Raw genomic sequence first — 53,047 nt, 5'->3', positions numbered from 1 at the left:
GGCTTCGGGGATCAGCGCGAGAGCCACGACCAGCCCTGCGAGCAGATCGCCCCGGATATTGCCGAACCACTGGGTCCGATAAGCGTCGAGTGAAATCATGTCATCCGTTCCTGACCGATCAGGGCCCGGAATGGGGCCGCATGTCGAGTTTCGATCTTGGGGTGTAGGTTCGGGTTGTCCGGCGGATCAGCGGCCGGAAGAGCCAGCCGGGAGTTGCACCCGGCTCCATGCGTTTCGGGTGGCTGTTATGCGCAAACATCGCGCATTTGCAACCCGGAACAGCAAAACCGGAGCGGAGGCCAGCGATCCTGCCGGCACTTCGGCCCTGTCTCCGCCGTGCTGCTACGGCGAAGGTGCTTGCGCGGGCGGTCGTCGCGGGAAATGTCGATCGGCAACGGAGCAGGTAGAAATGTTCGGTTTGGGTCGGGACGTGATTTCTGCCCGCCCGTCCGCAGCCCATGCTGCAGCGCGGAATGCATGGCTGGTTTGCCGGTATCACGGCTACTGCCCGTCAGGTGCCCGGCCTATATCCGCCTTGTCCGAAACATGCCCGCCGGATGGGCAAGATGAAAAAGGTGCCCTCGACGGAATAGCCGTTGACCGGCCAGGTCTTGCGGCCGTCCTCGTCAATGACCCAATGCGGGTGCGCGGCCGCCATGAAGATCGGATGCTCGATGGTGAAGACCAGGTCGCCGCCCGGCGTCAGCGCGCGATGGATCATCCGCACCAGCCGGTCGAAATCCGCGACATAGTGGAAGGTCAGTGCGCTGTAGACCAGATCGAACGCCGCCTGGGGCAGGTCGAGCGCCTCCAGATTGGCGATGCGGTAGTCGATGGCGGGGTCCGAGGTATCCGCCCGCGCACGCGCGATCATGTTCCGCGACAGGTCGTATCCCGCGACGGACGCCGCGCCCTGCTCGCGAAACCAGCGCGAGGCCCAGCCGAAACCGCAGCCCAGGTCGGCCACGCGCTTCTCCGCCACATCCGGCAGCAGGGCGCGGATGGCAGGCCATTCGGGCGCGCCGTCCAGCCCATGCACCTGCCGGGGCAACCGGCTGTAGCCGGCGAAGAAGTCGGGATTGTCGTAGATGTTCTGTGCCATCGTCAGCGGGATACCGGAGCGCGAAGGCAGCGTCCATGCCATCCGCCCTCAACCATTCCCCGGCTTCACCGATCCTGCCTCTTATAGTATAGTCCCCCATATCATATGAAGCCGAGGGTCGCTGCCGCCATGTCCCACACCATCCGCGACAAGCAGAAGCTGATCGCCCGCGTTCGTCGCCTCAGGGGCCAGATCGAGGGAATCGAGCGCGCGCTGGAAGCCGAAAAACCCTGCGGCGAGATCCTGCGCCAGCTGGCCTCGGCCCGGGGCGCGATGAGCGGCCTGACGGCGGAGGTGATGGAGGATCACCTGCGCGAGCATGTGCTGCACGCCGAGACCGATGCCGAACGCCGGCAGGGCGGCGAGGAACTGATCGGCGTCATCCGCACCTACATGAAATAGCCCTGGAGGGGACCCGATGTCCGCAATCGACATCTCCGCCCATACCCACGGGCACGACTTCCTCGGACGGCATCATCGGCACAACGAGCGCCGCGTCTGGCTGGTCATCGCCCTGACGACCGCGATGATGGTGGCCGAGATCGCCGCCGGCACGATCTACGGCTCGATGGCGCTGGTGGCCGATGGCTGGCACATGTCCACCCATGCCGGGGCGATGCTGATCACCGCGCTGGCCTATCTCTATGCCCGCCGCCATGTCGGCGATGCCCGCTTTAGCTTCGGGACCGGCAAGCTGGGCGATCTGGGCGGCTTCGCCAGCGCCGTCGTGCTGGCCCTGATCGCGCTGCTGATCGGCTGGGAGAGCCTGGTGCGGCTGGCCAACCCGGTCGAGATCCGCTTCGGCCAGGCCATCGCGGTGGCTGTGGTCGGGCTGGTGGTCAACCTCGCCTGTGCCTGGCTGCTGAGGGACGACCATTCCCATCACCATCACGGGCATCATCACCACGACCATGATCATCACCACGGTCATGCCCGGGACAACAACCTGCGCGCCGCCTATCTACATGTGCTGGCGGATGCGCTGACCTCGATCCTGGCCATCGTGGCGCTGCTGGCCGGGCGCAGCTATGGCTGGACCTGGGCCGATCCGGCCATGGGCGTCGTCGGGGCGCTGGTGATCGCGCGCTGGTCCTGGGGGCTGATCCGCGATTCCGCTGCCGTGCTGCTGGACCGGGTGCCGGAAGACGAGGACCTGCCTGGCGAAATCCGCGAGGCGATCGAGACCGGGACCGACCGGATCGCCGACCTGCATGTCTGGCAGATCGGGCCGGGCCATCATGCGGCCATCGTCTCGCTGGTGTCGAGCGACCCGCAGGCGCCCTCGCATTACAAGTCGCGCCTGTCGCGGATCCACGCGCTGTCGCATGTCACCGTCGAGGTCGAGGATTGCGGCGGCGTCCCAGCTGCGCGGGGCCGGTTCGGTTAGGAAACAGGATCGCCATCGCCAGAGATCAGGAGGCAACATGACCAAGCACAGGATCTTCACCACCAGCTTCGCCAGTGTCCATCCGCATTACGTGGCCAAGGCGGAGAAGAAGGGCCGGACCAGAGCCGAGGTCGACGAGATCATCTGCTGGCTGACCGGCTACGGCTCCGAAGAACTGGCGGCCCGGCTGGAAGACCGGACGGATTTCGAGAGTTTCTTCGCCGAGGCCCCGCACATGAACCCGGCGCGTTCCCTGATCAAAGGCAGGGTCTGCGGCGTCCTGGTCGAGGAGATCGAGGATCCGCTCATGCGGGAGATCCGCTATCTGGACAAGCTGATCGACGAACTGGCCAAGGGCAAGCCGATGGAGAAGATCCTGCGGAAAGGGTGAGCCAGCAGCCGGTGGGACGCGCTGCTGAGATGGTCCGGCAAGTTGTCGCCGGCCACTGCCCACTTTCGGCGCCTATCCGCATTATCTATCTGCTCTTTGCCTGTCGGCTTGACCCATCGCACGGTCTTGGGAATGCTGTTTTTCGTAGCAACGGCGTAGTGAACCTTGGTCGCAGGCGGAGCGTATCACCTTCTGGCAGCCTGACGTGATCGATCCCTGAACCCTTCGGTCTGGAGGCTTCCATGACGCTGATCTTGCTTGCCATCATGCTCACCGCGGTCGCCTGCGTGATTGGTTGGTATCTTGCCGTTTATGCCCTGCCGGTGATGGTCTTTGTCGAGACGTTCAGCTTCGTCCACGCGACCGAAGCCGGATTCCTGCTCTCGGCCTTGGTCGCAGCCACCGTAGCGTTGCTGTCGGTGGGGCTGGTGCTCGCGGTGCTGCTCAAGGCGAGGAATCCGATCCTCTGCCTGCTGGCACGGGCCGTCTTCGTGATCCCGGCGATGATCGCCGGATATGCCGTCGTGCATGGCGTCACCCATGAGGCCATCGACTCAGCCATCGTCCTGAAGCTGCTCTGCGGCACCGCCGGCCTGGTCACCGGCATCGCCGCGCTGATGAACCTGAACGGGTTTGGGGAACTGGCGCCGCAGGCCTGATCCGAGGTGGCCTGATGCCGACGTCCACGAGGCGTTCACCGATCCGGCGTTGAAGATCAGCGCTTCCTCGCAGCCCCGTTCAGCCGGCGCCAACCATGCGGCATTGATCCGATGTGATCCGCGCGCCGGGCGCGGATCGCGCCTGCGCGGAAGCCGGGCAGGGGCCTCGACCGGGCCTTGCCCGGCTCACCCCGGCCCGAAGGCTTTCCCGTTTCCTGGATTTGTCCGCCACGCATCCGCCTGTCTGGCCGTCAAAGGGCAGGCGCCGCCCGAGGGCGTCGTCGGGGCGCAGGGCCGTGTCCTCGCCTGCGGCTGCGGGCCGCCCCACCCCTGCGCCCCGACCCATGACCGCCAGCCATGCGGCCGCGGGTCGGGCTGCGCCCTCGCCGCTCTGCCTCCGGGGAAACATGCGTTTCCCGAAGTCAGACCGGCGAGGCGCGGCCCATCGGCGGATCAGAGAAAAGGCCCTCCGCCCCGAACCCGAAAGGACAAAGACATGACCGGCAAGACCAGCACCCCCCGCAACCTCGTCATCAATGCCGATTGCATCGAGGCGATGCAGGTTTTCGGCACCGGCTCGGTGGATTTCATCCTGACCGATCCGCCCTATGTGACCCGCTTCCGCGACCGGCAGGGCCGCACCGTCGCCAATGACGACAACGCCCGCTGGCTGCGTCCGGCCTTCGCCCAGATGCACCGGGTTTTGAAGCAGGGCGGTTTCTGCGTCAGCTTCTACGGCTGGAACAAGGTGGATCTGTTCGTGGAGGCCTGGAAGGCGGCGGGTTTCCGCATCGTCGGGCATCTGGTATTCCGCAAGCGTTACGCCTCATCCGCGCGGTTCCTGCGCTACGAGCACGAACAGGCCTATCTGCTGGCGAAGGGCGACCCGGCATTACCCGCCCGTCCGGTGCCCGATGTGCTGGACTTCCCCTATACCGGCAACAAGCTGCATCCGACCCAAAAGCCGGTGGCGGCGCTGCGCAAACTGATCGGGGCGTTCACCCAGCCCGGCGATCTGGTTCTGGACCCGTTCAGCGGCAGCGGCTCCACGTTGGCGGCGGCGCATCTTCTGGGCCGCGACTGGCTCGGGGTGGAACTGGACGCGGCGCATTACCAGACCATCGGCAAGCGGATGGCCGCCCTGCAGGAGCGGGACCGGAAGGCGGCCGCATAGGCCATTTCTGCGGCCCAAGGGCGCCCGTCATCAGGGCGGGCGCCATACCCCCATAGCTTCAAGGAAGAAAGGATTTCGACATGCGCTGGATTGTCACGAAGGACCATCACGGCGGTTGCCTCGGATTGGGCGAGGACGCCGACGGCGTTCCCGCACGCGGCAAGCCGGACGACGGCGACGCGCTGCCGGTGGAGTTCCGGCTTTACACCGCGCGCGGCAGGCTTTTGTTCGAGGGCCGTTGCGGCGATGTCGAGGCCGACTGGTGGCACGGCATGGAACCGCTGCTTTACGCCTGGGCCACGTTCCGCTGCCGCCGGCTGACCTGGCGCCCGGCCGGGACGGATGAACCGTGGCGGTCGCTGCGCCCATAGGCAGGCACTAGCCCAGAACACCACGGCCGCCGATCCATCGGATCGGCGGCCGTTGCGCGTGCGAGGCGCACGGGAAAGGCACCAAAAAAATCGCGCTCGCCGGGCATGGCCCGGCTCGCAAGACCAGGCGAAGACGCGGCTGACGCGCCCGTGGCCGATGCGAACGGCGCGGCATGATCCGGACGGGCGGAGACCACCATATATCGGAGCCCGGCCGGATCATGCCGGAAGCGGGGAAGAGCGATGCGGTCCATGTCTTGATCGGGCGCGGCGGGACCGCTAGGATCGCCGCATGAAACATACCTTCTTTCCAGCCGTATAGAGCCTCGCTTCACGCCCTGCGTGGATCGAGGCCGTCATCGTCCTGAGCTGCAAGCCATGGCTTGCATTCGTAGATGACAGTCCGGGCCCTGCCCGGGCGAACGGGTATGAATCATGAATATCTCCAGAAACGAGCGCAAGGCGCTTGAGATGCTGTCCTTCGGTGGCCGGGTGATGGTCGAGAAGGACGACGGCAAACGGCTGGTCTCGGCGGATTTCATCAGCCGCGGCGGCTGGTTTCTCGACGGGTTCGGCGTGGCCGAGTTTGAGAACCTGCGCAGAAAGAAGCTGATCGCATCGCAGAACGGCGGTCCCTACACCATCACCAGGGCAGGGGTTGCGGTGCTGTCCATGGCAAGGAATGCGTCGAAGGCGAAATGAGCAGGGACTGCCGTCTGTGACGACGGCGGCAGTGCCATGACATTCATCTTGCAGGGCAGTATCCGGGCGAGCCCCCTGCGGGGGACGGCTCTACTCGCGCCCCGCGGGGCGCTCACCGAACCCGCAAGCAGTTTCGGCCGATGCCGGTGACGATCCTCTCGCAGTTCGCGGCCAACGTATTGCGACAACGGCTGATCCTGCGCGGGTTGTGCCGGATCGGGCGGCGCGATTGCCGGCGCAGCCTCGGGGCGATCCGCCACGCCCACGGGAAAACCCGGCAGCCGGAACCGCTGGCCCTCGGCCCCCGCGCAAGGGGAACGGCATCGCCGATGAACCAACCCTCGCCCTCGTCGGTCCCGGTCCGCCGCACCCGGCACGGAAATCCACCATCGCCGCCGTCCCCGCAGCCATAACGGTCCCTGCCTTCCGCATCCTGCCATTCCATACAGTGGATGCCCGCCGCGATGCGGCCAGCTTCCTGCCGGCCCCGCAATAGTGCCGGATGGTCCAACCCAGGGTCGACGAAGCAGCCATGCCATTCCTCGCCCCCGGCCCGACAGCCTGATCCTTCCCGTCCCGAACGACCCGGCCTTCCGGCGGCGAACGCAAGGCTGACCGGCAAGGGAAAGCGAAGCGGCACCGCCGCGGGTGGTGCGGGTTTGTTTCCGGGGGCTTTCCCGACAGGACGGCACCGGCGAGAACGCCGCCATTCTGCGATCTGTCCCCGTCATGCCCCCCGGACGAACCAATCCCTCCGCCTGTTCGATCCCCTAACTCCGTGCGGTTTCCACCAGCAACCCCCAAGGCTCCGGACCGTGTTGCCGCGCCGGGCGCGGCTGCCCGCCCCACTCCGAAGCCTTGCGGGCAAGCTGCCGCCCACGGGCGTCAGTTGCAGGTGCCTCCCGACGGACTTTTCCGGGTCTCGTCGGAGGGAATGGTCCCTCCTTCGAGCAACGGAGACCTACAATGCAGAACATCGTCATCCTCGCCGGCACCATCCGCCAGGCCCCCGAAACCCGCACCACCCGCACCGGCACCGACGTCACCCGCTTCAGGCTGGTCACCGCGCGCCCGCGCTATTCGGAAGGCCGGGTCGTCCGCGACGAGAACGGCTATCGGGTCGAGGACGCGGAATGGCACCGCGTCGTCGCCTTCAACGGGTTGGGCCGGACCATCCAGCAATATTGCGAATCCGGCACGAAGGTGCTGGTGCGCGGCCGCATCCACTACACCAAATGGCAGGATGCGGATGGCCAGGACCGCTACGGCTGCGAGATCGTCGCCGAGACGGTGGATTTCCTGAGTCGGGCGCCGCAGACCGAAAGCGACGAAGACGAGGGCCGGTTCATCGACGAAGATGACATCCCGACCTGAGCGGGAGACCCAGAGGCCCGGCGGTTCCAGCCGCCGGGTTTTCCCATGTTCGCGCCGGATCGCCCCAAGGCCGCGCCGGCAAGAGAAGGCTTCCCGTCCCGATCGACCGGCCGGTAAGCCTCCGGCGGGGGCTCCTTCCTTCCCCGGACCTCAATCCTCCTCCCGGGAAGAAGAAACAGGGGCTTGGGAAAAGGGGCTGGAGAGCGAGGTGGCGCCACAGCGCTACCGATGGGCTTTGCATGACCGTCGGCGCGCGGTCGGGAACGGCGCATTTTGCTTCAGAGGACGAGGGTGAAACCGGTGCCCATCGGCGAACGGCGTGGACATCCTTGGCGTTTCGGCAGTTGCGACTAACATGCGGCGGGAAACTCCGATCCCGGCGCAAGCTGACAGGAAATGGCAAGATCGGCGGCTGCGAAAAGGAGCCCATAGCTCGCTAACAGGCTGAAAGTAATGGATAAAATTCCACAATCGGCTTGCGTTAGGGCCTTGTTTTTGCTAGACTATTCTTAAGGTGCCAGGGTGGTCGCCACCCGCCGGCGCGATGCTCCCCGCACTGCGGGGACGGGGTGGTGGAAGGGGCCGGACGGATCGGTCCCCGAGGCCGGAGAGACGCCGATGCATACCGCGACATTCGAGATCAACATCCCCAGCAACCCGCTGGCCGGCCGCATCAACCTCGAGGACATCGAGATGGGCATGGACGCAGACATCGGGGTCAAGGCCCGCGCCAGCCGCGACAGCATGACCCTGACGGTCAGCGTTGCAGCGAGCGATGCCACCGACACCGCCAACTGGCTGCAGAAAATGGGCCTGATCTGACCCCACCAACGGAAGCGCACAGCCCCAGGCGGAAACGCCCAGCGGGTGCGCGGCAGCAGAAGCGCCTGGACCAGGGCCCAGATCGGAGAACAACCATGAACCACCCAAGCACCGTGACCGAACTGATGGCCGAAGCCGCCAACGCCCTGATCCGCCGCGACCCGCACCGGCTTGAGGAGCTGGAGCGGATCACCAGAGGATGGATGCAGACCCAAGACGAGGAATTGGCCCAGATCATCCTCTTGCGGGCGATGACCGAAGCCGCCGACCTCCTCCTCGACACCCCGAGCGAGATCGAGAGTTCCTGACCCCGCCGGCGCCGACAGCCCGGCCCCTTCATCAAGGGGCTTGCGGCAGCAGGAAACCACCCCACCGGGAGAAACGGACATGACCGCAGCCGAACGGACCGCCCGCCGCCTCGCTGATGCTGCAACCACCGCCACCGCCACCGCCACCGCCTTTGCCGAGGGCCGATTCCGCAAGTTGACGGTGAAGGAAACTTGGGGCCTCGGATGGGACGCCGAGGCCGACGAGCCGGAGATTTTCAGCGAGGGCGGGTTGCACGCGATCCTGAACGCTGATCGTACCGAGATCCAGATGATGGCCGACGACGAAGGCGAATGCTGGACCATCCAGATCGCGAGCGGAGAGTTTCGCCCCGCCTGACCCTCCACCAGGACCAGAGATCCCACCGAGACAAATGGACTTGCGGGTCATGCGGCCGGCTTGTGCGGCAGGCAGGTGCCCGCTGGAAACGCAGCGGTGTTGCTCCCGGCTACTTGTCTGGCTTTGGCGGCTCCGCAGATGGCGATTCCTTGCCTTCCGCAGGTCGCTTCAGCAGGTCCGACGCTTCCATTTCCATAACCGAGGCCAGGCGATCCACGACATCGATGCTCGCGCCGTAAACGCGGCGCTCCAGCGAGCTGATATAGGTGCGATCGATATCCGCCCGATGCGCGAGCTCTTCCTGCGACAAGCCTCTGGCTTGTCGCGCGGCCCGCAGATTGTGCGCGAATATCTCCCGAATCTTCATCACCGACAGATCGGTGACTTGATGAGTATTCCGCCACAGAGTATTCTCTACAAGAAGGGTTTGGATGCGTCTGTCTACGGATGCCCCGGTTTCCGGAATTGCAGGAGGCGGGCGCGTTGCTATCGATGCGACGCGGGATCCGCCACGCGGCTGACGATTTGTTGTAGAGCGCGGTCCGGCATGGAATAGTGCTTCAGCGGACGAGCATCGCGATCATGGCCCGGACGGGAGAGGGGATGTGACTGGGAAAGACTATCTCGAAAACGTGCCGGCCGGCCCGGAACTGACGGATTACGACTGCCGGCACCAGAAACTTTACATGCGGCTGCATGATTCGGCTGACGACGGAGCTGACTGGCGCGAAGCCGTCGAGATCCTTTTCGGCCTCGATCCCGAGCGCGAGCCGGAACGGGCGCGCAGGATCTACGACAGCCATCTCGCCCGTGCCCGCTGGATGAAAGAGCACGGCTACAAGCTTCTGCTGCGCGACGGCCGCTGATCGCGGGTAGAAATCCGCCGATTTGCCCCTGCGACACTCTCCCTTGCCCGGCAGGGGGTATTAGCGCAGACAAATGAACCCGACCCTAGGCTGAACACGCGACAAATGGCTTCAACCTTGAGGTATGGACATGAAACCCGACCTGTCGAAGTGGCGATCCTCGCCGAGCTACGATTTCGTCGACGACGTCGCATCGCCGGACCTTGCCTGGGAATGGCTGCGGCGCAACGAGGACTATCAGCAGGATTATCGCGCCGTCGCGCAGCAGGAGCGGACGGACGCGCCTGCCGTCCTTCGGTTCCGGAACCGCTGGGGGCTCACGTTTCCCGATCCGGCCTGGGCTGTCCTGCGTGGATACGCCGGTCTACTGGCTGCCGTCCGGCGAGACCGGCAGCCTCGTGCTGGATGCGCTACCCTCCGTTCTGCCTGCTGAGGGCAACCTGGTCGATCTTTTGAGAGCAGCTGATGCCCGGGTGAATTCCGATGGCACCTGGTTCCGCTGCGACATCGGTGATGGCCGAAGCCTGCACCTGCTGCGGCTGGCGGGCGTCGAGGAACACGGGCCGCTGGCAATCGTCATCCCGCTTGATGCCGATGGGCTCGACCGGATCGATGCCGCCACGCGCCTCCTCTGCTTTCTCATGCGGCGGAGCGTGCCGCCGGACCGGCGCTTGACCGAACGCCAGCGCCAACGGGCACGTCATATGCTGCAGGCCATCGACGGGCGCATGAGCGGGGTGAGCTATCGCGAGATCGCCGGCGCGATCTACGGCGCAGACCGCGTCGGCGACGAGCCGTGGAAGACCTCGGCCCTGCGGGATGCGGTCATGGGCTTCATCAGGGATGCCCGCGCCATGATCGGGGGCGGTTATCGCCGCCTGCTGCGACGGCGACGGCGGAAGTAGCTGTCGGGATGGTGGCCTTCCAATCCTTCGCGCAACGTCGCAAGGTCTGCCCCGGGCCAGATGCCCGCCTCAATTCCGCTTCCCGAGAACGATCATGACCAATACGCCGGATTTGCTACGACTGATCGCGACAGTCTTCATCGCGGTGACATGGGTGGTCATCGGGGATACGGCGGGCAAGCTGCTGACCGGCGGCGGCGTGGATCCCTTTATCGTGGCCTGGTCGCGATTCTTCCTGGCCGCGCTGATGCTGCTTCCGTTCAGCGGATTGACCCGGCAGGAACTGTCGGCCTTGCTGGACCGGCGCGTCCTGCTGAGGGCGGGATTCATCGTCTGCGGAATATGCTGCATCCTGACGGCCCTGAAGACGGAACCGATCGCCAATGTCTTCGGCGCATTCTTCGTCGGCCCGGTCGTGTCCTATGTCCTGGCGATCCTGTTCCTGGGCGAAAGGCCATCGTCACAGAGAAGCCTCTTGCTGGGGCTTGGCTTCGCCGGGGTGATGCTTGTGGTGAAACCCGGTTTCGGCAGCTCCGCCGGCATGGCTTTCGCCCTGGCGGCGGGAACATTCTACGGCGCCTATCTGGTCATGACCCGCACCCTGGCGGGAACGTTCCGGCCGCGCTTCCTGCTGATCTCGCAACTGTTGATCGGCGCTGTCGTCTTGACGCCCTTCGGCCTGCAAGCCGATTTTCCCGCGCCGGACATGCTCCTGCTTGCGCTTCTTCTGGTCAGCGCCGTCGGTTCGGCTGTGGGCAACTATCTCCTGGTCATGGCCAGCAGAAAGGCCGAAGCCAGCCTGATCGCGCCCCTGGTCTACAGCCAGTTGATTTCGGCCACGGCGCTGGGGATCGTCGTCTTCGGCGATTGGCCCGATCTCGTATCCCTGGCGGGTCTGGTGCTGATCGCCGTTTCGGGGCTGGGTTCGTTGCTGGTTCATCAGCGTGCGGGCAGGGCGCGCCTATCTACCTCGCCTTGCCCACGTACGCCGTGAGGCCACCGGACGTTTGGGGCGCCGGCATGGAGCCTTGGTAATCCTGCGCCGTCGCGGAAGTAGGCGACGGTCCCGCTGTCTTCCGCAGGTGCCTTTGCGCGATCAATCCGAAGCAGTCCTTGTCCGAACGAGCCCTCCGGCGGCAATGCCCTGCTCGTAGGGGCGGCTGGGCTTGCCGCTGCCCGTCACTCCCCAAGCAGCCGCATGCCGGCGTGGTGTGCGGCGCCACGGTCGAAGGTCACCGTCTCGACGCAGCCTGACAGCCGCCCACCATGCGCGATCAGCGCATCGGCGAAATCCGCCTTGGTGGAACGGTAGGTGGCCAGCGCCAGATAACCGGCTTCGCTGCGCTCCACGATCAGTTCGCGCGACCGCAACAGCACTTCGACGGCATCGGCGATGGCCTCGCGCGTCATCCGGTAGGCGCGGGTCAGCACCCAGACGGTTTCCACCAGCACCACCTGCGAGACGAAGCCGGGCGTCTCGGGCGTGAAGCCCTCGACGATCTCGGTGGCGATGGCCGATTGCGCGGCGTCGTCCTGCGCCAGATAGCGCACCAGCACATTGGTATCGATGCCGATCATTCGCCGGTCGCCTCAATCAGGATCGCCGCCTGCATGTCCTCGAGGCTCAACGGCTTGTCGGGCCGGGGCACGATGCCCTTCAGCGAGCGGATCGAATGCGAAGCGGGCACGACCGCGTAATGGCCATCGTCCATGCGCACGAAATCCACCCGATCGCCGGGCGTCAGGCCCATGTCGAGGCGGACCTTCTGCGGGATGGTGATCTGGCCCTTCGAGGTAATGGTCGCCGTGGGCATGGGAGCCGTCCTTTCCTTTAGTAAGGATGAAAGTAAGACGCGCGTGGTCCCGCGTCAAGTTTCGGGACCGGAAACGGGTCAGGGGGTGAGATTTCAGCCCCCTCAACTTCGCACTCCCTGCGGCCGAATCTTCTCCGTCACCCTGTCCTCCATACGCCGCTGCCCGCCAGCGGCCCCGCCAACCGCACGGAGGCCCGACGATGAAGCCCGATCTTACCGACCTGCCGCCGCGCTTCCTGCGCACCCCGGAAGCCGCATATTTCCTTGGCCTCTCCGACCGGACGCTGGAAAAGCACCGCAGCTTCGGCACCGGCCCGGTGTTTCACAAGCTCGGCGGCCGCGTGGTCTATGCCGTCGACGACCTGCAGGCCTGGGCCGAGCGCGGCGCCGTCACTTCGACCTCCGATCCGCGCGGCACGGTGTTGCCCGCCAAGCGCCATGCCGTCACGCCGCCGGCCCATGCCGGCCGCTACCGGCGCTGAGGGGGCAGGGATGAGAACGCCCCGCCGCCCCAGGCTCTCCGGAGAACGCCACCGCCTCAGCCCCTTCGTCGTGACGGGCGCGGGCAGCGAGGTCCGCCCGCGCGACCAGCGCGACCTGATGGAACGGCCGTTCTTCTCGCTGGCCAAGACCCGGCGGGTGATCCCGATCCTCTACGAGGCCGGGGGTGTCCGGGTCGAGGTCTACGGTTTTCCCGAGCATGGCATGGCGACGATCTGGGACGCCGACGTGCTGATCTGGGCGGCGAGCCAGATCGTCGATGCCGAGAACAGCGGGCTCAAGACCTCCCGCTTCCTGCGCTTCACCCCCTATCAGCTTCTCACCGCCATCGGCCGCCAGACCGGCGCGCGCGACTACCGGCTGCTGAAAGGCGCGCTGGCGCGGCTGCAATCGACGGTGATCCGGACCACGATCCGGCACGGGGAACACTGGCGGCGGCATCAGTTCTCCTGGATCGGCGAATGGGAGGAGATGACCACGGCCGCCGGCCGGGTCGAGGGCATGGAATTCGTGCTGCCCGAATGGTTCTATCGCGGCGTCCTCGATCGCTCGCTGGTCCTGACCATCGACCCGGCCTATTTCCGGCTCAAAGGCGGCATCGAGCGCTGGCTCTACCGCGTCGCCCGCAAGCATGCCGGCCGCCAGCCGCAGGGTTGGTGTTTCGACATCCCGCATCTGCATGCGAAGTCGGGCAGCCTCGTCCGCCTGTCGGATTTCGCGCTCCAGATCAGACGGCTTGCTCAACGGCAGCCGCTGCCGGGATACCGCATGCGGATCGAGCGCGAGGGCCATGTCGAGATGCTGCGAATCCTGCCCGGAAGTTACCCACAATCGCCTGTGGATAACTGTGTGAACGGTATCGGGACTTCGGACGCACGAAATGTGGACGATATCGGGACATCACACGCAGGACTATCGGGACTTCGCACGCACGGATCGCAGTTAAGCCTTTGGCCCGGCGAACGGAATCTGCGCCGTAACTTATCTAACCTTAAAGACTCTAACATAGAGGAGGCGCGCCGGGCGGTGGATAACCCCCGTCCGGGCGCCGATCCGGTCCCTCATTCGCGAAACCGGCGCGGACCGGGAGGGGGAGGCGAATGACCTCGCACACGCTTTCCCCGTCGCAGCCAGGAGCATGCTTTCGCTTTTCGCAGCCATACCACGATCCACTGCGAGCACCTACGATCTCCTTCGCCCCGATGCGCTCTTCCGCCGATCACACGACGCGGTGGCCGTCATGACGGACCGGATCGCTTCATTCGGTGGAAAAGGCCCCGACCCTGCCGGGAACCCGTTCCTCACCCTCGTGGACCTGATCTGGCAGGAGAAGCGGGTCGAGCACTGGCTGCGCTTCGGACGCTTCTGCCACGAGCACCGGATCGACCGTCAGCGCCGGACCGTCGGCTTCGCGCCCGGCAGCACCTTCGCCGTCGTGCGCTGGGCGGGCAACGATTACGGCACCGTGGTCTCGCGCCTCGACATCCTGCGCGCCGTCGGGCGGGGCGAGGCCTTCCAGACCCTGCCCTTCGTCAAGCCGGGGGCGGAGATCCTGCTGCGGGTCAGCGGCTGGCCGAAGGTCGAGCGGGTGCTGCAGGCGGTGGACGCCGTCGAGGCGCTGGGCATGGACGCTCATGCGGTCTCGCCCGAGCACTGGCGGCATGTCCATAACCGCATCGCCGCGGGCGAGCCGTTCCGAACCTACACAAAAGCCCAGCATGCCGCATGGCTGAAGCGGCGGAGGATCGGTTCATGAGGATCCCCGCCCAGCATTTCGTCAGCCTCTCCGGCGGCACGGACAGCCAGGCCGTCCTCTGCCTTATGGTCGAGCGGATCGAGCGCCGGGGGCTCGCTGCCTTCGGGAACCGCGTGCCGCGCGTCCTCTTCGCCGATACCGGACATGAGAACCCGATCACGCTCGACCATGTCGCCTGGCTCGACGGCTGGCTCCGTCAGCGCCTCGGTCTGCGCATCGAGACGGTGTCCGCGAACGACGTGCCCGGCCTGACCGATGCTGCCGCCTTCGCCCGCAAGCGCGCCATGCTGCGCGCCGAATGGTCGAAGGAGAAGCGCCGCACGCGCCACAAGGCGGCCTGCAACCAGCGCCGGATCGCCTGGAAGGCCGGAACGATCACGAAGGCCGCCTGGCTGTCGCAATGCGATTGCCCGATCATGGTGTCATCGCCTGTCCCCGATCACCTGATCGACCGCGCGCTGGCGTTGCTGCATCCGACCGGCATCCCGTTTCTCGACGCGGCGATGCTGCATGGCCGCTTTCCCAGCACGAAGACCCGTTTCTGCACCGGCGACACCAAGCTCGCTCCGCTGATGCACCGCAAGCGCCCGCTGCTAAATGCCGGCATCTCGGTCGTCGACTGGATCGGCGAACGCGCCGACGAAAGCCCGGTGCGGGCGAAGAAACCGCCGATCCAGTCGATGCGCCATCCCCCCGGCGCCCGCAACGTGCTCTATCGCCCGATCTTCCGCTGGACGGCGGCCGAGGTCTTCTCGATCTCCGACCGCCACGGCCTCAGGCACAATCCGCTCTACCGGATGGGCATGAGCCGGGTCGGTTGCTCGGCCTGCATCATGGTCCGGAAGCGCGAACTGCGCCTCTGGGCCATGCGCTTTCCCGCCAAGGTGGCGCGGGTGCGTGCATGGGAGCGGCTGGTCGGCCTCGTCTCGCGCCGCACGGCGGCGCTCGGCACGCCCGCCTCGCTGCTGCCCGCGCCGACGGTTCCCGGCGATCCCGCCGATCACGGTCGGGCGACTATCGACAAGGCCATCGACTGGTCGCGCACCGGCCGGGGCGGGCGCAACTACGATCTGCTGATCGAACTGGAGCGGCGGGAGGCGGAGGATGGCGGGCTGCTCTGCGACAGCGAATACGGGCTGTGCGAATGATGCGCGTGCTCGACCTGTTCAGCGGTGCGGCGGGCGGCTGGTCGCTCGGGTTGCACCGCGCCGGCTTTGTCACCATCGCCGCCTGCGAGATCGTCGAATGGCGGCGCATCCTCTATTCGGAGAACTTCCCGCATGTCAGACTCTACGCGGATGTCCGCGACCTCACGGCAGCTCGACTTGTTTCCGACCTCGGCTGCCTGCCCGACATCGTCGTCGGCTCGCCACCCTGCCAGGACATCAGCAGCGCCAACACGAAGGGCAAGGGCATCGAGGGCGAACGCTCGGGGCTCTACCTCGAGGCCGTGCGCCTGGTCGGAGAGTGCCGGCCTCGCTGGTTCGCTTTTGAAAACAGCGCTAACTTGCGAACTCGGGGCGCCGACCGGCTGCTCGAGGAGCTGGAAGCGCTCGGCTACGCCTGCTGGCCGTGCGTGGTGGGTGCTGCGGATATCGGCGCCAACCATGTCCGCAAACGCTCCTGGCTCATCGGCTGCGATCCCGAACAGCTTGCCGACACCCGTATCGCAATCCCAGCAGGGTGGGATGCGGCTGGAAGGCGGCTCGGGGGCGCGGAAGGCGATGAAGAAATCCGGCCTGTTCGACCTGTTCCGGAACCGTCCGCTGCCGACACCGATGGCCTCGGACGGGATGAAGGACGGTGCCGGCGGCGGGGCGGGCTCGACATATCCGCTGCGGATGATCCTGGCGACGCCGCGCAAGACGGATGCGGATCGCGGCGGCCGGGGCGATCTTCTCAGCCAGCTTCAGGGCCACAACAGCCGCCATGCGGGGATGATGGGCACGCCGACGGCGAATGCGGCGCCACGGGGCAGCGTGTTGCGCAAGCACAAGGCCCGGATGACCTCGGATCAGGACCGTTTCGACCGCAGCTCGACGATCGGCGAGGCGCTGCATTTCGCCCGACAGGGCTCCGAGATCCTGCCTACCCCGACGAAGCGGGACAGCCGTATGGACGGCTGGAGTCCGGCCTACGACCGCCGGAAATCGCCGACCATGGACGCGGTGATGGACGGGGCGATGACGGACCGGGCGCCGGACAAATGGGCCGGGGCACGGGCGCTGGCGGCGATGCTCAGGAACCATGGCCTGACTGGAACGGCGGCCTTGCCCATCACCTACGGCTGGATGATGGGGTTTCCGCCTGGCTGGCTGGCACGCGCCTTGCGCTCGGCAGCCGCAAAGGGACGTCTGCGGCGAGCCTGATCGTCGAGGCCTTTGGCGATGCGGTGGTGCCGCAGATCCCAGAGGCCATAGGACGCGCCATCCTGCGCAGNCTTGCGCTCGGCAGCCGCAAAGGGACGTCTGCGGCGAGCCTGATCGTCGAGGCCTTTGGCGATGCGGTGGTGCCGCAGATCCCAGAGGCCATAGGACGCGCCATCCTGCGCAGCGAAGCCGCGCTGAACGCGGTCCTCGGCGGCGCGCCGCCGCGCAATGCGACTACCGGCGATGACGCATCCGCAGGCCCCGGTACAGGTGATGCCGCTGCCGGCGGGGACGCTACCGACCAGGTGGACGCCGGTGCCGACGGCAATACACCCACCGACGATCCTGCGGAGCACGGGGGTGTATCATGACCCGCAAAACCCGCACCACCTATCTCGCCGCCACCGGCCTCGCCGTTCTGGTGATCGGCGCCGTTTCGATCACCGACATCGGGCCCTGGCTGATCTGGAACGCCAGTGCCAGCCTCCCTATCGGCCTCTATCGCGTCGAACCGCCGGCCACGCTCGCCCTTGGCGATCTGGTCGCGGTCGCGCTGCCCGAACCGCTGGCGCAGTTCGTCACCGCGCGCGGCTATGTCGGCTCCGGCGTGCCGCTGCTGAAGCGCGTCGCCGCGCTTCCCGGCACGCGGGTTTGCCGCACCGGCACCACGATCACCGTCGACGGGCAGGTCCTCGGCGCGGCGCGCGAGCGCGACCGCCTTTGCCGGTCGCTGCCAACTTGGCGGGGCTGCCGGGTCGTCGGCGCGGGCGAGGTTTTTCTCATGAACCGGGACACCGAAGACAGCCTCGACGGCCGTTATTTCGGCCCGCTTCCGGTCAGCAGTGTCACCGCCCGCATCACCCCGCTCTGGACCGATGCGGCGGGCGATGGCCGCTTCCGCCGACCCGTGGCGAGCGCGGAAGACGGCCCCCTGAACCTCTCTCCAACCGCAACCGAAAGGACCAACTGATGCCACAGATCGGAGAATTCACCCGCACCCAATCGGGCTACGAGGGTCGCATCCGCACCGTCACACTCGATCTCAACCTGGTCTTCGTGCCGACCCACAACGCTGATATCGAGAACGCCCCGGATTACCGCATCCATCTCGACGGCGAGGATGGACCGGAGATCGGCGCCGGCTGGACCCATAGCGGCGAGAAGGCCGGAACTTATATCTCGGTCGCCCTCGACGATCCCGTCCTCGCGCAGCCGATCCGCGCCCGGCTGTTCCAGTCCGACGAGCAGGGCCGGAACTGGGGCCTGCACTGGTCGCGCCCGAGAAAGCGCGACGAGCGGGACTGAGCCATGCTACTATCCGCCCATCAACATGCCGGCGGGCAAGCTTGCGCCGCCCGTCGCTTCGCCGTCCTTCTTCTTTCCGGCATCGCTATCTCCGCGCTCCCGGCTGCCGGCCTGCTGGCGCAGACCGTGCAGCCAGTCGCGCAGGAAAGCCGTGACCCGTTCGCAACCCATGTCGCGGAAGCCTCGCGGCTCTTCAGCATTCCGGACGACTGGATCCGCGCCGTCCGGCATGTCGAAAGCCGAGGCAATCCGCAGGCGGTCTCGCCGAAAGGGGCAATGGGCCTGATGCAGATCATGCCGGAGACCTGGGCGGCGCTGCGCGCCCGCCACGGTCTCGGCGACGATCCGTTCGAGCCGCGCGACAACATCCTCGCCGGCGCTGCCTATCTGCGCGAGATGCACGACCGCTACGGTGACGTCACCGGTATGCTGGCCGCCTACAACGCCGGACCCGGACGCTACGACGAATACCTGGTCTCACGCCGGGCCCTGCCGGCCGAAACCCGCGTCTATGTCGCAACGCTTGCGCCGTTGCTGGGCGGCGACCCGCTTCCCGGCGCCGGTTCCGCCGCCGCACCGCCGCCCGACTGGCGTGCAGCTCCGCTCTTCGCGGGCAGCATGATCGACAGCCCGGATGCAGAACGACCGCAGGCCGAGGGCCTGTTCATTCGTCGATCCGATGCGGGATCAGTGCAATGAATAACCATTCCATTCGCCTTGCTGTGCGCACAGTCAGAGGGTCCGCCGGATGAAGATTGCCTATGCAGACCCGCCCTATATCGGCTGCGCGCATCTCTACCGCGACCGTCCCGATTATGCCGGCGAAGTCGATCACGCGGCGCTGATCGCACGGTTGGAGCGGGACTATGACGGCTGGATCCTGCATGCTGCCGCTACGCCGCGGTCCTTCACCGTTCTCGCGCCCCTCATCGAGCCGACGGGTGCGCGCTGGATGGCCTGGGTGAAGGGTTTCGCCGCCTTCAAGCGCAACGTGCCGGTGGCTTATGCCTGGGAACCGGTAATCGTCAAAGCCGCCCGGAAACCCGTGGTCAGCAAGCGGCTGGTGCTGCGCGATTGGATCCAGGAAAGCATCACCCTGCGCCGCGGGCTGACCGGCGCCAAGCCGGAAGCCGTCTGCCATTGGGCCTTCGAGATGGTTGCGGCGCGGCCCGAGGATGCGCTCGACGACCTGTTTCCCGGCACCGGCGCCGTCACCGCGGCGTGGCACTCATGGCAGCGAAAGTTCACCCTGCCGGACGATCCGCAGCCTGCTCTGCCGCCGTCGGACAGTGCCCGTCGGGGGCGATCCCGCACGGGAGGCGCCTCATGAGCCCCAATCGCAGAAATCGCACTGTAGCGTATCCCAGCGAAGGAACGGGCGGCGCGGCCCTTGGGGCCACGCCGCCCTTGGGGCTATGGCAAGGTAAAAGCCCCGGCCCGTCAAAGACCTACGCCATTGACATGGCGGGTCTTTTCCGGGGGCGGTCGGTCGGCGGCGGTGCCGCTTTTTCCGGGTTTCGCCGCGATTTCAGCACCGATTTCGGCACTGTTGCGCGGATCGCGGGGCAGGGAGGTCCGGCATGAGCCATGACGACCGCGAGTTCCGCATCCGCCCGGGCAGGCCGCGCTCGACCCCGGCGCCGCGCAGCGGCAGCTTCGTCAATCAGGTGCTGCGCGCGGCACGGAAGGCGGGGCCGGTTCGAAAGGCGACACCGACCGGGGGATCGTCGTCCTCGGGGCGACCCGTCCGCACCGGTCCTTCCACCTTCGGGCGCGGGCGGGCGGGCTTCAGCCGCTCGCGGCTGTTCTCGCCGCAGCGCCGGGTGGTGGTGAAGGCGCGTGTGGTCCGGCACAGGGGCCGGTCCTTCCGTTCGGCGCCGATGACGGCCCATCTCGCCTATCTCCAGCGCGAGGGCGTCCACCGCGACGACAGCGACGGGCTGATGTTCGACGCCCGCAGCGACGATGCCGACGATCCCGCCTTCGCGGAGCGCTGCCAGGACGACCGGCATCATTTCCGCTTCATTGTCTCCCCCGAGGATGCGTCCGACATGACCGACCTGCGCGCCTTCACCCGCGATCTGGTGAAGCAGATGGAGGCCGATCTCGGCACGAAGCTGGACTGGATCGCCGCCGATCACTGGAACACCGACAATCCGCATGTGCATCTGCTGGTCCGCGGCGCGGACGAGACCGGCAAGGATCTGGTCATCTCGCGCGACTATATCGGCTACGGCTTGCGCTCCCGCGCCGAGGATCTGGTCTCCCTCGAACTCGGCCCCAGGCAGGAGCACGAGATCCGCTTCGCCCTGGAACGCGAGGTGACGGCGGAACGTTGGACCCGGCTCGATGCCACGATCCGGCGCCAGGCCGACGAGATGGGATTCATCGACCTGCGCCCCGACGCCCCGATCCGGGGCGAACCCACCGGGCGCAGTCCCGAACCGCGGCGGTTGATGATCGGGCGGCTGCAACATCTGGAGAAGATGGGGCTCGCCACATCGGCCGGTCCCGGCGAATGGATGCTGGGGCTGGAGGTGGAGCGCACCCTGCGCGACCTGGGTCGGCGTGGCGACATCGTCAGCCGGATGCATCGGGCCTTCGCCGGGCGGGGCGAGGAACGGGGTGTTCTCGATTTTGTCACCGACAGCGGCCGGGACGGCCCGCCCGTCATCGGGAGGCTGGTCGATCTCGGGCTGCATGACGAGTTGACCGGCGAGGCCTATGCGGTGGTCGACGGTGTCGACGGCCGCGCCCATCATATCCGCCTGCGCGGGATCGAGGCCTTCGACCAGGCCCCGCCGCTCGGCGGCATCGTCGAGTTGCGCCGCTTCGGCGGGCCGGAGGATCCGAACCCGACGCTGTGGCTCGCCCATCGTTCCGATCTGGATCTGCAAAGCCAGATCGCCGCGCCGGGCGCCACCTGGCTCGATCACCGTCTGGTCGAGCGCCGGCCGATGCCGCTGGCCATGGGCGGTTTCGGCAAGGAGGTGCGCGAGGCGATGGATGCCCGCGCCGAGCATCTGGTCGGGGAAGGCCTCGCCCGGCGCGAGGGTGGGCGCATCCTGGTGCGGCGCCATCTGCTCGCCACCCTGCGCCGCCGCGAACTCGATGCGGTCGGTGCCGAGCTCGCCCGGAAAACCGGGCTGCGGCATGTGCAAGCCAGAGCTGGCGACAATGTCGCCGGCACCTGTGGCCGGCAGCTGTCCCTCTCGTCGGGCCGCTTCGCCGTCATCGACGACGGTCTGAGCTTCCAGCTGGTGCCCTGGTCGCGCGACCTCGAAGGCCAGATCGGCCGGCATGTCTCCGGCGTGGCGAAACCGGGCGACGGCATCGACTGGTCGCTGGGGCGCAGGCGCGACCTCGGGCTGTAACGCAAGAACCCTTGTTGAAAGGAGGTGTTTCCATGTCCGGCACGAAGATCCTCTGGGGCCAGATCAGCGTGGTCTTCCTGATCGTGCTGATCTTCGTCTGGTCCGGCACGCAATGGACGGCCTGGCGGCTCGGCTTCCAACCCCAGCTCGGGCCGCCCTGGTTCGAGGTCTGGGGCATTCCGGTCTATTACCCGCCGGCCCTGTTCTGGTGGTGGTATTTCTACGACGCCTATGCCCCGCGCATTTTTGTCGAGGGCGGTATCATCGCCGCCTCGGGCGGGTTCCTCGCCATCGGCATCGCCATCCTGATGTCGGTTTATCGGGCCCGCGAGGCTGCCGATGTCGACACCTATGGCTCGGCGCGCTGGGCTGGCCGCGCCGAGATCGAACGAGCAGGGCTGCTCGGTCTCGATGGGGTGGTGCTGGGCCGCTACGATCAGGGCTACCTGCGCCATGACGGGCCGGAGCATGTGCTCTGCTTCGCGCCGACCCGATCCGGCAAGGGCGTCGGGCTGGTGGTGCCGACGCTGCTGACCTGGCCCGGCTCGGCCATCGTCCATGACATCAAGGGCGAGAACTGGCAGCTGACCGCCGGGTTCAGGGCCAGGCATGGCCGGGTGCTGCTCTTCGATCCTACCAATGCGGCCTCGGCTGCCTACAATCCCTTGCTGGAGGTCCGCCGCGGCGAATGGGAGGTGCGCGACGTCCAGAACATCGCCGATATCCTGGTCGATCCCGAGGGCTCGCTGGAAAAGCGCAACCATTGGGAAAAGACCAGCCACGCGCTGCTGGTCGGCGTCATCCTGCATGTGCTCTATGCCGAGGAGGACAAGACCCTCGCGCGCGTCGCGGCCTTCCTCTCCGATCCGCGCCGCTCGATCGAGGCCACCCTGGCGGCGATGATGAAGACCCCGCATCTGGGCGAGGCCGGACCGCACCCGGTCATCGCCAGCGCCGCACGGGAACTGCTGAACAAATCCGAGAACGAACGCTCCGGCGTGCTGAGCACGGCGATGTCCTTCCTCGGCCTTTATCGCGACCCGGTCGTGGCGGCCGTGACATCGCATTGTGACTGGCGCATCGCCGATCTGATTGCGGGCGAGACACCCTCGACGCTCTATCTGGTGGTGCCGCCTTCCGACATCTCCCGCACCAAGCCGCTGATCCGGCTGGTGCTGAACCAGATCGGCCGCAGGCTGACCGAGGATCTGCATGCCAAGGACCGCGGGCACCGGGTGCTGATGCTGCTCGACGAGTTCCCGGCACTGGGTCGGCTGGACTTCTTCGAATCCGCGCTGGCCTTCATGGCCGGCTACGGCATCAAGTCCTTCCTGATCGCGCAATCGCTGAACCAGATCGAAAAGGCCTATGGCCCGAACAATTCGATCCTCGACAACTGCCATGTCCGGGTCAGCTTCGCCACCAACGACGAGCGCACCGCGAAACGGGTCTCCGACGCCCTCGGCACCGCCACCGAGATGAAGGCGATGAAGAACTATGCCGGGCACAGGCTGGCGCCCTGGCTCGGCCATATCATGGTCTCGCGCTCGGAGACCGCCCGGCCGCTGCTGACCCCCGGCGAGGTGATGCAGCTGCCGCCGGAGGACGAGATCGTCATGGTGGCCGGCACCCCGCCGATCCGGGCCCGGAAGGCGCGCTACTATGCCGATCCGCGGTTCCGCGAGCGGGTGCTGTCCCCGCCCGATCCGCGCGAGGTTGTGCCGTCAGCGAGGGCGGACGACTGGAGCGGGTTGAAGCCGCCGAAGCCGGACGGTGCGGTCGAAAAACCGGGCTGCAAGAAGGAAGAGGGCGGGCCGAAGCGCGAGGACAAGGCCAATTCCGGCCTGCGCCGCGAGCCGGACCTGCCCGAACATGTCGAGATCGTCCACGAGAGGAAGGAACCGTCGCCGGAGGACGAGTTCAGGCAGCTGCTCGGTGACGATCAGGAGGATGCTGCGCGCCAGCGTCAGGCGCTTCGCCGCAAGATGGCTGGCGTCGCTCGCCAGACCTCAATGGATCCCGGCGACGATATTCCCATGTAAGGAGTCAAAAAACATGCGTCAGCGTCTGAACGTCTATTTCCCGCCCGCCCTGCTGCGGCAGGTCTCCGATCTGGCCGACAGCAGGAAGGTCTCGCGCTCGGCCATCGTCGAGGCCGCCGTCGCCTCCTTCCTCTCGCCCGACGATGCCGACAGGCGCGAGGCGGCCTTCGCCCGCCGGCTCGACCGCATGTCGCGCCAGATCATGCGGCTCGAGCGCGACGTCGGCCTCTGCGCCGAAACCCTGGCGCTCTTCGTCCGCTTCTGGCTGACCGTCACGCCGCCGGTTCCCGCCGAGGGCTATGCCGCCGCCCAGGCCAAGGGCCGCGAGCGCTTCGAGGGCTTCGTCGAGACCCTCGGCCGCAGGCTGCAATCCGGCGAGAGCTTCCTCAGGGAAATACCGGAGGATGTTGCGGAGGCGGGGAAGGGTCCGGAAAAGCCCGACCCTGCCGGTGAGGGGCACCGCACCACTCCGTGACTGAAGGCAGTCCGCCCAACACGCATATTACGTATTGCCGTTTGGCATATAAAGACTATATTGATGCCAAATGCAGGAGGCGCAGATGCAGCTTCATCCCATTGCCGCAACCCCGGCCCGTGTCGGCAGCCCGGTCATCACCGACGAGGAGGCCGGGGCGCTGGCGCGCACCACCGTCAATCTGTTCCGTGCCTGGGGTCTGACCGACGCCGAGGCGAGAACCCTTCTGGGCGGCATGGCGGCCCGGACCTGGGCGCGCTGGAAGGATGGCGAGATCGGCCGGATCGACCGGGACCTCAAGATGCGCATGGCCCATCTCATGGGGATCCATAAGGGGCTGCGCTATCTCTTCAAGGATCCTGCCCGGGGGTATGCGTGGGTGCGCAAACCCAATGCGGCCTTCGGCGGCAGTTCCGCCCTCGACATCATGCTGCGCGGCGAATTGTCCGATCTGGCGCTGATGCGGGAATGGCTCGACGCCGAGCGCGGCGCATGGTGAGCGGCCTTGCCGTGAAGCGGCGGGTGAACTGGCACAAGACCTGGCGTATCATCCGCTCGATCTGGCCGCCCATCGACCTGTTCGAGGACATCGCCGATCCGCGCGACTGGGAGGCGCTGGTCTCGGTCGAGGCCAAGACCAATCCCCGCATCCGCAACGAGGTCGGCGATCTGGGCAAGGTGCCACCCACCCGCCGGGTCGGAGGGCCTGGCGCCAGCCTGGTCATGGCGCCCTTCGTCCATTGCTCGACCGCGCGCCCGGGCCGTTTCACCGACGGCAGCTACGGCATCTACTACGCCGGGGACCGGGAGGATGTCGCGCTGGCCGAGACCATCCACCATCATGCGAAGTTCATGGCGGCGACCGAAGAGGCACCCGGCTGGACCTCGGATTTCCGCGCCTTGGTCGGATCCATCGACCGGGAACTGCACGACGTGAATGCCGTGCCGGATGTCCTGCATCCGACGGATTACGCGCCATCGCAGGCGGAAGGGACGGGGCTTCGCGCGGCCGGCAGCGACGGTCTGCTCTGGAACAGCGTGCGCATGCCGGGTGGGCAATGCATCGGCGTCTTCTGGCCCGACGTGGTGAGCATCCCGGTGCAGGGCTCGCATTTCTGCTATCACTGGAACGGCGAGCGGGTGGATTTCGTCAAGCGCCACGATACCGGAGAGATTCTGGAAGTTAGTTGAACACCCGAGCGATTCGCTCGGTCTGAACTCGCGGCGACCGGTTTCCGGAAAAGGCGAAACCGCCGTTTCCCTGTCTTTCTACGCTACACTACGACGGCAGCTGAATAGCTGTTGCGCCGCTGCGTTTTGAGGCTCTTTTAGTCGACCCCATCCGGGGCCTTTCCTCTCGCCGCCCCGGTGGAACGGGGGACGGGATGGCAGGTTCGGACCACATTGAGGTAAGGGTGGAGCGCGGCGCCCGCATGCTCCGCACCGCGCTCGGGCCTGCCATCTCCGCCCTCTTGCGGGATCCGGATATCGTCGAGGTGATGCTGAATCCGGACGGCCGGATCTGGGTCGACCGCCTGCGCGACGGACTGGCGCAGACAGAGCAACAAATGTCGCCATCCGACGGCGAGCGCATCATCCGGCTGGTGGCGCATCACGTCGGTGCCGAAGTCCATGCCCGGTCCCCGCGCGTCTCCGCCGAACTGCCCGAGACCGGCGAACGGTTCGAGGGGCTGCTGCCGCCGGTGGTCGCGGCGCCCGCCTTCGCCATCCGCAAGCCTGCCGTCGCCGTGTTCAGCCTCGACGACTATGTCGGTGCAGGGATCATGACCCGGATGCAGGCCGAGGCGTTGCGGCTCGGGGTTGCCACCCGCGCCAATATCCTCGTCGCCGGCGGCACCTCGACCGGCAAGACCACGCTGACCAATGCGCTGCTGGCCGAAGTGGCGAAGACGCAGGATCGCGTCGTCATCATCGAGGACACGCGCGAGCTGCAATGCGCAGCGCCCAATCTGGTGGCCATGCGGACCAAGGACGGCGTCGCCAGCCTGTCCGATCTGGTGCGCTCCTCGCTTCGCCTTCGCCCCGACCGCATTCCGATCGGCGAGGTGCGCGGCGCCGAAGCTCTGGATCTGCTGAAGGCCTGGGGCACCGGCCATCCCGGCGGGATCGGCACCATCCATGCCGGATCGGGCATCGGCGCCCTGCGGCGGCTCGAACAGTTGATCCAGGAAGCCGTGGTCACCGTGCCGCGGGCCCTGATCGCCGAGACCATCGATCTCGTCGCCGTGTTCGCCGGTCGCGGGTCCGCGCGGCGGCTGGCTGAACTGGTTCGGGTCGAAGGCCTCGGCCCGGACGGCGACTACCGCATCGCCCCCGTCATTCCCGAGACCGACATTCCTCAAAACACCGGAGTAACGCCATGATCCACCGCGCCCTTCCCGGCTGCCGCCATGTCGCGTCGGCTGCGACCTTCGCCTATGCCAATCTTATGCTGGCGCCCGCCGCCCATGCCGCCGGTTCCTCGATGCCCTGGGAGGCGCCGCTACAATCGATCCTCGATTCCGTCGAGGGGCCGGTCGCCAAGATCGTGGCGGTGATCATCATCATCGTGACCGGGTTGACGCTGGCCTTCGGCGATACCGGCGGCGGCTTCCGGCGCCTGATCCAGATCGTCTTCGGCATCTCCATCGCCTTTGCGGCCTCCAGCTTCTTCCTTTCCTTCTTCAGCTTCGGCGGCGGGGCGCTGGTGTAATGCCTGCCGGGCTGGAGCAACTGGACGCTGTTCCGGGCTTTTCGGTTCCGGTGCATCGCGCCCTGACCGAGCCGATCCTGCTCGGCGGCGCGCCGCGTGCCATCGCCATCCTGAACGGCACGCTGGCCGGGGCTGTGGGCCTCGGGCTGCAGCTCTGGCTGGCCGGGATCCTGATCTGGGCAGTCGGGCATGTTGCAGCCGTCTGGGCGGCGAAGCGCGATCCGCTCTTCGTCGAGGTCGCACGCCGCCATCTCCGCATCCCCGGCCATCTCTCGGTGTGAGGCACGAGCCATGATGAATCTTGCAGAATACCGCCGCACCGGATCCCGCCTCGCTGACTACCTTCCCTGGGCGGCGCTGGTCGGCTCCGGCATCGTGCTGAACAAGGATGGCTCGTTCCAGCGCACGGCAAGGTTTCGCGGCCCCGACCTGGATTCCGCCGTCGCTGCCGAACTGGTCGCAGTCGCCGGGCGGCTCAACAACGCCTTCCGCCGCCTCGGCTCAGGCTGGGCGATCTTCGTCGAGGCGCAGAGATCCGAAGCCGCGACCTATCCGGACAGTCGCTTTCCCGACCCGGCCTCGGCGCTGGTCGATGCCGAGCGCAAGGCCGATTTCGAGCAGGCGGGCAGCCATTTCGTCTCCGGCTATTTCCTCACCCTGCTCTGGCTGCCGCCGGCCGAGGACGCGGCGCGGGCGGAAAGCTGGCTCTACGAGGGCCGGGAGACATCCGGGGTGAATCCCTGGGAACTGCTGCGCGGCTTCATCGACCGCAGCGACCGGGTGCTGGCCCTGTTGGACGGTTTCATGCCGGAATGCGCCTGGCTCGACGATGGCGAGACCCTGACCTACCTGCATTCGACCATTTCCACAAACCGGCAGCGTGTTCGCCTGCCCGAGGTGCCGATGCATCTCGATGCGCTGCTGGCCGATCAACCGCTGACCGGCGGGCTGGAGCCGCGCCTGGGCGAGGCGCATCTGCGGGTGCTGACCATCACCGGCTTTCCCACCGCAACCACGCCCGGCATTCTCGACGAGTTGAACCGCATCGCCTTCCCCTATCGCTGGTCGACCCGCGCCATTCTCATCGACAAGCCCGATGCGACCCGGCTGCTGACGAAGATCAGGCGGCAATGGTTCGCCAAACGCAAGAGCATCGCCGTGATCCTGAAGGAGGTGATGACCAGCGAGCCAACAGCTCTGGTCGACACCAATGCCGCCAACAAGGCCGCCGACGCCGACATGGCGCTGCAGGAACTCGGCGCCGACATCGCGGGTATGGCCTATGTCACCGCCACGATTACGGTCTGGGACGCGGACGCCCGCATCGCCGACGAGAAGCTGCGGTTGGTCGAGAAGATTGTTCAGGGCCGCGACTTCACCGCGATGATCGAGACGGTCAACGCCGTCGACGCCTGGCTCGGCAGCTTGCCGGGACATGCCTATGCCAATGTGCGCCAGCCGCCGGTCTCGACGCTGAATCTCGCCCATATGATCCCGCTCTCGGCGGTCTGGGCCGGAGAGGCGAGAGATATGCATTTCGATGCGCCGCCGCTGCTCTACGGCAGGACCGAGGGATCGACTCCGTTCCGGTTTTCGCTCCATGTCGGTGACGTCGGCCACACCCTCGTCGTCGGCCCCACCGGCGCGGGCAAGTCGGTGTTGCTCGCCCTGATGGCGCTGCAATTCCGCCGCTATCCCGGCGCGCAGGTCGTCGCCTTCGATTTCGGCGGTTCGATCCGTGCGGCCGCGCTGGCCATGGGCGGCGACTGGCACGATCTCGGCGGTGAACTGACCGACGCAACCGAGGCATCCGTGTCACTGCAGCCGCTGGCGCGTATCCATGAAACGGCCGAGCACGCCTGGGCGGCCGACTGGATCGTGCCGATCCTGCGGCGCGAAGCCATCGAGATCACACCCGAGGTGAAGGAACATCTCTGGACGGCACTGACCTCGCTGGCCTCCGCCCCGGTCGGAGAGCGCACCATCACCGGCCTCGCTGTGCTGCTGCAATCGAACGAGTTGAAGCAGGCGCTGCGGCCCTATTGCATCGGTGGTGCTTATGGCCGGCTGCTCGACGCCGAGGCCGAGCATCTCGGCTCGGCCTCGGTGCAGGCGTTCGAGATCGAGGGGCTGGTCGGTACCGGCGCGGCGCCCGCCGTGCTGTCCTATCTCTTCCACCGCATCGGCGACCGCCTCGACGGCCGCCCGACGCTGCTGATCATCGACGAGGGCTGGCTGGCGCTGGACGACGAGGGATTTTCCGGACAGCTTCGCGAATGGCTGAAGACGATGCGCAAGAAGAACGCCAGCGTCGTGTTCGCCACGCAATCGCTCAGCGACATCGACCATTCCGCCATCGCGCCGGCGATCATCGAAAGCTGCCCGACCCGGCTGCTCTTGCCCAACGAGCGCGCCGTCGAGCCGCAGATCACCGAGATCTATCGCCGCTTCGGGTTAAACGACCGCCAGATCGAGATCCTAGCCCGCGCCACGCCCAAGCGCGACTATTACTGCCAGTCCCGGCGCGGCAACCGGCTGTTCGAGCTCGGGCTCAGCGAGGTCGGCCTCGCCCTCTGTGCCGCGTCCGCCAAATCCGATCAGGCGCTGATCTCCAGCATCCTCGCCGAGCGAGGGCGCGACGGTTTCCTCCCCGCCTGGCTCAAGGCGCGCGGTGTGGACTGGGCGACCGATTTGATCCCGGATCTCGGCAATCTGGCTCCCAAGGAGGTTGGCGTGCCTCTTTTCGAACCGAGCGGTTCGAAAGCCGTACCCGCTGACGCCGACATCCACGCCACCACCGCCCCCGAACCGGACGATTCCGTTCCGGCTGAACCTGAACCCAGGCCCACTGACACCACAGAGGAGATTCTTCCATGACACGAACCAGCATGCCCCGCGTCGTCGGCACCTCGCTGCTGGCGCTCACCCTTGCCGCCCCGTTGGCGCTGTGCCCTGTCCTTGCGCCGCCGGCCCATGCCTTCTTCGGGGGTTTCGGGCGCATCGTCTACGACCCGACCAACCATGCCGAGAACCTGCTGACCGCTGCCCGGACGCTGGAGCAGATCAACAACCAGATCGCCTCGCTGCAGAACGAGGCCGAGATGCTGATCAACCAGGCCCGCAATCTCGAAAGCCTGCCGCACAGCTCGCTGCAGCAGCTGCAGCAGAACGTCAGCCGCACCCGGCAGCTGCTCGACGAGGCCCAGAACATCGCTTTCGAGGTGCAAGAGGTCGATCAGGCGTTCGAGCGGGAATACGGCACGCCGGACCTGCCGATGTCGGAGCAGCAACTGCTGAACGATGCCCGCACCCGCTGGAGCAACACCATGGGCGGGCTTCAGGACGCCATGCGCGTTCAGGCCGGCGTCACCGGTAACATTGAGGCGCAGCGGGCCGAAATGGCCACGCTGGTCGAGCAGAGCCAGGGCGCCACCGGGGCATTGCAGGCCAGCCAGGCCGGCAACCAGCTGCTGGCCCTGCAATCGCAGCAGCTCTCGGACCTGACCGTGCTCCTCGCCGCCACCGGCCGTGCCGAGGCGCTGAGCGAGGCCGAGCGCGCGACCGCCGCAGAACAGGGCCGCATCCAGCGCGAGCGCTTCCTGACGCCCGGCACCGGCTACCAGCCCGGCAATGCCCGGATGTTCAACGACTGACCGCCCGAGGAGGCGCAATCATGGGAGGCAAGGCGATGGCCCGGCTGATTGCCATCCTGTTCCTGGCGATCGTCATGACCGTCACGCTGATCCGCATGGACCGGAGCGGCGATCTGCCGCCCATGCCGGGGCGGCAGGTTCAGCCACAGGCCGAGGACCCTCTGCGCGAGAGCCAGCGCCGCTGCCAGCAGATGGGCGAGGCCGCGGCCGAGGACGCCGAATGCCTGCGAATCTGGGCAGAGACCCGCGACCGTTTCCTCGGGCGCTCGCCGCAACCGCTGTCCCCAGCTAAGTCTCGGGAAGGGGAGTAGATCGTGGGCGGGACCGGCGTCATCGACGAGTTCCTGGCGGTCTTCACCAGCTATATCGACTCGGGCTTCGGCTTGCTCGGCGGCGAGGTCGCCTTCATCGCCACTACGCTGATCGTGATCGACGTGACGCTGGCCGCCCTGTTCTGGGCCTGGGGGGCCGAGGACGACATCCTCGCGCGCCTGGTCAAGAAGACGATCTTCGTCGGCGTCTTCGCGTATCTGATCTCGAACTGGAACGCCCTTGCCCGCATCGTCTTCGACAGTTTTGCCGGACTGGGGTTGCTGGCCTCGGGCACCGGATTCACCGCCGCCGATCTCATGCGCCCCGGCCGCGTCGCCCAGACCGGGCTCGATGCCGGCAGGCCGCTCTTGGAATCCATTTCCGACCTGATGGGCTGGGTGGCGGTCTTCGAGAACCTGATCCAGATCCTCTGCCTGTTCTTCGCCTGGGCCTTGGTGATCCTCGCCTTCTTCATCCTGGCGATCCAGCTCTTCGTCACCCTGATCGAGTTCAAGCTGACCACGCTGGCCGGTTTCGTACTCATCCCCTTCGGCCTTTTCGGCAAGACCGCCTTCATGGCCGAGCGCGTGCTCGGAAATGTCGTCTCCTCGGGCATAAAAGTGTTGGTGTTGGCGGTGATCATCGGCATCGGCAGCACTTTGTTCGGCCGGTTCACCACCGGTTTCGGCGGCGTCTCCCCCACCGTAGACGATGCCATGGCCATTGTGCTGGCGGCGCTGTCGTTGCTGGGCCTGGGCATCTTCGGTCCCGGCATCGCCAATGGCCTCGTCTCCGGCGGTCCGCAGCTTGGCGCGGGCGCCGTCGCCGGCACTGGGCTGGCCGTGGGCGGCGCGGCGCTGGCCGCGGGCGGCGCTACGGTGCTCGGCGCCAGGGGTGTCGCCGCGACCGCGCGTGGCGGGGCCGCCACGGCGGGGGCCGCCTCCTCCGCCTATACCCTCAACTCGGCCGGGCAATCCGGGATCGGCGGCGCGCTCTCCGGCGCCGCCGGTGTCGGCAAGGGGGCGGGCATCGCCGCCATGACCCCGCTGCGCCGGGCGGCGGCCAGTCTCAAGGCCAGCCGGTCCGCCGGCGTGAAGACTGCCTTCACCAGCACCGGGGGATCGACCTCGCAAGGCACGCTCGGCGGCACGAGTGCTGGTGCCGCCGGCGTGGCGCCAACCAGCGGCAATGCGCCCGCCTGGGCGCGACGCATGCGTGGCCAGTCGCTTGCCCGGGGCGCCACCGTCACCGCCCATGCGGTGCGCTCCGGCGACAGCCACGGCCCCGGCGCCTCCGTTTCCCTTTCCGAAAGCGACAAGCCATGAACCTGTTCAGACGCCCCGCCACGCATTACGGCAAGACGCCCGAGCCCGAGACGCCCTATCAGAAGGCGGCACAGGTCTGGGACGAGCGCATCGGTTCGGCCCGCGTGCAGGCGCGGAACTGGCGGCTCATGGCCTTCGCCTGCCTGTTCCTCGCTGCCGGTTTTGCGGGTGCGCTGGTCTGGCAGTCGGCGCGGGGCACCGTCGTGCCCTGGGTGGTGCAGGTCGACGATCTCGGCCAGGCGCAGGCGGTTGCGCCGGCCTCGGCCGATTACCGGCCCACCGACCCGCAGATCGCCTGGCATCTCGGCCGGCTCATTGAGCAGGTCCGGTCGATCCCGGCCGATCCGGTGATCCTGCGCCAGAACTGGCTCCGGGCCTATGACTGGACCACCGATCGCGGTGCGGCGGCGCTGAACGATCATGCCCGCAGCAACGATCCCTTTTCCAACCTGGGCGAGCGGCAGGTCTCGGTCGAGGTCTCGAGCGTCATCCGGGCGTCGCCGGACAGTTTTAGGGTCGCCTGGACCGAGAAACGCTACGAGAACGGCCAGTTGTCGGCCACCGAGCGCTGGACGGCGATCCTGACCATCGTGATCCAGACGCCCCGCACTGCCGAGGCCCTGCGTGCCAACCCCCTCGGCATCTACGTCAATGCGATCTCGTGGTCGCGGGAGATGAGCCAATGACCGCAATGCGCTTTGAACCGCCGGCCCCTAAAATAGCAGGAAGCGTGCGGAAATCGGCAATCCTCCCGGTCCTGCTGCTTGCGGTGGCGGTTTCCGGCTGCGCCACGACCAAAACGCCGCAGTTCAGCTATGGCGACCATGTCCCGCCGCTGCCGTCGCCGCCCTCTGCCGTTCAGGCTGACCCGGCACCAAAACCGCTGCATGTGCCGCCGGGCTGGAGTCCGGCGCGGGGCGGCAGTGCGGCGGAGAACCCGGCCGGCCGGGTGGCCAATGCCAATCTCGCCGCCCGGATCGAGCCGCGCCGCGAGGGCTATTACAATGCCATCCAGGTCTATCCCTGGTCCGAGGGCGCGCTCTATCAGGTCTATGCCGCACCGGGACAGATCACCGATATCGCGCTGGAACCCGGCGAGCGGCTTACCGGAACCGGTCCCATCGCCGCCGGCGATACCGCGCGCTGGATCATCGGCGATACCGAAAGCGGCAGGGGCGCATCCCGCCGCGTGCATGTGTTGGTCAAGCCGACCCGGCCGGACATCTCCACCAACCTGGTCATCGCCACCGACCGGCGCCGCTACATGCTGGAACTGCGCGCCGGCGAGGAAACCTGGATGCCGGCGGTGTCATGGCATTATCCGGACTCGTCGTCGTCCACGGCGACGCAGCGGCGGGCGGTTCCAGCGGTGCCGGCGATTCCGGCCGCTGCCGCGCGCAACCACCGCTACGGCTTGCAGATCGAGGGCACCAGTCCGCCCTGGCGGCCGGTTTCGGTCTTCGACGATGGTCGCCGCACCTATGTCGTCTTCCCACGCGGCATCGCCCAGGGCGAAATGCCGCCGTTCTTCGTCATCGGCCCGGAGGGTGAGCCGGAGATCGTCAACAGCCGCGTGCATGGCAATGTGCTGATCGTCGACCGGCTCTTCGGGCTGGCCGAACTGCGCCTTGGCTACGGCAAGCGCCAGCAGGTAGTGCGGATCCATCGGTTGCAGTCGGCAAAGCAAGCGGTTGTGCCGACAGACGGGCGTGTTGGCGCCGGAACTTCGCGAGGATCGTGATCATGAGCGAGAAGGAATCTGCCGCAGCGCCAATGAGGCTACAGGCCGAGCCGCCCCGCGTCACCCGGCTGTCGCGAAAAGTGCTGGCGGGCATGGCCGGGATCGCCGCGCTCGGGATCGGCGGGGCACTGATCCATGCGCTGCAGGGCAAGGATGTCGAACGCAGCGGCGAGGAACTGTTTTCCACCGAGAACCGCGCCACCGCCGACGGGCTGGCGGAATTGCCCCGCGACTATGCCGGTCCCGCGCTCGGACCGGCGCTGCCCGGCGATCTCGGCCGCCCGATCCTCGATGCCCGCAACCGCGGCGCGCCGATGCCGGCGCCGGATATCGCCGCCCCGCTCGAACCCGCGCCCGCCATGGATGCGGCCGAGCAGCAGCGGTTGGCGGAAGAGGAAGCGGCCCGGCTCAGCGGTGTGTTCTTTCAGGGCGGGCCGCGGCCTGCGGGTGAGCCGGACATGGGCGCAGGGAGCGTCGGGCAGGCCACGGGTGGGCTTGGTGCCATGGGGCAGTCGGGGGCCACAGGGGAGCAGGATCGCCATGCGGCGTTTCTGGGCGGAGCCGCCGTTCGCGTGACGGTCGCCCCGGATCGCGTCGAGGCGCCGGCCTCGCCCTATATCCTGCAAGCCGGATCGGTGATCCCGGCGGCGCTGATCACCGGCGTCCGCTCCGACCTGCCCGGCCAGATCATCGCCCAGGTGACGCAGCCCGTCTATGACAGCCCCACCGGCTCGATCCTGCTGATCCCGCAGGGCACCCGCATCGTCGGCGAATACGATGCGGATGTCATATTCGGCCAGCGCCGGGTGCTGCTGGTCTGGAACAGGCTGATCTTTCCCGACGGCCGTTCCCTGGTGCTGGAGCGCCTGCCCGGCGCCGATGCCAGCGGCTATGCCGGGCTCGAGGACGGCGTCGATTACCACTGGGGAGAGCTGATGAAGGCCGCCGGGTTGTCGACTCTGCTCGCGGTCGGCGCCGAGCTTGCCGCCGGCGACGAGGAGGACCGGCTCATCCGCGCCATCCGAGACGGCGCCCAGGACACCGTCGACCAGGCCGGCCAGCAGATCGTCCAGCGCCAGTTGCAGGTCGCGCCGACCCTGACCATCCGGCCGGGTTTCCCGGTCTGGATTCTGGTCTCGCGAGATCTTGTGTTCGAAAATGCAGGAGGATGACACCATGACGAAGCTGAAGCTGGGACCGATCGCGGATGATACGCCGGTGAAGCTGACCGTCGAACTGCCGGCGCGCCTGCATAGGGATCTGGTGCTTTACGGCGAACTGCTTGGCCGCACCGGAGCCGGCGGGCAGGGCGCAGCAGTCCCGCCGCAGAGACTCGTCGTGCCGATGCTGGAGCGGTTTCTGGCATCGGATCGCGGGTTCGCAAAGGCAAGACGGAGCGTCGGTGCCGGGCGTCGACTTGGCGCCTGATTCATTGCGCCTTGCTGGCTTGCGCCGACAGGATCCGCGTCAGGCTGAGCAAGCGGCGCAGGGCCGGGTTGTCGTTGCGCGGCGACCAGACCGCGCAGAAGGGCAGGGGCTCCGTCGTGAGCGACCGGAAGGCGACGCCGGGGAAACTTACGCCGGTCGTCGCCTCGCTGGTGAGCGTCAATCCTTTGCCCAGGGCGACGAGTTGCATCAGCGTGTCGCGGGACACCGGGCAGCGTTCGACACTTGGGTGATGGCCGAGCTCCGACAGATGCCGGACCAGATAGTCGTGGATTTCCGGTCCCGGACTGGCCTCGCTGACGACGAAATGCCGGTTACGCAATTCGGACCAGGCGATCCGCTTCCGGACCGTCAGATCGTCGTCCTTCGGAAGCGCCACGAAGACCCGCTCCTTCCAGAAGACTTCGACATCGCATTCCGTCGCTTCGGGGGTGCCGGTCAGGAAGGCCACGTCCATGCAATGCTGGCGCACCGCAGCGATGTGATCGCTCGGATTGCCTTCCACGAACACGCATCGCACACCGGGATGATCGTCATTGTAGCGGCGCAGCAGATCGGCCAGGAAGCCCGAGGCCAGCGAGGCGAAGATGCCGATCCGCAGCACGCCATGCTCGACCCGGCCGGCCGCCCCCACATCCTTGATGGCCAGGTCGATCTCGTTGAGCGCCCGCCGGGCGTGCGTCAGGAATCGCTTTCCGGCATCCGTCGGCGTCACGCCGCGCTTGTGGCGGATGAAGAGAGCGGCGCCGGTCTCATCCTCAAGGTCGCGGATGCGCCGGCTGATCGCGGATTCCCGCACGCCGAGTTCACCCGCCGCTGAACTGAAGCTGCCATGCTCCACCGCCGCGGCGACGTAGCGAAGGTGGCGAAGTTCTATCGCTGTTGTCTTGGATCGACGTTGCATTGCGTGGTCTCTCCTCCCAGAAACAAGTTCTGCCCTTACAAAGCGGGCAACTGTCCTGCTCCGTTCGGGTCGTGTTCCGAAAGTCCAAATGCGGTGGCCTGAACCGCACGGTTTCGAAGATATGCTGGCGCCAATGGATCCGACTCCAGCTACAACCAAAGTTCAATTGCTATGATGCCAACGATGAAAAAGCGACGTAACCTCTCATAATACACGCAATAATCGGGATCATTAGGGGTCATAGATTGCATGCCGTAATGAACCCTGCTCATCAATGCGCGCGCTACAGGCACCATTTCACCCTCGCCCATGCAACGCTGGACTGGGGTTGTCATAAGCCTTCCTGACGATTCGGTTCAGCGGTCAGGGAACATTGTGACCGGCTGCCTGGATCAGGCCATACCACTCAGCGCGGGTGAGCGGGATATCCGAGCCTGCCGCCGCCTCTACGATGCGCTCGGGTTTGGTGGTCCCCAGGACCACCTGTATGCCGGCGGGATGCCGGGTGATCCAGGCCGTCGCGATCGCGGTCGGCGTGACCTTGTATTTCGACGCAAGCCGTTTGAGTGTATCTGGCGTCTCTGTCCCATTGAGATTTGCGGTTTTGGACCTGCGGCTGATCGGCGATTTTTCTTCTGAAGTTTCAGAAGGGTTTTGGAATGGCGGATGGCGGGGACGGATTTGTCGGGCGTTGCGAGGTTGTAGAGCCTCGTCGGAGGAACCGGCGCTGGCCTGACGATGTGAAGGCTCGGATTGTAGCGGAGAGCCTGCAACCCGGTGTTCGGGTTGCGGATGTGGCGCGGCGTCATGACATGCAGCCCCACCATCTTTCGGAATGGCGTAGCCGTGCGCGGCGCGGATTGCTGGCTCTGCCGGCCGATTTCATGGCGCAGCCCGAGTTGCCCCGTTCCATTTCCCCGGAGCCGTTTTTTGTGCCGCTGGCGGTTGACGATCCTTCTGATCGGCAAGCCGGGAAGGCCGTGCCTGTGGCGCCTGATCGGCACAGGCACGGGATCCTGACCGTGGAAATCGGCGCCGGCATCGTGCTGCGTGTTCCCGGTGATGTCGCAGTGGAGCGTGCCGCCGCGCTGGTGCGGGCGTTGCGGGGAGAGGCATGATCGTTGCGGGCGCGCGGCAGCCGATCCTGATCGCGACGAAGCCGGTGGACTTCCGCTGCGGGCACCAGGCCCTGGCGCTGATGGTTCAGACCGAGTTGAAGCTCGACCCGCATTCCGGGGTGACGGTGATCTTCCGCTCGAAACGCGGGGACAGGTTGAAGATCCTGGTGTGGGACGGCACCGGAATGGTGCTGACCTACAAGGTTCTGGAACACGGCAGCTTCGCCTGGCCCAAGGTCCAGGACGGGGTGATGCGGCTGTCGCGGGCGCAGGCGGAAGCTCTGTTCGAGGGTCTGGACTGGCGGCGGACGGTTGCGCGGCGCGTGGCGGCGCCGATTGCGGCGGGGTAATCAGACGGGTATATTTTGCCTTGTTTTACTGGGATTTCTGGTCCGGATCGGGTAGGAAGGCGCATGTCGCAGCCCTTCGATCTCAGCCTGTTCCCGGACCTGCCTCCCGAGGTGAGGAAGGCTTTTGCGGCGATGCAGTTCGAGCTTTCGGTCGAACGGGCAGCCCGCCATCACGAGCAGGCGGTGGTGGCCGAGAAGGAAGCCTTCATCACCGAACTGAAGGCGCTGATCGAGAAGCTGGAAGGCCAGGTCCGGGATTACCGGCGCACGAAGTTCGGACCGAAATCGGAAAAGATGGACCCGGCGCAACTGGCACTGGCGCTGGAAGATCTGGAAACGGCCATTGCCGAGACCCAGGCACAGATCGCGGACGTCGAGGACAGGATCGCGGCCAGCGAACCAGAGCCCGCGAAGCGCAAGCCGCGGGCGCCCCGCAAGGCACGGGCATTGCCCGAGAGCCTGCCGCGCGTCGAGCGGGTGGTCGAGCCCGACAGCATCGTCTGCCCCTGCGGTTGCGGGGACATGGTCCGGATCGGCGAGGACCGGAGCGAACGGCTGGATTACATCCCGGCACGTTATCAGGTGATCGCCACGGTGCGCCCCCGTTATGCCTGCCCCAAGGGGCGAGCCGGTGTGGTGCAGGCCAAGGCACCCGCGCATCTTCTGGAGGGCAGTTGGCCGACCGAGGCACTGCTGGCGCAGATCGCCGTTTCCAAGCATTCCGAGCATATGCTGCTGAACCGGCAGGCCGTGGTGATGGCGCGGCACGGGCTGCCGATCGAGCGCTCGGTGCTGGCCGACTGGATGGGCCGGACCGGCGCCCTGATCGCGCCCGTGGTCGACCACATGGCCAGGCGGCTGATGGCGGAAAGCACGCGGCTCTATGTCGATGAAACCACCGCCCCGGTGCTCGATCCAGGGCGTGGCACGACGAAAACCGGCTACCTCTGGGCCGTTTTACGGGACGACCGGGGTTGGGGCGGCACCGCTCCGCCCGGCGTGGTGTTCCACTACCGGCCCGGGCGTAAGGGCGAATATGCCGCTGAAATCCTTGCTGGCTTCGATGGCACGATCCAGGTTGATGCCTATGGTGCCTATACCCATCTCGCCACGCCAAAACGCACCGGCGGCGCTCCCTTGCGGTTGGCCTTTTGTTGGGCGCACGGCCGACGCAAGCTGATCAAGGCCAAGCCGAAGAAAGGCTCACCGATCATCGATGAGGCGCTCCTGCGCATTGCTGCGCTCTACAAGGTCGAGGATGCCATCCGCGGAAGCGATCCGGAACATCGACGGGCCGTCCGGCAGGAACTGTCCCGCCCCCTGGTCGACGCGTTCTTTACCTGGCTGAAGGCACAGGCTGCCCGGGTCTCGCGAAAATCCGACCTTGGTGAGGCCATGGCCTATATGCTGAAGCGCCAAGACGGCTTCCGGCTGTTCCTTGATGACGGCCGCGTCGACATCGACTCCAACCTGGTCGAGAATGCCATCCGAAGCCCGGCCATGAACCGCCGCAACGCATTGTTTGCCGGCCATGACGAGGGCGGACGCAACTGGGCTCGCTTCGCCAGCCTCATCGGCACATGCAAGATGAATGGCGTCGAGCCCTATGCCTACCTGCGCGATCTCTTCACGCGCCTGGCCAACGGCCACCTGGAAAAAGACATCGACGCCCTGATGCCCTGGGCATATGCCCAAGCGGCGAAACCAGCCGGGATGAGCTCATAAAGGACTCTTTTCTGAGCTACGAACGGGCATCAGCTCTGTCCGGCACCCCGCGGCGCAAGCCTGAAATCAATGGGGCGCAGCCGCCGCATACGTTTGAGTTCGGCATTGAGCTTCGGATATTCGGGAGCGTCGAAGAACACCCCGTCCTGAAACGCTTTCTGGAATGGCGACCATGCCTGCAACGTGATCCTGTGGATCCGCGCGTAGTCCACGATGCCGCCGCCGTCACGGGTGATCGAGTCGTCGAATCCCGTCATGTTCGATGACAGGCCCTGGGCGATGATCGTGGAGTGCGTTACCGAAAGCTGGATCTGGTTGGCGACGATCGGTTGGGTCACGGCCGTCTTGAGCAGGTCGATCTGACGCGGCGTGTGGTTGGAGACACCGAAGGCACGGACCTTGCCGGTGGATTCCAGATGATCGAAGGCGCGGGCGACCTCTTCGGGCTCCACCAGAGCGTCGGGCCGGTGCAGCAGCAGGACATCGATATAGTCGGTCGCCAGAGCCTTGAGCGAGCGTTCGACCGAACCGACGATGTGCTCGTAGGACTGATCGTAGTGCCAAGGCTTGTCCACGATGCTCGTCTTGGTCTGCAGGACGATCTCCTCGCGCTCGGCGCCGCTCAGCTTCAGCGCCTCGGCGAACCGGCGCTCGCACAGATGCGGCCCGCCGCCGGGATGGTTGAACCCGTAAAGGTCGGCATGATCGAAGAAGTTGGTGCCCGCCTCACGCGCTGCGGTGTAGAGGGCGCGAATTTGGTCGTCGGTGCTGCCGGCAATGCGCATCATGCCCGCGATGATGTTGGGCACCTTGATGTTCGTGGTTCCCAAGGGGACGGTCTTCATGGAAATCTCCTCATCAGAATTTTGGAAGGGCTGGATAGGCGCACCGTGCTTCTCCCGCGCTTACCAGGGCTGATTGGCCGGCCCGACCGTGAACTCATTGATGGTGGTGTCGTCGGGTGCGTCGATGGCGAACGCGACGACATCGGCGATCCGGTCGGGCGAGATGCCGTAGCGGTCATAGACGGCCTGCATGCCCTCGGCCGTGCCCTTGTCGCTGATCGTGCCCAGCAGCTCGGTGTTGATGGCCGCCGGATAGATCGCCGCCGTGCGGATGTTCGTTCCTTCCGTGGCGGATTCCATGCGCAGGACCTCCATGAAGTCGCGCACGAACCATTTCGTCCCGCCATAGACCGCGCCGTTCGGATAAGCCTTGAGACCGGCTACCGACGAGGTGGTGATGACGTGGCCGGATTTCTGCGCAATGAACTCCGGCAGCACGGCGGCAACGCCGTTCAGGACACCGGTGACGTTGACGGCGACCATCTCATGCCAGTCATCGGTCTTCAGCGCCGATAGCGGCGAATTCGGCATCAGGCCGGCGTTGAGGAAGATCACATCTACCTTGCCGAACTTCTCCTTTGTCAGCTTGACGATGGCGTCGTTCTCGGCCTGCTTCGTGACGTCCAGTTCCTGATAGACGGCTTCGCCGCCTTCCTTGGCGATTTCCTCGGCGATACGCTTCAGCTTGTCTTCGCGGCGTGCGCCGAGGACGACCAGCGCCTCAAGCTCGGGAAAGGTGACGGTGCCCACCTGGGCAAGGGCCGGCGCCGGCCCTGTGCCGTCGGGCATTGTCAGATAGCCTCCGACAAGGGCGAGAGCGCCGGCGACCGACGCGGCGCTGAGGCCGAGGATCTTCTTCTTCATGGCGTTTGTCCTTTCTCTGGCGGGGGCGCGCCGATCGGCGCGGCGCTCCGCAGTTGGCTTTTCCTCCCCATTGGCGATCAGGCCGCTGCGCGATCCTTTCGCGAGGTCAGGGCCGCGAGGACGGCCGCGACGAGCAGAATGACGGCGCTGGCGGTGAAGGTGCTCTGGTAGCCGCTTGCGTCGAACAGCAGGCCGCCGACGACCGCGCCCAGCGTGATTGCGAGTTGCACGACCGCCACCATCAGGCCACCGCCAGCCTCGGCGTCGTGCGGCAAAGTGCGCGACAGCCAGGTCCACCAGCCGACCGGAGCCGAGGTCGCGAGCAGGCCCCACAGGACCAGCAGCGCGGCCGTCACGGCGAAGCTGCCGCCGAAGGCGATCAGGGCTACCGCGATGGCGGCGGTCAGCCGGGCGGCATCATCGCCTTCGATCCGCAGGGAGAGCACCTGTTCCTCTCGGTCGGCGAGCGCATGCGGCCTGACACGGCGCAGGACTGCGCCCATGTATGCAGTAGGATTGAACAGCTATGGCGGCCCCGACGTTCTACATTTTGTGGAGCTTCCCGATCCCCATCCGGCGGCCGGCCAGGTGCGCGTGAGGGTCCGCGCGGCCGGCGTCAATCCGGTCGACGTGATGGTTCGCAAGCGAGCAGCCGCCTTTCGTGCCGGGAATGGACATTGCCGGCACGGTCGATGAGGTCGGTGAAGGGATCGATCCCGAACTGGCGGTGGCAATCGGCCAGGATGTGGTCGGCGTCGTCGACAACTTCGGAAGCTATGGCGGTTACAGCCAGTATGTGTGCCTGCCTGCCGCCTCCGTCATCCCCATGCCGAAAGAGGTCGAGTTTCCCGCCGCGGCATCCTTCTTGATGAACGCACTGACCGCCCGCAACGCTCTCGACACGTTGAAGCTGCCGCGCGGCGCTTCATTGCTGGTCACTGGCGCCGCCGGCGCGGTTGGCACCCATGCCGTCGCCCTGGCGCACAGCGAAGGCGTGCGCGTCGTGGCGATCGCCTCTGCCGAAGACGAGGCGTTCCTGCGCGCCGCCGGTGCGGACGACGTCATCCCCCGCGGCGACGATGCCGTAGAGCGCGTTCGCGATGCCGTCCCCACGGGCGTCGACGCCGTGCTCGATGCGGCGGGCCTCGGCAGAGAGGTTGCGCCTGCCGTGCGCGACAAGGGGACAATCATCACCTTGCGGCCCGGCAGTGACGGAAGTCTTGAGCGTGGCATCGAGCCGGTATTCGTCAACGTGCGCGAGCGCGTTGCCGATCATGCGGCAATCGCTCGCCTCGGCCAACAGGTCGCCAGCGGTTTGCTGGCCTTGCGCGTTGCGGCGATCTACCCGGCGGCGGAGGCGGCGGCCGCCCACCGGCAACTGGAGGAAGGCGGCCAGCGTGGACGTCTGATCCTGACCTTCGACGGAGTGTAGCGCCCCCGCCCGGCGGTCGCGCCTGTCGTTCTCAGGCACGGGCTGGATTGATGAATCCAGCTCATAACCACAAGCGAAACAGACGGTCTAATCCGGCTGCTTCGGCAACCCCACATCTCCAACGATCGAAAGGAGACCGAAATGACCGACCAAGTAAAATCCGGCACCACGCAGGCATCCGGCCTGGACTTCGGCCGCCGCGACCTCCTGAAGCTGACCGGCGCTGGCGTCGCCGCCTTCGGCGCGGCCTCAATCTTCAACACGTCCAATGCGAGGGCTCAGACCATGACAGAAGAATGGGACAAGGTTTTCCCGAAGAGTGAGAATGTCGACCATGAGAAGGTGACGTTCACCAACCGTTACGGCATCACGCTCGCGGGCGACCTCTATCTGCCAAAAGATCGCAGCGACAACCGCCTGCCGGCCATCGTGGTCGCCGGCCCGTTCGGCGCCGTCAAGGAGCAGTCGTCCGGCCTCTATGCGCAGACCATGGCCGAGCGCGGCTTCGTCACGCTGGCCTTCGATCCGTCCTATACCGGCGAAAGCAGCGGCGAGCCGCGCAACGTCGCCTCGCCCGACATCAGCACCGAGGACTTCATGGCGGGCGTGGATTTCATCGGCCTGCACCCCTCGGTCGACCGCGAGCGCATCGGCGTCATCGGCATTTGCGGCTGGGGCGGCATGGCATTGAGCGCCGTGGCCGTCGACAAGCGCGTCAAGGCTGTGGTCGCCAGCACCATGTATGACATGACCCGCGGTATGTCGAAGGGCTACAACGACAGCGTGACCCTCGAACAGCGCACGCAAACGCTTGAGCAATTGAGCCGGCAGCGTTGGGCGGATGCGGAAAACGGCACCCCAGCCTACCAGCCGCCCTACAACGAGCTGAAGGGTGGCGAAGCGCAGTTCCAGATCGACTACCACGACTATTACATGACGCCGCGCGGATATCATAAGCGTGCGGTCAACTCGGGCAATGCCTGGACGCAGACCACGCCGCTGCCGTTCATGAACCTGCCGATCCTGACCTATATCGCGGAGATCGCGCCGCGTCCGGTCCTGTTCATCCACGGCGAAAACGCCCACTCGCGCTACTTCAGCGAGACCGCCTTCGCGGCCGCCGCCGAGCCGAAGGAGCTGATGATCATTCCGGGCGCCAGCCACGTCGATCTCTACGACCAGATGGACAAGATCCCGTTCGACAAACTGACCAGCTTCTTCAGCCAGCACCTTGCCGCCTGACAGCGACAAGATGGGCCTGACTGAACCGGCAGGCCCATTGATGTCTCCTGGCATTGGAGGATCGTCGCATGCTGAAACCTTTGTTGGGCGCGGCCATCCTCGCCCTGGGATCGGTTGGACCCGCCATGGCGCAAGACCGTATCCGCATTTCGTCCGATTGGGGCGAAGTGACTGCCGAGCTGGCCGACAACGACGCTGCCCGCGCGCTCTCCGCGATGCTGCCGCTGACCATCGAGATGCGGGACCATATGCGCCAGGAAAAGACCGGCGACTTGCCTTCCGCCTTGCCCGATCTGCCACGGCAGCAGGACTTCTCCACCGGCATGCTCGGGCTGTGGAGTTCCGATCATTTCGTCATCTACTACAAGGACGGGCGTGTTCCCCGCCCCGGCATCATCGTGCTTGGCCAGGTCACGGGCAACGTCTCGATCTTCGATCGACCGGGTGAGATCACGATCCGGGTTGAGCGGGCGGATTGAGGATACTGCCGGAAGCGCCCGTTGGGCCTTGGCGCAGGTGTCGGCTATAATCGCCTTGCTGGTATGAAGGAGATTCACGAATGACGCGCCAGAATGTCAACGACCTGCTCGCCTTCCTAGCCGTCGCGCGCGAAGGCAGCTTCACCAAGGCGGCCACCCGGTTCGGTATCTCGCAATCGGCCTTGAGCCACACGATCCGCCAGCTCGAAGCACGGCTCGGCATCCGCCTGCTCACGCGCACCACACGCGCGGTCGCGCCGACGGAGGCCGGCGAGCGGCTGCTGGAGCGGATCGGGCCGCATTTCGACCAGATCGAGGTCGAGATCGATGCCCTGAACGAGTTGAGGGAAAAGCCGGCCGGCACGATCCGCATCAATGCGTCGGACTTCGCCATTTCGAGCGTTCTGTGGCCGAAGCTGAAGCGCTTCGCACCCAAATATCCCGACATCAAGGTCGAACTGCTGCTCGACAACGGCCTCACCGACATTGTGACGGAACGCTACGACGCCGGCGTTCGCATGGGAGAGCAACTCGCCAAGGACATGATCTCGGCTCGCATCGGACCTGACTTCCGCTTCGCCGTTATTGGCTCGCCGTCCTATCTCAAGGGCCGCTCGATCCCGGAGAAGCCGCAGGATCTGATGCAGCACAACTGCATCAACTATCGGTTCCCCTCTTCCGGCGGGCTTTATGTCTGGGAGTTCGAGGACGAGGAGGGCCGCGAGATCAAGGTCCATGTCGAGGGCCAGCTCGTCTTCAACAACATCTTCCACGTTCTCGACGCCGCACTTGCCGGCCAGGGTCTTGGTTATGTGCCGGAGGAGATCGCGCTGCCGCACATAGCAAAGGGCCGGCTCCAGCGCATGTTGGAAGGATGGTCTCCTTTGTGGGACGGTTACCACCTCTACTATCCGAGCCGCCGCCAGGCTTCTCCTGCCTTCGTCACCTTCGTCGAGGCAATGCGCCATCGCGACTAATCCCGGTCGAGGCTCGCGGCTTTCGACCCACACCGTCACGCTTCAAGGATCGAACCCGACATGCGCCCCTATATCATCTGCCACATGATCACCTCCATCGACGGCCGCCTTCATCCGAGCCGCTTCACGCCTGCCGCCAAAGGCGTCTCGGCCAAGACCCTGAGCGGGCACTACGAGGACGTCGCCGCACGCTTCGAGGCGGAAGGATGGATCGTCGGCCGCAAGACCATGGCCGAGATCGCCAAGGGCAAGGAGCGCGGCATCGCCGATGCCCCGGCCGTGCCGCGTGAGCCGCATGTCGGCAACCGCAACGGCCGCAATCTCGCCATCGCCATCGATCCCTCCGGGCGTGTCCACTACGGGAAGGACAGCATCGGCGAGGATCATGCCGTCGCCGTCCTGGGCGAACAGGTTTCCGACGCCTATCTGGCCGAACTGCGCGAGGACGGCGTATCCTACATCTTCGGGGGTCCGGACGGCCATTACCTTCCCACTGCGATGGAACAGCTTGGCTCGGTCTTCGGCGTGAAGAAGCTCCTCCTTGAAGGCGGCGGCACGATCAACGGCGCGTTTCTGCGCCATCGCCTGATCGACGAGTTCAGCACGCTGATCTCGCCCGCCGTCGATGGCGTGGCCGGATCGGACAGCATCGTCGACTACAGGGGACTGGCAGGGGAGCGTCCCAGCGCCGGACAGGCGCTCCGTCTGATCTCCTGCGAGACGCTCGAAGGCGGCATGGTCTGGCTGCGCCACAAGGTCGAGGAAGCGCCGGCAGAAAGCGCGTGAGCCATTCAGGACGGATCGTCTATTCGGCGCCGTCCGGCTCTGGGATGTGTCCCTCGATATGCTCGGAACGCGATAAGTCGGCGCCGTTCTGGCGAAAAGGGAAGCAGACAGTGGCGCGGATCTTCGTCACCGGCAGCACGGAGGGGCTGGGTCGCGCCGCGGTGCAGATTCTGATGCAGGACGGTCATCAGGTGGTCCTGCATGCCCGGTCGAAGAATCGGTCAGCAGTCATTTCCGATCTGGCGCCTCGTGCGCTCGGCACCGTCGTCGGCGACCTGAGCAGCGCCGCCGTGACCCGCGCGATCGCAGAGCAGGTTATGCCATCGGCCGCATGGATACGGTCATCCACAACGCCGGCATCTATTCGACGCCGGATCGTTCCGCAACGCCCGAGGGCCATGCGGCCATTCTCGCGGTCAACACGCTGGCGTCCTACATGCTGACCGCGTTGATCGAACGCCCTGCGCGCTTGATCTATCTCAGCAGCAGCATGCACAGCGGCTGCGCAAGGCCTCTCGATGACATCGACTAGATCGAGCGGTGCTGGAACGCCGCCCAAGCCTATTGCGAAAGCAAGCTTTATGTCGAATGGGCGGGTGGGGCGCACCGGACGATCTCGAGGAAGGCCATCGCACACAGACCTGGCTGGCCGTCAGCGACGAGCCTGCAGCGAAAGTCAGCGGCCGCTATTGGCATCATCGCCGGCAGGAGACGCCGGCGCGCGAGGTATCCGACATCGCGTTTCAGGATCGGTTCGTCGACAAGCTCGCCGAGATTACCGGCGTTGCCCTCTCCTGAGGCGACGTGCCCATCATGATCCATGATCCATGATCCATGATCCATGATCCATGGTCGCGCGTCGCTCCATTGACCAACTTGTCAGCGATAGGCGGCGGGTTTGTCGCCGTCGGTATTGGGCTGGCTGATACCGAGGTTCTCGTTGACGTGGAGTGACGGATTCTTCACCAGATCGGCGATGAAGCGCGCGACGCTGGCGCGCGAGGTTTCCGTGCCTTTGAACGTCTCGCCCTTTTGGGTCAGTTCAACCTCTTCGACCGGCTTGTTGGTCAGCCAGACAGGGCGCAGCACGGTGTAGTCCAGCGAGGACCTTTCCATCGCCTGCGCCGTCTTCAGGTTGGTCGGCCGCGTATAGCCCGTCATCCCCTTGTCCCAGGAATTGAAGGGTTCGGGCAATTCGTCGTAGATGCCGCCCGCGCTGATCGTGATCAGGCGGCGCACGCCCAGGTCCTCCATCACCGCAACCACGCCCTCGATCTTGTCGCCCAAATCCATGCCGCCCATCGCACTGATCACGATATCCTGCCCTGGATCGCCCGTTTCAGATCATCTCGGTTCGTGGCATCGCCCTCGAAAACATGGACACGCGCGCCGTTGAGATCGCGAAGACGCCCGGCGCGGCGCGCGAACAGTGTTAGCTTCACGTCCCCCTGTTGCAGCAGGCGCGGGATTATCACTCTGGCCGTGGCGCCGTTGGCGCCCAGGACGATGACGTTTTTCATCCATGGTATCCTTGGTTGTTCCTGGATTTGACCCAAGCCACGTCGACCAAGGGCTTCATCCTTGCGAATTGATGGAGAAAGATTAGCCAATATCCGGCGTTCGCTTTAGATGGCGCGGTTCGCATGTGCCTATGAGCCAGATTCATGAGTAGTTCACCTCCTCCTGTCGCGTGACGCCCGCTTGCAGCAGCCGCGCGGCTGAAGTCACCGTCCTCGGGCCCAGAGTGCTCCTGGCGAGCGCGCGGCAGATCGGCAACATGGACCACGTCTGGTATCGACGCTTCGATTTGCGAACTGCACGCCATTGTCGGTCAACACCGTGTGGATCCGATATCGCACAGCTGCGATCAGATCGCGCAGAAACTGGGCCGCAGCCATCTTTCCTGCCTTCTGAACGAGGCGAACGAAGGCAAACTTGCTGATTCTGTCAATCGCGACAAAGAGATAGAGCTTCCCTTCGGCAGTCTGGTCCTCGGCGATATCCACGTGGAAGTAGCCAATGGGATAGCGTTTGAAGCACTGCCGTTGCGGCTTGTCGCCATCCACCTCCGGCAGGCGCGATATCCATTCGCCATTGGGCTCGAACCAATGGCGCCGCAATGGCTCATCGTTGAAGACAACGGTGCAAGGCTGAGCGCGTCAAATGCGGAAGAAACAGCTGCAGGGCATAGAGACAATCGGCCAGTGGCAGCAACGTATGCCGCCTGAACGCCACAATCACCGCCTCCTCTTCCCCGCTTAGCACCGTCGAGCGAGGTTGCCAAGGCGGCGAACTGCAGCAGACCGGACCCGTGGTGAAAGTTGTCGGTGTGTCCGACCTGTGAGCAAACGTGGAACCGAGACGACGGCGCCATCTCGGGCGGCGGCCTTATTTTCATCCTAGTTGACATTATCTCATATAGCGGGATAACGTGATGAACACACTCTGATGGGCTGGGATGTTTGAAGAACGACAGGATGAACACGGGCAAGATCATCAAGATTTCCGGCCATACGCTATTGCGGCTTACCACCGTTAAGCTGCGGGCAAGGTCCGCAAGTCCACGGCGAAGAGCCCGATGAGGCCAAGGAAGCCGTTGTGTTCCAGCCAGCAGCCGGCGACTCCCAGAGGCGTGATCAGCTGCAGATTTCGGGGAGACGTTCAGTCCGGTCAAGACGATCCGACATGAGACCAGGACTTCAGAATACGATAGTGCTTAGGGAGGACGAAATGTCGAACACCACCATAGGGCGCGCCGCGCTCGTGGTCGTCGCGCTGGCTGCAACATGCGGCGCCGCCAGCGCCGAATTGGAAACCGTTCATCTGGAGATGATCAACGGCAACCACGGCGATCCGACGACCATCAACATTCTCCAGCCGTTTTTCGACAAGACGCTGCCCGAAGCGTCAGGGGGAAAGATCACGGCACGTTCCGTCGCTTATACGGAACTTGGCATGAGCGGTTTCGAAATGATGGATCTGCTGAAGCTGGGAACGAATGACATCAGCTGGGGCGTGCCCGGTTATCTGTCGGGTGAGGCGCCGATCGCGGAAGGGATTGATCTTCCGGGACTCGTTGGCGGCTTCGATAAGACATTCGCCGCGCAGGACGCCTATCGCGAGATACTAGACCGTGCCTTGAGGGAGAATTTCAACGCAAAGCTGATCTTCTATTCCCAGCAGCCGGCGCTGCAGGCCTACTGCAACCTGACCCCTGCGGAAATCGAAAATTTCAGTCTTGATACGATGCGTGGAAAGAAGGCGCGCATTCATAGTACCGCCTTTGCGGACTTCGTGGAAACATTCGGCGGTGTCCCTATCACCATGCCCTTTGCGGATGTGATTCCGGCGCTGGAACGCGGGGTGTTGGACTGTGCATTGACCGGACCGACCGCCGCCTACGCCGTGAAGATCGGTCAGGTGGCGAATACCGTGGTCGAGATCCGGTCCGGCTATACCCCGCATTTCTTTGCGATGAATCTTGACAGCTGGAACGGGCTGAACGCCGAAACCCAGGAATTTCTGACCCAGAAATTCGCTGCAGTCGAGGTGAAATCTCGTGAGTATGTCAAGCATCTGCAAGACATCGCAGCGAATTGCCTCGCGGATGGTCCTTGCGAACTGGGCGAGCCTCTGGGGATGAAATATGTCAAACTGACCTCGGGAGACGAGGCACGCCTGCGGCAAGGGGTTGAAGATACCGTGCTGACCCGCTGGGCAAGCCGCTGCGGGCCGGGCTGTGCCGAGGAGTGGAACAATGCTCTGGGCAGCATCTTCGGCATGAGCATCAAAACTCACTAACGTCTTGCAGCGATCGTGCCGCGGTTATGGCTGCGGCATGATCCATGCCAGAGAGGAGCAAGTCATGTCCTTGCATACCGTTCATTCCGGCCTGAGCCGCGCGGCGCGCATTGCGTGCATCGCGGGGGGCTTGGGGATCATCTTCCTGTCCATTATGATTACAGTGGATATTCTCTTGCGCAAGCTGTTCGGTACGACCTTGGGCGGCGCGCATGAGTTCTCGGGCTTCATTTTCGCGGTCGCTACGGCCTTTGCCTATCCCTATGTCCTGCTGGACCGGGCCAATATCCGGATCGACGTGGCCTATAACCTTGTCGGAGTGCGGATCCGTGCGATCCTCGACTTTCTCGCCATGCTGGCGTTGCTTATCTTTGTCTTCCTGCTGGCGCGCTCGATCTATGACCTCGCCGCAGCGTCCTGGACGAGCGGCAGGATGAGTATCGGCATCGTCCGCGTGCCGTTGTGGTTGCCGCAAGGGCTATGGGTGTTCGGTTATCTTCTCTTTACTGCAACTGCCGCTTTCCTGACCCTTTATGCGGCCATTGGCCTGTTCCGTCGTGACTGGCAACTCGTCAATCGCGTCGCGGGCATCCCCAGCGTCAACGAAATGATCCAGGAAGAAACCCACATCGGAGGCGGGGATACCGGCTCCGACGTGACCTCAGCCAAACATCCGGGGGACCGCTGATGGCCCCGTTTTTCATTATCATCGCCATTTTGGTTCTGCTGGCTGCCTCGCTTCCGGTCGGCGTGGTTCTGGGGCTTCTGTCCTTCGGCGTTGACGAGCTTTATCTGGGCAACCGGATGGCGCGCGCCATCGGCAATATCTACTGGGAAAAGAGCATCGACTTCCTGCTGATGGCGGCGCCGCTGTTCATTATGCTGGGTGAGATCATCCTGCGCGCCGGTATCGCGCACAAGATGTATCACGCGGTCAGCCGCTGGCTGACCTGGCTGCCCGGCGGGCTGATGCACGCCAATATAGGCACCAGCGCGTTGTTCGCCGCCACCTCTGGCTCGTCGGTGGCCACCACCGCCACCATCGGCGTCGCCGCCTATCCCGAGATCAAGCGCCACAAATACAACGAAAGCCTGTTCATGGGCTCCATCGCGGCCGGTGGTACGCTGGGCATTCTTATTCCGCCCTCGGTCCTGCTGATTCTCTACGGCATCCTGACCGAGACCTCGATCCCTGAACTTTATCTGGCGGGCATTCTTCCTGGCCTCGTGCTGTGCGGCCTGTTCATGCTGATGGTCTTCGTCCTCTGCCTGATCAGGCCGTCTTGGGGCGGCACCCGCATCAAGACGACATGGAAGGAACGCTGGTCTGTCCTGCCTGACCTTCTTGCGCCGCTGATCCTGTTCATGGCGGTCGTCGGCTCGATATACGCCGGGATCGCGACCCCGACCGAAGCCGCCGCCGTCGGCGTCTGCATGGCGCTGCTTCTGGCCGCGTTCAATCGTACGCTTGGCTGGACCCTGATTGCGGAGGCCTGCATCGGCACCATGAAGACCACGGCCATGATCATGCTGATCGTGCTGGCCGCCATGTTCCTGAACTTCCTGTTCACCTATATGGGCGTCACCCGGGCGATGTTGGGATTCATTACCGAATTGGGCCTGACTCCGGTGCAGACGATCCTGATCATCGTGGTCTTCTACCTGCTTCTGGGCATGTTCATGGAGACCACGGCGATGGTGCTGACGACCGTCCCGCTGGTCTATCCGATCATCGCTCACTTGGGAGTTTCGGAATACAACGGCGTGTGGTTCGGCATCGTACTGACCCTGCTGATGGAGGCCGGGCTGATCACGCCGCCCATCGGGATGAACCTGTTCGTGGCGCATGGCATCCGTGACAGAGGCAGCAAGTTCAGCGACGTGGCCATCGGTGCCCTGCCGTTCCTGATCCCGATGATGCTCATGGTCTTCGCGATGATCGCCTTTCCCACGCTGGTAACCTGGCTGCCCGATATGTTCTACCAGTAAGGATGCCTCGGGGAGGTGGCGACGGTTTGTTCATGTGGTGAGGGCCTTGGCGAGTTGCGGATCTCAACCCGCCAGCTTGCTGTCTCCAGTTTCTGTCCTGCCTGTCCCGAATTGCCGCGACAAAGGCAACCCTTCGTGGTGGCATCGCGTGTTGCGGCTTACCCATTGCGAGACAATGGACGGTGGCATGCTCTGGCTGCGGTACGCTGTGAAAGACGTCTGAAGGATCGCAATCATGAGGATATTCCTGATCGGAGCGACAGGCGGAGTCGGGCATCGACTCCTGCCCATTCTCGTGGGGAAGGGCCACGAGGTCACCGGCCTGCATCGCAAGGCCGAGCAAGCGGACGACATCACGAAGGCTGGCGGAATGCCGGCTCGCGGCGACATCATCGACATGGCCGTGGACGATCTGGCCAGAGCTGCGCGCGGGGCCGATGTGATCGTGTTTTCGGCCGGCGCAGCCGGCAGCGGCCTTGAGCGAACCACCGCGATTGACGGCGATGGACCGATCAAGGCCATCGCGGCGGCGCAAAAGATCGGGACGCGGCGACTGTATCTCGTGTCCGCTTTCCCCGATTCACAGAGGAGCCAAGAGCGCGATAGCCGCTTCGAGCATTACATGGCCGAAAAGAAACGCGCCGAAATTGCCGTGGCGTCCTCGCCTTTGGACTGGGTAATCGTTCGCCCCGGTAAGCTTGTCCATGAGGAGGGCCACGGTCAGGTCACGATCGGTGCAGCAGTCAAGTCCGGCAAGGTGGCGCGCGGCAATGTCGCTCAGGTGATCGCAGCGCTCATTGAGCGGCCGGAGATCAAACGAGAAATCTACGAGCTCACCGATGGCGATACGCTGATCAGGCAGGCAATCGACGCCTTGGTCCGGTAGTCAGGGCGCTAGGGCGTGTTGACAAAAGGGATTCACCGGGCGCGGTGATCGTGATTCAAGCTGGTATCTGCAATGGAGACCAGCGTGGCACGAGACCTGATGTCGAACGATGAGTGGGCGTTCTTTGAACGCTTCATCCTGGCTGTCCGTTCTCCGAACGGCCGCAAGCCCACGAACCATCGGCTTGTTCTGGATGGGATTTTCTGGATCGCCCGAACGGGGTCGCCCTGGCGCGACCTGCCGGAAGAGTTCGGCAAATGGTCGTCTGTCTATCGGCAGTTCCGGCGCTGGACGTTGGCGGGGCTGTGGGAACAGATCCTGGAGGCGCTGAACGAGAGCCGGATCGTGCCGGATGCGCTGCAGATGATCGACAGCACCGTGGTTCGCGCTCATCATCAGGCAGC

The 53,047-nt window shown here is 65.5% G+C and carries 64 protein-coding genes, 5 pseudogenes and 1 other annotated feature (1 of these 70 cut by a window edge); of the genes and pseudogenes, 57 read left to right on the top strand and 12 right to left on the bottom strand.

From position 1 onward, the window contains the following. Together ACDP63_RS15830 and ACDP63_RS15825 are read right to left on the bottom strand one after the other, a co-directional pair. On the bottom strand, positions 1 to 99 hold the 5' portion of the coding sequence (locus ACDP63_RS15830) for a SulP family inorganic anion transporter (protein WP_409928268.1). It extends 1,392 nt beyond the left edge of the window; the window shows 99 of its 1,491 coding nt (coding positions 1-99); the start codon lies at positions 97 to 99; its stop codon lies off the left edge, out of view. A 73-nt stretch (positions 100 to 172) separates the two neighbouring features. Then, positions 173 to 230, bottom strand: a sequence feature (sul1 is cis-regulatory element that is thought to sense ions involved in sulfur or methionine metabolism; They are found in Alphaproteobacteria). Between the two features lie 281 nt (positions 231 to 511). Beyond that, the gene (locus ACDP63_RS15825; RefSeq protein WP_409928267.1) at positions 512 to 1,144 is read right to left on the bottom strand and encodes a class I SAM-dependent methyltransferase; all 633 of its coding nucleotides are present in this window, start codon (positions 1,142 to 1,144) and stop codon (positions 512 to 514) included. An 87-nt stretch (positions 1,145 to 1,231) separates the two neighbouring features. On the opposite strand from ACDP63_RS15825, the gene ACDP63_RS15820 reads away from it, so the two are divergent. The 11 genes from ACDP63_RS15820 (at position 1,232) to ACDP63_RS15770 (ending at position 8,648) form a co-directional block, all read left to right on the top strand. Further along, on the top strand, positions 1,232 to 1,504 hold the full coding sequence (locus tag ACDP63_RS15820) for a metal/formaldehyde-sensitive transcriptional repressor (protein ID WP_409928266.1): 273 nt from the start codon (positions 1,232 to 1,234) through the stop codon (positions 1,502 to 1,504). A gap of 16 nt (positions 1,505 to 1,520) precedes the next feature. Next, positions 1,521 to 2,489: a CDF family Co(II)/Ni(II) efflux transporter DmeF gene (gene dmeF / locus ACDP63_RS15815; RefSeq protein ID WP_409928265.1), complete on the top strand. Its 969-nt coding sequence runs from the start codon at positions 1,521 to 1,523 to the stop codon at positions 2,487 to 2,489. A 37-nt stretch (positions 2,490 to 2,526) separates the two neighbouring features. Next, positions 2,527 to 2,880 carry a DUF2200 domain-containing protein gene (locus ACDP63_RS15810; protein ID WP_409928264.1) on the top strand — a complete coding sequence of 118 codons (354 nt, stop codon included), beginning with the start codon at positions 2,527 to 2,529 and terminating at the stop codon, positions 2,878 to 2,880. A 242-nt stretch (positions 2,881 to 3,122) separates the two neighbouring features. Then, positions 3,123 to 3,539 (top strand): hypothetical protein, encoded by a 417-nt coding sequence (locus tag ACDP63_RS15805; RefSeq protein ID WP_409928263.1) that lies wholly within the window; start codon positions 3,123 to 3,125, stop codon positions 3,537 to 3,539. A gap of 496 nt (positions 3,540 to 4,035) precedes the next feature. After that, positions 4,036 to 4,713, top strand: coding sequence for a DNA methyltransferase (locus ACDP63_RS15800; RefSeq protein WP_409928262.1), 678 nt, complete (start codon positions 4,036 to 4,038; stop codon positions 4,711 to 4,713). 80 nt (positions 4,714 to 4,793) lie between these two features. Beyond that, positions 4,794 to 5,084, top strand: a complete 291-nt coding sequence (locus tag ACDP63_RS15795; RefSeq protein WP_409928261.1) for a hypothetical protein — start codon at positions 4,794 to 4,796, stop codon at positions 5,082 to 5,084. A gap of 435 nt (positions 5,085 to 5,519) precedes the next feature. Then, positions 5,520 to 5,786: a YjhX family toxin gene (locus ACDP63_RS15790; protein ID WP_409928260.1), complete on the top strand. Its 267-nt coding sequence runs from the start codon at positions 5,520 to 5,522 to the stop codon at positions 5,784 to 5,786. Between the two features lie 966 nt (positions 5,787 to 6,752). Beyond that, positions 6,753 to 7,160 (top strand): single-stranded DNA-binding protein, encoded by a 408-nt coding sequence (locus tag ACDP63_RS15785; RefSeq protein WP_409928259.1) that lies wholly within the window; start codon positions 6,753 to 6,755, stop codon positions 7,158 to 7,160. Between the two features lie 618 nt (positions 7,161 to 7,778). Continuing rightward, positions 7,779 to 7,982, top strand: a complete 204-nt coding sequence (locus ACDP63_RS15780) for a hypothetical protein (protein WP_409928258.1) — start codon at positions 7,779 to 7,781, stop codon at positions 7,980 to 7,982. A 95-nt stretch (positions 7,983 to 8,077) separates the two neighbouring features. Further along, positions 8,078 to 8,290 (top strand): hypothetical protein, encoded by a 213-nt coding sequence (locus ACDP63_RS15775; RefSeq protein ID WP_409928257.1) that lies wholly within the window; start codon positions 8,078 to 8,080, stop codon positions 8,288 to 8,290. A 79-nt stretch (positions 8,291 to 8,369) separates the two neighbouring features. Further along, positions 8,370 to 8,648, top strand: coding sequence for a hypothetical protein (locus ACDP63_RS15770; RefSeq protein WP_409928256.1), 279 nt, complete (start codon positions 8,370 to 8,372; stop codon positions 8,646 to 8,648). Positions 8,649 to 8,757: 109 nt separating this feature from the next. Here ACDP63_RS15770 and ACDP63_RS15765 read toward each other — a convergent pair whose 3' ends face one another. Further along, positions 8,758 to 9,015: a helix-turn-helix domain-containing protein gene (locus ACDP63_RS15765; RefSeq protein WP_409928255.1), complete on the bottom strand. Its 258-nt coding sequence runs from the start codon at positions 9,013 to 9,015 to the stop codon at positions 8,758 to 8,760. Between the two features lie 319 nt (positions 9,016 to 9,334). On the opposite strand from ACDP63_RS15765, the gene ACDP63_RS15760 reads away from it, so the two are divergent. From ACDP63_RS15760 to ACDP63_RS15745, 4 genes are all read left to right on the top strand, one after another. After that, positions 9,335 to 9,514 (top strand): DUF2285 domain-containing protein, encoded by a 180-nt coding sequence (locus ACDP63_RS15760; protein WP_409928274.1) that lies wholly within the window; start codon positions 9,335 to 9,337, stop codon positions 9,512 to 9,514. Positions 9,515 to 9,638: 124 nt separating this feature from the next. Then, entirely contained in the window at positions 9,639 to 9,947 is a 309-nt protein-coding gene (locus tag ACDP63_RS15755; protein ID WP_409928254.1) for a transcriptional regulator domain-containing protein, read from the top strand. Continuing rightward, complete coding sequence (locus tag ACDP63_RS15750; RefSeq protein ID WP_409928253.1) at positions 9,865 to 10,419, top strand: DUF2285 domain-containing protein; 555 nt, start codon at positions 9,865 to 9,867, stop codon at positions 10,417 to 10,419. Before ACDP63_RS15755 ends, ACDP63_RS15750 begins: the two co-directional genes overlap by 83 nt. Positions 10,420 to 10,513: 94 nt before the next feature. Next, the gene (locus ACDP63_RS15745) at positions 10,514 to 11,413 is read left to right on the top strand and encodes a DMT family transporter (protein WP_409928252.1); all 900 of its coding nucleotides are present in this window, start codon (positions 10,514 to 10,516) and stop codon (positions 11,411 to 11,413) included. A gap of 185 nt (positions 11,414 to 11,598) precedes the next feature. On the opposite strand, the gene ACDP63_RS15740 is transcribed toward ACDP63_RS15745, so the two are convergent. Together ACDP63_RS15740 and ACDP63_RS15735 are read right to left on the bottom strand one after the other, a co-directional pair. Beyond that, complete coding sequence (locus tag ACDP63_RS15740) at positions 11,599 to 11,997, bottom strand: PIN domain-containing protein (RefSeq protein WP_409928251.1); 399 nt, start codon at positions 11,995 to 11,997, stop codon at positions 11,599 to 11,601. Continuing rightward, positions 11,994 to 12,233 (bottom strand): AbrB/MazE/SpoVT family DNA-binding domain-containing protein, encoded by a 240-nt coding sequence (locus tag ACDP63_RS15735; protein ID WP_409928250.1) that lies wholly within the window; start codon positions 12,231 to 12,233, stop codon positions 11,994 to 11,996. The genes ACDP63_RS15740 and ACDP63_RS15735 overlap by 4 nt, the downstream gene beginning before the upstream one ends. Positions 12,234 to 12,433: 200 nt before the next feature. Here ACDP63_RS15735 and ACDP63_RS15730 point away from each other — a divergent pair, with 200 nt between their 5' ends. The 25 genes from ACDP63_RS15730 to ACDP63_RS15610 all read left to right on the top strand — a co-directional run bounded on the left by ACDP63_RS15730 (position 12,434) and on the right by ACDP63_RS15610 (position 35,227). Beyond that, positions 12,434 to 12,715: a helix-turn-helix transcriptional regulator gene (locus tag ACDP63_RS15730; RefSeq protein ID WP_409928249.1), complete on the top strand. Its 282-nt coding sequence runs from the start codon at positions 12,434 to 12,436 to the stop codon at positions 12,713 to 12,715. Further along, positions 12,693 to 13,838: a replication initiator protein A gene (locus ACDP63_RS15725; RefSeq protein ID WP_409928248.1), complete on the top strand. Its 1,146-nt coding sequence runs from the start codon at positions 12,693 to 12,695 to the stop codon at positions 13,836 to 13,838. Before ACDP63_RS15730 ends, ACDP63_RS15725 begins: the two co-directional genes overlap by 23 nt. 136 nt (positions 13,839 to 13,974) lie before the next feature. Beyond that, positions 13,975 to 14,490, top strand: a complete 516-nt coding sequence (locus ACDP63_RS15720) for a DUF2840 domain-containing protein (protein WP_409928247.1) — start codon at positions 13,975 to 13,977, stop codon at positions 14,488 to 14,490. Continuing rightward, positions 14,487 to 15,638 carry a phosphoadenosine phosphosulfate reductase family protein gene (locus ACDP63_RS15715; RefSeq protein ID WP_409928246.1) on the top strand — a complete coding sequence of 384 codons (1,152 nt, stop codon included), beginning with the start codon at positions 14,487 to 14,489 and terminating at the stop codon, positions 15,636 to 15,638. Before ACDP63_RS15720 ends, ACDP63_RS15715 begins: the two co-directional genes overlap by 4 nt. Continuing rightward, positions 15,635 to 17,230 (top strand): DNA cytosine methyltransferase, encoded by a 1,596-nt coding sequence (locus tag ACDP63_RS15710; RefSeq protein WP_409928245.1) that lies wholly within the window; start codon positions 15,635 to 15,637, stop codon positions 17,228 to 17,230. Before ACDP63_RS15715 ends, ACDP63_RS15710 begins: the two co-directional genes overlap by 4 nt. After that, a complete protein-coding gene (locus ACDP63_RS15705) occupies positions 17,227 to 17,829 on the top strand; it encodes a S26 family signal peptidase (RefSeq protein ID WP_409928244.1) in 603 nt (200 codons plus the stop codon). Before ACDP63_RS15710 ends, ACDP63_RS15705 begins: the two co-directional genes overlap by 4 nt. Beyond that, the gene (locus tag ACDP63_RS15700; protein ID WP_409928243.1) at positions 17,829 to 18,164 is read left to right on the top strand and encodes a DUF736 domain-containing protein; all 336 of its coding nucleotides are present in this window, start codon (positions 17,829 to 17,831) and stop codon (positions 18,162 to 18,164) included. Before ACDP63_RS15705 ends, ACDP63_RS15700 begins: the two co-directional genes overlap by 1 nt. 3 nt (positions 18,165 to 18,167) lie before the next feature. Beyond that, complete coding sequence (locus ACDP63_RS15695; RefSeq protein WP_409928242.1) at positions 18,168 to 18,863, top strand: lytic transglycosylase domain-containing protein; 696 nt, start codon at positions 18,168 to 18,170, stop codon at positions 18,861 to 18,863. Between the two features lie 49 nt (positions 18,864 to 18,912). Then, on the top strand, positions 18,913 to 19,494 hold the full coding sequence (locus ACDP63_RS15690; protein ID WP_409928241.1) for a hypothetical protein: 582 nt from the start codon (positions 18,913 to 18,915) through the stop codon (positions 19,492 to 19,494). Between the two features lie 250 nt (positions 19,495 to 19,744). Then, the gene (locus ACDP63_RS15685) at positions 19,745 to 21,538 is read left to right on the top strand and encodes a relaxase/mobilization nuclease domain-containing protein (protein ID WP_409928240.1); all 1,794 of its coding nucleotides are present in this window, start codon (positions 19,745 to 19,747) and stop codon (positions 21,536 to 21,538) included. A 32-nt stretch (positions 21,539 to 21,570) separates the two neighbouring features. After that, positions 21,571 to 23,580, top strand: a complete 2,010-nt coding sequence (locus tag ACDP63_RS15680; RefSeq protein ID WP_409928239.1) for a conjugal transfer protein TraG — start codon at positions 21,571 to 21,573, stop codon at positions 23,578 to 23,580. 13 nt (positions 23,581 to 23,593) lie between these two features. After that, a complete protein-coding gene (locus ACDP63_RS15675) occupies positions 23,594 to 24,055 on the top strand; it encodes a CopG family transcriptional regulator (RefSeq protein ID WP_409928238.1) in 462 nt (153 codons plus the stop codon). An 85-nt stretch (positions 24,056 to 24,140) separates the two neighbouring features. Beyond that, positions 24,141 to 24,554, top strand: coding sequence for an antitoxin Xre-like helix-turn-helix domain-containing protein (locus tag ACDP63_RS15670; RefSeq protein WP_409928237.1), 414 nt, complete (start codon positions 24,141 to 24,143; stop codon positions 24,552 to 24,554). Then, positions 24,524 to 25,246: an RES family NAD+ phosphorylase gene (locus tag ACDP63_RS15665; RefSeq protein ID WP_409928236.1), complete on the top strand. Its 723-nt coding sequence runs from the start codon at positions 24,524 to 24,526 to the stop codon at positions 25,244 to 25,246. The genes ACDP63_RS15670 and ACDP63_RS15665 overlap by 31 nt, the downstream gene beginning before the upstream one ends. A 194-nt stretch (positions 25,247 to 25,440) precedes the next feature. After that, positions 25,441 to 26,439, top strand: coding sequence for a P-type conjugative transfer ATPase TrbB (gene trbB, locus ACDP63_RS15660; protein WP_409928235.1), 999 nt, complete (start codon positions 25,441 to 25,443; stop codon positions 26,437 to 26,439). Then, a complete protein-coding gene (locus tag ACDP63_RS15655; protein WP_409928234.1) occupies positions 26,436 to 26,768 on the top strand; it encodes a TrbC/VirB2 family protein in 333 nt (110 codons plus the stop codon). The genes trbB and ACDP63_RS15655 overlap by 4 nt, the downstream gene beginning before the upstream one ends. Further along, a complete protein-coding gene (locus tag ACDP63_RS15650; protein WP_409928233.1) occupies positions 26,768 to 27,049 on the top strand; it encodes a VirB3 family type IV secretion system protein in 282 nt (93 codons plus the stop codon). The genes ACDP63_RS15655 and ACDP63_RS15650 overlap by 1 nt, the downstream gene beginning before the upstream one ends. A 10-nt stretch (positions 27,050 to 27,059) precedes the next feature. Beyond that, complete coding sequence (gene trbE / locus ACDP63_RS15645; RefSeq protein ID WP_409928232.1) at positions 27,060 to 29,645, top strand: conjugal transfer protein TrbE; 2,586 nt, start codon at positions 27,060 to 27,062, stop codon at positions 29,643 to 29,645. Continuing rightward, the gene (trbJ, locus tag ACDP63_RS15640; RefSeq protein WP_409928231.1) at positions 29,642 to 30,421 is read left to right on the top strand and encodes a P-type conjugative transfer protein TrbJ; all 780 of its coding nucleotides are present in this window, start codon (positions 29,642 to 29,644) and stop codon (positions 30,419 to 30,421) included. The genes trbE and trbJ overlap by 4 nt, the downstream gene beginning before the upstream one ends. A 20-nt stretch (positions 30,422 to 30,441) precedes the next feature. Beyond that, positions 30,442 to 30,732, top strand: coding sequence for a putative entry exclusion protein TrbK-alt (gene trbK-alt, locus ACDP63_RS15635; RefSeq protein ID WP_409928230.1), 291 nt, complete (start codon positions 30,442 to 30,444; stop codon positions 30,730 to 30,732). 3 nt (positions 30,733 to 30,735) lie between these two features. Further along, the gene (gene trbL / locus ACDP63_RS15630) at positions 30,736 to 32,058 is read left to right on the top strand and encodes a P-type conjugative transfer protein TrbL (protein WP_409928229.1); all 1,323 of its coding nucleotides are present in this window, start codon (positions 30,736 to 30,738) and stop codon (positions 32,056 to 32,058) included. Further along, on the top strand, positions 32,055 to 32,744 hold the full coding sequence (gene trbF / locus ACDP63_RS15625; RefSeq protein ID WP_409928228.1) for a conjugal transfer protein TrbF: 690 nt from the start codon (positions 32,055 to 32,057) through the stop codon (positions 32,742 to 32,744). Before trbL ends, trbF begins: the two co-directional genes overlap by 4 nt. After that, positions 32,741 to 33,799, top strand: coding sequence for a P-type conjugative transfer protein TrbG (trbG, locus tag ACDP63_RS15620; protein ID WP_409928227.1), 1,059 nt, complete (start codon positions 32,741 to 32,743; stop codon positions 33,797 to 33,799). The genes trbF and trbG overlap by 4 nt, the downstream gene beginning before the upstream one ends. A 2-nt stretch (positions 33,800 to 33,801) precedes the next feature. After that, positions 33,802 to 34,971, top strand: a complete 1,170-nt coding sequence (locus ACDP63_RS15615; RefSeq protein WP_409928226.1) for a TrbI/VirB10 family protein — start codon at positions 33,802 to 33,804, stop codon at positions 34,969 to 34,971. Between the two features lie 4 nt (positions 34,972 to 34,975). Beyond that, positions 34,976 to 35,227, top strand: a complete 252-nt coding sequence (locus tag ACDP63_RS15610) for a DUF2274 domain-containing protein (RefSeq protein ID WP_409928225.1) — start codon at positions 34,976 to 34,978, stop codon at positions 35,225 to 35,227. Position 35,228: 1 nt separating this feature from the next. Here ACDP63_RS15610 and ACDP63_RS15605 read toward each other — a convergent pair whose 3' ends face one another. Together ACDP63_RS15605 and ACDP63_RS15600 are read right to left on the bottom strand one after the other, a co-directional pair. Continuing rightward, a complete protein-coding gene (locus tag ACDP63_RS15605; RefSeq protein WP_409928224.1) occupies positions 35,229 to 36,149 on the bottom strand; it encodes a LysR family transcriptional regulator in 921 nt (306 codons plus the stop codon). Positions 36,150 to 36,512: 363 nt separating this feature from the next. Beyond that, the gene (locus ACDP63_RS15600; protein ID WP_409928273.1) at positions 36,513 to 36,770 is read right to left on the bottom strand and encodes an aldo/keto reductase; all 258 of its coding nucleotides are present in this window, start codon (positions 36,768 to 36,770) and stop codon (positions 36,513 to 36,515) included. 38 nt (positions 36,771 to 36,808) lie between these two features. Here ACDP63_RS15600 and tnpA point away from each other — a divergent pair, with 38 nt between their 5' ends. The 3 genes from tnpA (at position 36,809) to tnpC (ending at position 39,342) form a co-directional block, all read left to right on the top strand. Next, positions 36,809 to 37,267, top strand: coding sequence for an IS66-like element accessory protein TnpA (gene tnpA, locus ACDP63_RS15595; RefSeq protein WP_272849162.1), 459 nt, complete (start codon positions 36,809 to 36,811; stop codon positions 37,265 to 37,267). Continuing rightward, positions 37,264 to 37,617, top strand: coding sequence for an IS66 family insertion sequence element accessory protein TnpB (gene tnpB, locus ACDP63_RS15590; protein WP_272849163.1), 354 nt, complete (start codon positions 37,264 to 37,266; stop codon positions 37,615 to 37,617). Before tnpA ends, tnpB begins: the two co-directional genes overlap by 4 nt. A gap of 63 nt (positions 37,618 to 37,680) precedes the next feature. Next, entirely contained in the window at positions 37,681 to 39,342 is a 1,662-nt protein-coding gene (gene tnpC, locus ACDP63_RS15585; RefSeq protein WP_409928223.1) for an IS66 family transposase, read from the top strand. A 29-nt stretch (positions 39,343 to 39,371) separates the two neighbouring features. Here the strand turns inward: tnpC and ACDP63_RS15580 are convergent, their stop codons facing one another. The 3 genes from ACDP63_RS15580 to ACDP63_RS15570 form a co-directional block, all read right to left on the bottom strand. After that, complete coding sequence (locus ACDP63_RS15580; protein ID WP_409928222.1) at positions 39,372 to 40,187, bottom strand: aldo/keto reductase family oxidoreductase; 816 nt, start codon at positions 40,185 to 40,187, stop codon at positions 39,372 to 39,374. 60 nt (positions 40,188 to 40,247) lie between these two features. Further along, entirely contained in the window at positions 40,248 to 41,051 is an 804-nt protein-coding gene (locus ACDP63_RS15575; protein WP_409928221.1) for an SDR family oxidoreductase, read from the bottom strand. Positions 41,052 to 41,128: 77 nt separating this feature from the next. Continuing rightward, positions 41,129 to 41,554: a hypothetical protein gene (locus ACDP63_RS15570; protein WP_409928220.1), complete on the bottom strand. Its 426-nt coding sequence runs from the start codon at positions 41,552 to 41,554 to the stop codon at positions 41,129 to 41,131. A gap of 155 nt (positions 41,555 to 41,709) precedes the next feature. Here ACDP63_RS15570 and ACDP63_RS15565 point away from each other — a divergent pair. From ACDP63_RS15565 to ACDP63_RS15525, 9 genes and pseudogenes are all read left to right on the top strand, one after another. Continuing rightward, positions 41,710 to 41,874, top strand: a pseudogene (locus ACDP63_RS15565) (alcohol dehydrogenase catalytic domain-containing protein); the annotation flags it as partial. A gap of 3 nt (positions 41,875 to 41,877) precedes the next feature. Beyond that, the gene (locus ACDP63_RS15560) at positions 41,878 to 42,483 is read left to right on the top strand and encodes a zinc-binding dehydrogenase (RefSeq protein ID WP_409928272.1); all 606 of its coding nucleotides are present in this window, start codon (positions 41,878 to 41,880) and stop codon (positions 42,481 to 42,483) included. A gap of 141 nt (positions 42,484 to 42,624) precedes the next feature. Next, on the top strand, positions 42,625 to 43,725 hold the full coding sequence (locus tag ACDP63_RS15555) for an alpha/beta hydrolase (RefSeq protein WP_409928219.1): 1,101 nt from the start codon (positions 42,625 to 42,627) through the stop codon (positions 43,723 to 43,725). Positions 43,726 to 43,793: 68 nt separating this feature from the next. Continuing rightward, a complete protein-coding gene (locus ACDP63_RS15550) occupies positions 43,794 to 44,204 on the top strand; it encodes a cyclophilin-like fold protein (protein WP_409928218.1) in 411 nt (136 codons plus the stop codon). 80 nt (positions 44,205 to 44,284) lie between these two features. Next, positions 44,285 to 45,181, top strand: coding sequence for a LysR family transcriptional regulator (locus ACDP63_RS15545; protein ID WP_409928217.1), 897 nt, complete (start codon positions 44,285 to 44,287; stop codon positions 45,179 to 45,181). Positions 45,182 to 45,241: 60 nt separating this feature from the next. Beyond that, positions 45,242 to 45,967: a dihydrofolate reductase family protein gene (locus tag ACDP63_RS15540; RefSeq protein WP_409928216.1), complete on the top strand. Its 726-nt coding sequence runs from the start codon at positions 45,242 to 45,244 to the stop codon at positions 45,965 to 45,967. A 44-nt stretch (positions 45,968 to 46,011) separates the two neighbouring features. Next, a pseudogene (locus tag ACDP63_RS15535) lies at positions 46,012 to 46,275 on the top strand (SDR family NAD(P)-dependent oxidoreductase); the annotation flags it as partial. Between the two features lie 23 nt (positions 46,276 to 46,298). Then, the gene (locus ACDP63_RS15530) at positions 46,299 to 46,499 is read left to right on the top strand and encodes a hypothetical protein (protein WP_409928276.1); all 201 of its coding nucleotides are present in this window, start codon (positions 46,299 to 46,301) and stop codon (positions 46,497 to 46,499) included. A 56-nt stretch (positions 46,500 to 46,555) separates the two neighbouring features. Continuing rightward, positions 46,556 to 46,765, top strand: coding sequence for a hypothetical protein (locus ACDP63_RS15525; RefSeq protein ID WP_409928215.1), 210 nt, complete (start codon positions 46,556 to 46,558; stop codon positions 46,763 to 46,765). An 81-nt stretch (positions 46,766 to 46,846) separates the two neighbouring features. Here the strand turns inward: ACDP63_RS15525 and ACDP63_RS15520 are convergent. Further along, positions 46,847 to 47,487: pseudogene (locus tag ACDP63_RS15520) on the bottom strand (SDR family oxidoreductase). Between the two features lie 279 nt (positions 47,488 to 47,766). Beyond that, positions 47,767 to 48,253, bottom strand: a pseudogene (locus ACDP63_RS15515) (DDE-type integrase/transposase/recombinase); the annotation flags it as partial. A 444-nt stretch (positions 48,254 to 48,697) separates the two neighbouring features. Here ACDP63_RS15515 and dctP point away from each other — a divergent pair. From dctP to ACDP63_RS15490, 5 genes and pseudogenes are all read left to right on the top strand, one after another. Further along, positions 48,698 to 49,768, top strand: a complete 1,071-nt coding sequence (dctP, locus tag ACDP63_RS15510) for a TRAP transporter substrate-binding protein DctP (RefSeq protein WP_409928214.1) — start codon at positions 48,698 to 48,700, stop codon at positions 49,766 to 49,768. Between the two features lie 64 nt (positions 49,769 to 49,832). Then, positions 49,833 to 50,456, top strand: coding sequence for a TRAP transporter small permease subunit (locus ACDP63_RS15505; RefSeq protein WP_409928213.1), 624 nt, complete (start codon positions 49,833 to 49,835; stop codon positions 50,454 to 50,456). Further along, positions 50,456 to 51,757 (top strand): TRAP transporter large permease, encoded by a 1,302-nt coding sequence (locus tag ACDP63_RS15500; RefSeq protein WP_409928212.1) that lies wholly within the window; start codon positions 50,456 to 50,458, stop codon positions 51,755 to 51,757. Before ACDP63_RS15505 ends, ACDP63_RS15500 begins: the two co-directional genes overlap by 1 nt. A gap of 235 nt (positions 51,758 to 51,992) precedes the next feature. Then, positions 51,993 to 52,643, top strand: coding sequence for an NAD(P)H-binding protein (locus ACDP63_RS15495; RefSeq protein WP_409928211.1), 651 nt, complete (start codon positions 51,993 to 51,995; stop codon positions 52,641 to 52,643). Positions 52,644 to 52,715: 72 nt separating this feature from the next. Further along, a pseudogene (locus ACDP63_RS15490) lies at positions 52,716 to 53,047 on the top strand (IS5-like element ISPme2 family transposase); the annotation flags it as partial.

The organism is Paracoccus sp. P2 (genome assembly GCF_046335115.1).
In the GTDB taxonomy this organism is placed as follows: domain Bacteria; phylum Pseudomonadota; class Alphaproteobacteria; order Rhodobacterales; family Rhodobacteraceae; genus Paracoccus; species Paracoccus pantotrophus.
This window is presented reverse-complemented; position numbering and strand designations above follow the sequence as displayed.

Coding starts and splice junctions, on each gene's coding strand:
- ACDP63_RS15825 (WP_409928267.1), bottom strand. CDS start 1,144: ATGGCATGGACGCTGCCTTCGCGCTCCGGTATCCCGCTGACGATGGCA.
- ACDP63_RS15820 (WP_409928266.1), top strand. CDS start 1,232: ATGTCCCACACCATCCGCGACAAGCAGAAGCTGATCGCCCGCGTTCGT.
- dmeF (WP_409928265.1), top strand. CDS start 1,521: ATGTCCGCAATCGACATCTCCGCCCATACCCACGGGCACGACTTCCTC.
- ACDP63_RS15810 (WP_409928264.1), top strand. CDS start 2,527: ATGACCAAGCACAGGATCTTCACCACCAGCTTCGCCAGTGTCCATCCG.
- ACDP63_RS15805 (WP_409928263.1), top strand. CDS start 3,123: ATGACGCTGATCTTGCTTGCCATCATGCTCACCGCGGTCGCCTGCGTG.
- ACDP63_RS15800 (WP_409928262.1), top strand. CDS start 4,036: ATGACCGGCAAGACCAGCACCCCCCGCAACCTCGTCATCAATGCCGAT.
- ACDP63_RS15795 (WP_409928261.1), top strand. CDS start 4,794: ATGCGCTGGATTGTCACGAAGGACCATCACGGCGGTTGCCTCGGATTG.
- ACDP63_RS15790 (WP_409928260.1), top strand. CDS start 5,520: ATGAATATCTCCAGAAACGAGCGCAAGGCGCTTGAGATGCTGTCCTTC.
- ACDP63_RS15785 (WP_409928259.1), top strand. CDS start 6,753: ATGCAGAACATCGTCATCCTCGCCGGCACCATCCGCCAGGCCCCCGAA.
- ACDP63_RS15780 (WP_409928258.1), top strand. CDS start 7,779: ATGCATACCGCGACATTCGAGATCAACATCCCCAGCAACCCGCTGGCC.
- ACDP63_RS15775 (WP_409928257.1), top strand. CDS start 8,078: ATGAACCACCCAAGCACCGTGACCGAACTGATGGCCGAAGCCGCCAAC.
- ACDP63_RS15770 (WP_409928256.1), top strand. CDS start 8,370: ATGACCGCAGCCGAACGGACCGCCCGCCGCCTCGCTGATGCTGCAACC.
- ACDP63_RS15765 (WP_409928255.1), bottom strand. CDS start 9,015: ATGAAGATTCGGGAGATATTCGCGCACAATCTGCGGGCCGCGCGACAA.
- ACDP63_RS15760 (WP_409928274.1), top strand. CDS start 9,335: ATGCGGCTGCATGATTCGGCTGACGACGGAGCTGACTGGCGCGAAGCC.
- ACDP63_RS15755 (WP_409928254.1), top strand. CDS start 9,639: ATGGACATGAAACCCGACCTGTCGAAGTGGCGATCCTCGCCGAGCTAC.
- ACDP63_RS15745 (WP_409928252.1), top strand. CDS start 10,514: ATGACCAATACGCCGGATTTGCTACGACTGATCGCGACAGTCTTCATC.
- ACDP63_RS15740 (WP_409928251.1), bottom strand. CDS start 11,997: ATGATCGGCATCGATACCAATGTGCTGGTGCGCTATCTGGCGCAGGAC.
- ACDP63_RS15735 (WP_409928250.1), bottom strand. CDS start 12,233: ATGCCCACGGCGACCATTACCTCGAAGGGCCAGATCACCATCCCGCAG.
- ACDP63_RS15730 (WP_409928249.1), top strand. CDS start 12,434: ATGAAGCCCGATCTTACCGACCTGCCGCCGCGCTTCCTGCGCACCCCG.
- ACDP63_RS15725 (WP_409928248.1), top strand. CDS start 12,693: ATGCCGGCCGCTACCGGCGCTGAGGGGGCAGGGATGAGAACGCCCCGC.
- ACDP63_RS15720 (WP_409928247.1), top strand. CDS start 13,975: ATGACGGACCGGATCGCTTCATTCGGTGGAAAAGGCCCCGACCCTGCC.
- ACDP63_RS15715 (WP_409928246.1), top strand. CDS start 14,487: ATGAGGATCCCCGCCCAGCATTTCGTCAGCCTCTCCGGCGGCACGGAC.
- ACDP63_RS15705 (WP_409928244.1), top strand. CDS start 17,227: ATGACCCGCAAAACCCGCACCACCTATCTCGCCGCCACCGGCCTCGCC.
- ACDP63_RS15700 (WP_409928243.1), top strand. CDS start 17,829: ATGCCACAGATCGGAGAATTCACCCGCACCCAATCGGGCTACGAGGGT.
- ACDP63_RS15695 (WP_409928242.1), top strand. CDS start 18,168: ATGCTACTATCCGCCCATCAACATGCCGGCGGGCAAGCTTGCGCCGCC.
- ACDP63_RS15690 (WP_409928241.1), top strand. CDS start 18,913: ATGAAGATTGCCTATGCAGACCCGCCCTATATCGGCTGCGCGCATCTC.
- ACDP63_RS15685 (WP_409928240.1), top strand. CDS start 19,745: ATGAGCCATGACGACCGCGAGTTCCGCATCCGCCCGGGCAGGCCGCGC.
- ACDP63_RS15680 (WP_409928239.1), top strand. CDS start 21,571: ATGTCCGGCACGAAGATCCTCTGGGGCCAGATCAGCGTGGTCTTCCTG.
- ACDP63_RS15675 (WP_409928238.1), top strand. CDS start 23,594: ATGCGTCAGCGTCTGAACGTCTATTTCCCGCCCGCCCTGCTGCGGCAG.
- ACDP63_RS15670 (WP_409928237.1), top strand. CDS start 24,141: ATGCAGCTTCATCCCATTGCCGCAACCCCGGCCCGTGTCGGCAGCCCG.
- ACDP63_RS15665 (WP_409928236.1), top strand. CDS start 24,524: ATGGCTCGACGCCGAGCGCGGCGCATGGTGAGCGGCCTTGCCGTGAAG.
- trbB (WP_409928235.1), top strand. CDS start 25,441: ATGGCAGGTTCGGACCACATTGAGGTAAGGGTGGAGCGCGGCGCCCGC.
- ACDP63_RS15655 (WP_409928234.1), top strand. CDS start 26,436: ATGATCCACCGCGCCCTTCCCGGCTGCCGCCATGTCGCGTCGGCTGCG.
- ACDP63_RS15650 (WP_409928233.1), top strand. CDS start 26,768: ATGCCTGCCGGGCTGGAGCAACTGGACGCTGTTCCGGGCTTTTCGGTT.
- trbE (WP_409928232.1), top strand. CDS start 27,060: ATGATGAATCTTGCAGAATACCGCCGCACCGGATCCCGCCTCGCTGAC.
- trbJ (WP_409928231.1), top strand. CDS start 29,642: ATGACACGAACCAGCATGCCCCGCGTCGTCGGCACCTCGCTGCTGGCG.
- trbK-alt (WP_409928230.1), top strand. CDS start 30,442: ATGGGAGGCAAGGCGATGGCCCGGCTGATTGCCATCCTGTTCCTGGCG.
- trbF (WP_409928228.1), top strand. CDS start 32,055: ATGAACCTGTTCAGACGCCCCGCCACGCATTACGGCAAGACGCCCGAG.
- trbG (WP_409928227.1), top strand. CDS start 32,741: ATGACCGCAATGCGCTTTGAACCGCCGGCCCCTAAAATAGCAGGAAGC.
- ACDP63_RS15615 (WP_409928226.1), top strand. CDS start 33,802: ATGAGCGAGAAGGAATCTGCCGCAGCGCCAATGAGGCTACAGGCCGAG.
- ACDP63_RS15610 (WP_409928225.1), top strand. CDS start 34,976: ATGACGAAGCTGAAGCTGGGACCGATCGCGGATGATACGCCGGTGAAG.
- ACDP63_RS15605 (WP_409928224.1), bottom strand. CDS start 36,149: ATGCAACGTCGATCCAAGACAACAGCGATAGAACTTCGCCACCTTCGC.
- tnpA (WP_272849162.1), top strand. CDS start 36,809: ATGGCGGATGGCGGGGACGGATTTGTCGGGCGTTGCGAGGTTGTAGAG.
- tnpB (WP_272849163.1), top strand. CDS start 37,264: ATGATCGTTGCGGGCGCGCGGCAGCCGATCCTGATCGCGACGAAGCCG.
- tnpC (WP_409928223.1), top strand. CDS start 37,681: ATGTCGCAGCCCTTCGATCTCAGCCTGTTCCCGGACCTGCCTCCCGAG.
- ACDP63_RS15580 (WP_409928222.1), bottom strand. CDS start 40,187: ATGAAGACCGTCCCCTTGGGAACCACGAACATCAAGGTGCCCAACATC.
- ACDP63_RS15575 (WP_409928221.1), bottom strand. CDS start 41,051: ATGAAGAAGAAGATCCTCGGCCTCAGCGCCGCGTCGGTCGCCGGCGCT.
- ACDP63_RS15570 (WP_409928220.1), bottom strand. CDS start 41,554: ATGGGCGCAGTCCTGCGCCGTGTCAGGCCGCATGCGCTCGCCGACCGA.
- ACDP63_RS15560 (WP_409928272.1), top strand. CDS start 41,878: ATGCCGAAAGAGGTCGAGTTTCCCGCCGCGGCATCCTTCTTGATGAAC.
- ACDP63_RS15555 (WP_409928219.1), top strand. CDS start 42,625: ATGACCGACCAAGTAAAATCCGGCACCACGCAGGCATCCGGCCTGGAC.
- ACDP63_RS15550 (WP_409928218.1), top strand. CDS start 43,794: ATGCTGAAACCTTTGTTGGGCGCGGCCATCCTCGCCCTGGGATCGGTT.
- ACDP63_RS15545 (WP_409928217.1), top strand. CDS start 44,285: ATGACGCGCCAGAATGTCAACGACCTGCTCGCCTTCCTAGCCGTCGCG.
- ACDP63_RS15540 (WP_409928216.1), top strand. CDS start 45,242: ATGCGCCCCTATATCATCTGCCACATGATCACCTCCATCGACGGCCGC.
- ACDP63_RS15530 (WP_409928276.1), top strand. CDS start 46,299: ATGGATACGGTCATCCACAACGCCGGCATCTATTCGACGCCGGATCGT.
- ACDP63_RS15525 (WP_409928215.1), top strand. CDS start 46,556: ATGGGCGGGTGGGGCGCACCGGACGATCTCGAGGAAGGCCATCGCACA.
- dctP (WP_409928214.1), top strand. CDS start 48,698: ATGTCGAACACCACCATAGGGCGCGCCGCGCTCGTGGTCGTCGCGCTG.
- ACDP63_RS15505 (WP_409928213.1), top strand. CDS start 49,833: ATGTCCTTGCATACCGTTCATTCCGGCCTGAGCCGCGCGGCGCGCATT.
- ACDP63_RS15500 (WP_409928212.1), top strand. CDS start 50,456: ATGGCCCCGTTTTTCATTATCATCGCCATTTTGGTTCTGCTGGCTGCC.
- ACDP63_RS15495 (WP_409928211.1), top strand. CDS start 51,993: ATGAGGATATTCCTGATCGGAGCGACAGGCGGAGTCGGGCATCGACTC.